Origin of the sequence: Bradyrhizobium sp. STM 3561 (assembly GCF_045571455.1) — a bacterium.
In the GTDB taxonomy this organism is placed as follows: Bacteria; Pseudomonadota; Alphaproteobacteria; order Rhizobiales; family Xanthobacteraceae; genus Bradyrhizobium; species Bradyrhizobium vignae.
Window position 1 is genome coordinate 7,965,367 of record NZ_CP120695.1, and the last position, 57,671, is coordinate 8,023,037.

The 57,671-nt window shown below is 58.7% G+C and carries 54 protein-coding genes and 2 pseudogenes (2 of these 56 only partly in view); 35 read left to right on the top strand and 21 right to left on the bottom strand.

What is annotated here, in order from left to right; translation table 11 throughout:
* From ccoP to P6U28_RS37750, 6 genes are all read left to right on the top strand, one after another.
* Nucleotides 1-343, top strand: the 3' end of a protein-coding gene (gene ccoP, locus P6U28_RS37725; RefSeq protein ID WP_129143752.1) for a cytochrome-c oxidase, cbb3-type subunit III. It extends 533 nt beyond the left edge of the window; 343 of the gene's 876 nt are visible here — the last part of the coding sequence; its start codon lies beyond the left edge, outside the window; it ends in the stop codon at nt 341-343.
* Between the two features lie 109 nt (nt 344-452).
* The gene (gene ccoG, locus P6U28_RS37730; protein ID WP_407120845.1) at nt 453-1,919 is read left to right on the top strand and encodes a cytochrome c oxidase accessory protein CcoG; all 1,467 of its coding nucleotides are present in this window, start codon (nt 453-455) and stop codon (nt 1,917-1,919) included.
* 17 nt (nt 1,920-1,936) lie between these two features.
* Nucleotides 1,937-2,422: a FixH family protein gene (locus P6U28_RS37735; protein ID WP_129143750.1), complete on the top strand. Its 486-nt coding sequence runs from the start codon at nt 1,937-1,939 to the stop codon at nt 2,420-2,422.
* A gap of 11 nt (nt 2,423-2,433) precedes the next feature.
* Complete coding sequence (locus tag P6U28_RS37740) at nt 2,434-4,632, top strand: cation-translocating P-type ATPase (RefSeq protein ID WP_407120847.1); 2,199 nt, start codon at nt 2,434-2,436, stop codon at nt 4,630-4,632.
* Nucleotides 4,623-4,832: a cbb3-type cytochrome oxidase assembly protein CcoS gene (gene ccoS, locus P6U28_RS37745; protein ID WP_209294994.1), complete on the top strand. Its 210-nt coding sequence runs from the start codon at nt 4,623-4,625 to the stop codon at nt 4,830-4,832. The genes P6U28_RS37740 and ccoS overlap by 10 nt, the downstream gene beginning before the upstream one ends.
* Before the next feature lie 65 nt (nt 4,833-4,897).
* Entirely contained in the window at nt 4,898-5,350 is a 453-nt protein-coding gene (locus tag P6U28_RS37750) for a hypothetical protein (RefSeq protein WP_209294993.1), read from the top strand.
* A 98-nt stretch (nt 5,351-5,448) separates the two neighbouring features.
* Here P6U28_RS37750 and hemN read toward each other — a convergent pair whose 3' ends face one another.
* Complete coding sequence (gene hemN / locus P6U28_RS37755) at nt 5,449-6,801, bottom strand: oxygen-independent coproporphyrinogen III oxidase (RefSeq protein WP_407120850.1); 1,353 nt, start codon at nt 6,799-6,801, stop codon at nt 5,449-5,451.
* A 233-nt stretch (nt 6,802-7,034) separates the two neighbouring features.
* On the opposite strand from hemN, the gene P6U28_RS37760 reads away from it, so the two are divergent.
* Nucleotides 7,035-7,307 (top strand): helix-turn-helix domain-containing protein, encoded by a 273-nt coding sequence (locus tag P6U28_RS37760; RefSeq protein ID WP_122405486.1) that lies wholly within the window; start codon nt 7,035-7,037, stop codon nt 7,305-7,307.
* A 149-nt stretch (nt 7,308-7,456) separates the two neighbouring features.
* On the opposite strand, the gene P6U28_RS37765 is transcribed toward P6U28_RS37760, so the two are convergent.
* On the bottom strand, nt 7,457-7,669 hold the full coding sequence (locus tag P6U28_RS37765; protein ID WP_122405485.1) for a hypothetical protein: 213 nt from the start codon (nt 7,667-7,669) through the stop codon (nt 7,457-7,459).
* 621 nt (nt 7,670-8,290) lie between these two features.
* Here P6U28_RS37765 and P6U28_RS37770 point away from each other — a divergent pair.
* Both P6U28_RS37770 and P6U28_RS37775 read left to right on the top strand, forming a co-directional pair.
* The gene (locus tag P6U28_RS37770) at nt 8,291-8,914 is read left to right on the top strand and encodes a host specificity protein (protein ID WP_245162785.1); all 624 of its coding nucleotides are present in this window, start codon (nt 8,291-8,293) and stop codon (nt 8,912-8,914) included.
* Nucleotides 8,915-9,417: 503 nt separating this feature from the next.
* A complete protein-coding gene (locus P6U28_RS37775; protein ID WP_407120853.1) occupies nt 9,418-9,813 on the top strand; it encodes a Rieske (2Fe-2S) protein in 396 nt (131 codons plus the stop codon).
* A 9-nt stretch (nt 9,814-9,822) separates the two neighbouring features.
* Here P6U28_RS37775 and P6U28_RS37780 read toward each other — a convergent pair whose 3' ends face one another.
* Nucleotides 9,823-10,413 carry a hypothetical protein gene (locus P6U28_RS37780; RefSeq protein WP_122405482.1) on the bottom strand — a complete coding sequence of 197 codons (591 nt, stop codon included), beginning with the start codon at nt 10,411-10,413 and terminating at the stop codon, nt 9,823-9,825.
* 267 nt (nt 10,414-10,680) lie between these two features.
* Here P6U28_RS37780 and P6U28_RS37785 point away from each other — a divergent pair, with 267 nt between their 5' ends.
* From P6U28_RS37785 to P6U28_RS37850, 14 genes are all read left to right on the top strand, one after another.
* Entirely contained in the window at nt 10,681-11,001 is a 321-nt protein-coding gene (locus P6U28_RS37785) for an iron-sulfur cluster assembly accessory protein (protein ID WP_122405481.1), read from the top strand.
* 79 nt (nt 11,002-11,080) lie between these two features.
* Nucleotides 11,081-11,227, top strand: coding sequence for a NifU family protein (locus P6U28_RS37790; protein ID WP_245162784.1), 147 nt, complete (start codon nt 11,081-11,083; stop codon nt 11,225-11,227).
* A gap of 112 nt (nt 11,228-11,339) precedes the next feature.
* A complete protein-coding gene (nifS, locus tag P6U28_RS37795; protein WP_209294989.1) occupies nt 11,340-12,497 on the top strand; it encodes a cysteine desulfurase NifS in 1,158 nt (385 codons plus the stop codon).
* 5 nt (nt 12,498-12,502) lie between these two features.
* Entirely contained in the window at nt 12,503-12,724 is a 222-nt protein-coding gene (gene nifT, locus P6U28_RS37800; protein ID WP_122405479.1) for a putative nitrogen fixation protein NifT, read from the top strand.
* The gene (locus P6U28_RS37805) at nt 12,721-12,924 is read left to right on the top strand and encodes a hypothetical protein (protein WP_407120856.1); all 204 of its coding nucleotides are present in this window, start codon (nt 12,721-12,723) and stop codon (nt 12,922-12,924) included. The genes nifT and P6U28_RS37805 overlap by 4 nt, the downstream gene beginning before the upstream one ends.
* Before the next feature lie 603 nt (nt 12,925-13,527).
* The gene (gene nifB, locus P6U28_RS37810) at nt 13,528-15,075 is read left to right on the top strand and encodes a nitrogenase cofactor biosynthesis protein NifB (protein ID WP_407120858.1); all 1,548 of its coding nucleotides are present in this window, start codon (nt 13,528-13,530) and stop codon (nt 15,073-15,075) included.
* Nucleotides 15,076-15,085: 10 nt separating this feature from the next.
* A complete protein-coding gene (locus tag P6U28_RS37815; protein ID WP_129143740.1) occupies nt 15,086-15,310 on the top strand; it encodes a 4Fe-4S binding protein in 225 nt (74 codons plus the stop codon).
* Between the two features lie 12 nt (nt 15,311-15,322).
* A complete protein-coding gene (locus tag P6U28_RS37820) occupies nt 15,323-15,580 on the top strand; it encodes a hypothetical protein (RefSeq protein ID WP_407120860.1) in 258 nt (85 codons plus the stop codon).
* A gap of 25 nt (nt 15,581-15,605) precedes the next feature.
* Nucleotides 15,606-15,920: a nitrogen fixation protein NifZ gene (locus tag P6U28_RS37825; protein WP_122405475.1), complete on the top strand. Its 315-nt coding sequence runs from the start codon at nt 15,606-15,608 to the stop codon at nt 15,918-15,920.
* Nucleotides 15,917-16,156 (top strand): nitrogen fixation protein NifZ, encoded by a 240-nt coding sequence (locus tag P6U28_RS37830; protein WP_407120862.1) that lies wholly within the window; start codon nt 15,917-15,919, stop codon nt 16,154-16,156. Before P6U28_RS37825 ends, P6U28_RS37830 begins: the two co-directional genes overlap by 4 nt.
* 15 nt (nt 16,157-16,171) lie before the next feature.
* Complete coding sequence (locus tag P6U28_RS37835) at nt 16,172-16,531, top strand: DUF3024 domain-containing protein (protein WP_122406911.1); 360 nt, start codon at nt 16,172-16,174, stop codon at nt 16,529-16,531.
* Nucleotides 16,532-17,454: 923 nt separating this feature from the next.
* Nucleotides 17,455-17,661, top strand: a complete 207-nt coding sequence (locus tag P6U28_RS37840; protein WP_376707281.1) for a Rieske (2Fe-2S) protein — start codon at nt 17,455-17,457, stop codon at nt 17,659-17,661.
* Between the two features lie 819 nt (nt 17,662-18,480).
* Complete coding sequence (locus tag P6U28_RS37845; RefSeq protein ID WP_407120865.1) at nt 18,481-18,855, top strand: hypothetical protein; 375 nt, start codon at nt 18,481-18,483, stop codon at nt 18,853-18,855.
* Between the two features lie 230 nt (nt 18,856-19,085).
* Nucleotides 19,086-19,433 (top strand): ferredoxin, encoded by a 348-nt coding sequence (locus tag P6U28_RS37850; RefSeq protein ID WP_209294984.1) that lies wholly within the window; start codon nt 19,086-19,088, stop codon nt 19,431-19,433.
* 443 nt (nt 19,434-19,876) lie between these two features.
* Here P6U28_RS37850 and P6U28_RS37855 read toward each other — a convergent pair whose 3' ends face one another.
* Both P6U28_RS37855 and P6U28_RS37860 read right to left on the bottom strand, forming a co-directional pair.
* Complete coding sequence (locus P6U28_RS37855) at nt 19,877-20,620, bottom strand: OmpW/AlkL family protein (protein ID WP_407120867.1); 744 nt, start codon at nt 20,618-20,620, stop codon at nt 19,877-19,879.
* A gap of 454 nt (nt 20,621-21,074) precedes the next feature.
* Nucleotides 21,075-21,482 (bottom strand): arsenate reductase family protein, encoded by a 408-nt coding sequence (locus P6U28_RS37860; protein WP_407120869.1) that lies wholly within the window; start codon nt 21,480-21,482, stop codon nt 21,075-21,077.
* 546 nt (nt 21,483-22,028) lie between these two features.
* Between P6U28_RS37860 and nifH the strand changes: the two genes are divergently transcribed.
* From nifH to P6U28_RS37895, 7 genes are all read left to right on the top strand, one after another.
* The gene (gene nifH / locus P6U28_RS37865; protein WP_122406910.1) at nt 22,029-22,913 is read left to right on the top strand and encodes a nitrogenase iron protein; all 885 of its coding nucleotides are present in this window, start codon (nt 22,029-22,031) and stop codon (nt 22,911-22,913) included.
* 144 nt (nt 22,914-23,057) lie between these two features.
* On the top strand, nt 23,058-23,846 hold the full coding sequence (locus tag P6U28_RS37870) for a nitrogen fixation protein NifQ (RefSeq protein ID WP_407120871.1): 789 nt from the start codon (nt 23,058-23,060) through the stop codon (nt 23,844-23,846).
* Between the two features lie 295 nt (nt 23,847-24,141).
* Complete coding sequence (gene nifV / locus P6U28_RS37875) at nt 24,142-25,332, top strand: homocitrate synthase (protein ID WP_407120873.1); 1,191 nt, start codon at nt 24,142-24,144, stop codon at nt 25,330-25,332.
* 319 nt (nt 25,333-25,651) lie between these two features.
* Nucleotides 25,652-25,993, top strand: a complete 342-nt coding sequence (gene nifW / locus P6U28_RS37880) for a nitrogenase stabilizing/protective protein NifW (protein ID WP_122405467.1) — start codon at nt 25,652-25,654, stop codon at nt 25,991-25,993.
* Between the two features lie 990 nt (nt 25,994-26,983).
* Nucleotides 26,984-28,093 carry an electron transfer flavoprotein subunit alpha/FixB family protein gene (locus P6U28_RS37885; protein WP_122405466.1) on the top strand — a complete coding sequence of 370 codons (1,110 nt, stop codon included), beginning with the start codon at nt 26,984-26,986 and terminating at the stop codon, nt 28,091-28,093.
* 11 nt (nt 28,094-28,104) lie between these two features.
* Complete coding sequence (locus P6U28_RS37890; protein ID WP_122406908.1) at nt 28,105-29,412, top strand: FAD-dependent oxidoreductase; 1,308 nt, start codon at nt 28,105-28,107, stop codon at nt 29,410-29,412.
* Between the two features lie 38 nt (nt 29,413-29,450).
* Nucleotides 29,451-29,747, top strand: coding sequence for a ferredoxin family protein (locus P6U28_RS37895; protein ID WP_122405465.1), 297 nt, complete (start codon nt 29,451-29,453; stop codon nt 29,745-29,747).
* A gap of 196 nt (nt 29,748-29,943) precedes the next feature.
* Here P6U28_RS37895 and P6U28_RS37900 read toward each other — a convergent pair whose 3' ends face one another.
* Entirely contained in the window at nt 29,944-30,492 is a 549-nt protein-coding gene (locus P6U28_RS37900) for a carboxymuconolactone decarboxylase family protein (RefSeq protein ID WP_122405464.1), read from the bottom strand.
* 6 nt (nt 30,493-30,498) lie between these two features.
* Nucleotides 30,499-31,053 (bottom strand): peroxiredoxin, encoded by a 555-nt coding sequence (locus P6U28_RS37905; protein WP_122405463.1) that lies wholly within the window; start codon nt 31,051-31,053, stop codon nt 30,499-30,501.
* 1,126 nt (nt 31,054-32,179) lie between these two features.
* On the opposite strand from P6U28_RS37905, the gene P6U28_RS37910 reads away from it, so the two are divergent.
* From P6U28_RS37910 to P6U28_RS37925, 4 genes and pseudogenes are all read left to right on the top strand, one after another.
* Complete coding sequence (locus P6U28_RS37910) at nt 32,180-32,458, top strand: hypothetical protein (RefSeq protein WP_407120876.1); 279 nt, start codon at nt 32,180-32,182, stop codon at nt 32,456-32,458.
* 32 nt (nt 32,459-32,490) lie between these two features.
* Entirely contained in the window at nt 32,491-33,789 is a 1,299-nt protein-coding gene (istA, locus tag P6U28_RS37915; RefSeq protein WP_122401601.1) for an IS21 family transposase, read from the top strand.
* Nucleotides 33,789-34,584, top strand: a pseudogene (gene istB, locus P6U28_RS37920) (IS21-like element helper ATPase IstB). Before istA ends, istB begins: the two are co-directional and overlap by 1 nt.
* Nucleotides 34,585-34,705: 121 nt before the next feature.
* Nucleotides 34,706-37,555, top strand: a complete 2,850-nt coding sequence (locus P6U28_RS37925) for a Ulp1 family isopeptidase (RefSeq protein ID WP_407120878.1) — start codon at nt 34,706-34,708, stop codon at nt 37,553-37,555.
* A gap of 105 nt (nt 37,556-37,660) precedes the next feature.
* Here the strand turns inward: P6U28_RS37925 and P6U28_RS37930 are convergent, their stop codons facing one another.
* The 11 genes and pseudogenes from P6U28_RS37930 to P6U28_RS37980 form a co-directional block, all read right to left on the bottom strand.
* On the bottom strand, nt 37,661-38,419 hold the full coding sequence (locus tag P6U28_RS37930) for a DUF2478 domain-containing protein (protein WP_407120880.1): 759 nt from the start codon (nt 38,417-38,419) through the stop codon (nt 37,661-37,663).
* The gene (gene modC, locus P6U28_RS37935) at nt 38,392-39,537 is read right to left on the bottom strand and encodes a molybdenum ABC transporter ATP-binding protein (RefSeq protein WP_407120882.1); all 1,146 of its coding nucleotides are present in this window, start codon (nt 39,535-39,537) and stop codon (nt 38,392-38,394) included. The genes P6U28_RS37930 and modC overlap by 28 nt, the downstream gene beginning before the upstream one ends.
* Before the next feature lie 13 nt (nt 39,538-39,550).
* Nucleotides 39,551-40,165, bottom strand: a complete 615-nt coding sequence (locus tag P6U28_RS37940) for a hypothetical protein (protein WP_407120884.1) — start codon at nt 40,163-40,165, stop codon at nt 39,551-39,553.
* A gap of 438 nt (nt 40,166-40,603) precedes the next feature.
* Nucleotides 40,604-41,658: pseudogene (locus P6U28_RS37945) on the bottom strand (cytochrome-c peroxidase).
* 2,020 nt (nt 41,659-43,678) lie between these two features.
* Complete coding sequence (locus P6U28_RS37950; protein ID WP_407120886.1) at nt 43,679-44,350, bottom strand: hypothetical protein; 672 nt, start codon at nt 44,348-44,350, stop codon at nt 43,679-43,681.
* Nucleotides 44,268-45,212 (bottom strand): transposase family protein, encoded by a 945-nt coding sequence (locus P6U28_RS37955; RefSeq protein ID WP_407120888.1) that lies wholly within the window; start codon nt 45,210-45,212, stop codon nt 44,268-44,270. The genes P6U28_RS37950 and P6U28_RS37955 overlap by 83 nt, the downstream gene beginning before the upstream one ends.
* Before the next feature lie 419 nt (nt 45,213-45,631).
* Nucleotides 45,632-46,351, bottom strand: a complete 720-nt coding sequence (locus P6U28_RS37960; protein WP_122405459.1) for a hypothetical protein — start codon at nt 46,349-46,351, stop codon at nt 45,632-45,634.
* 60 nt (nt 46,352-46,411) lie between these two features.
* A complete protein-coding gene (locus tag P6U28_RS37965) occupies nt 46,412-47,161 on the bottom strand; it encodes a hypothetical protein (RefSeq protein ID WP_122405458.1) in 750 nt (249 codons plus the stop codon).
* Between the two features lie 1,213 nt (nt 47,162-48,374).
* Nucleotides 48,375-49,748 (bottom strand): M16 family metallopeptidase, encoded by a 1,374-nt coding sequence (locus P6U28_RS37970; protein WP_407120890.1) that lies wholly within the window; start codon nt 49,746-49,748, stop codon nt 48,375-48,377.
* Nucleotides 49,749-49,807: 59 nt separating this feature from the next.
* Nucleotides 49,808-51,160 carry a M16 family metallopeptidase gene (locus tag P6U28_RS37975; RefSeq protein ID WP_407123154.1) on the bottom strand — a complete coding sequence of 451 codons (1,353 nt, stop codon included), beginning with the start codon at nt 51,158-51,160 and terminating at the stop codon, nt 49,808-49,810.
* A 427-nt stretch (nt 51,161-51,587) separates the two neighbouring features.
* Nucleotides 51,588-52,298 (bottom strand): hypothetical protein, encoded by a 711-nt coding sequence (locus P6U28_RS37980; RefSeq protein WP_407120892.1) that lies wholly within the window; start codon nt 52,296-52,298, stop codon nt 51,588-51,590.
* A 1,175-nt stretch (nt 52,299-53,473) separates the two neighbouring features.
* Here P6U28_RS37980 and P6U28_RS37985 point away from each other — a divergent pair.
* The gene (locus P6U28_RS37985) at nt 53,474-53,659 is read left to right on the top strand and encodes a hypothetical protein (RefSeq protein ID WP_122405457.1); all 186 of its coding nucleotides are present in this window, start codon (nt 53,474-53,476) and stop codon (nt 53,657-53,659) included.
* Nucleotides 53,660-54,157: 498 nt separating this feature from the next.
* Here P6U28_RS37985 and P6U28_RS37990 read toward each other — a convergent pair whose 3' ends face one another.
* From P6U28_RS37990 to sctV, 3 genes are all read right to left on the bottom strand, one after another.
* Nucleotides 54,158-54,442, bottom strand: coding sequence for a hypothetical protein (locus tag P6U28_RS37990; RefSeq protein ID WP_407120894.1), 285 nt, complete (start codon nt 54,440-54,442; stop codon nt 54,158-54,160).
* A 797-nt stretch (nt 54,443-55,239) separates the two neighbouring features.
* Nucleotides 55,240-55,668: a tetratricopeptide repeat protein gene (locus tag P6U28_RS37995; RefSeq protein ID WP_244607815.1), complete on the bottom strand. Its 429-nt coding sequence runs from the start codon at nt 55,666-55,668 to the stop codon at nt 55,240-55,242.
* Between the two features lie 217 nt (nt 55,669-55,885).
* Nucleotides 55,886-57,671, bottom strand: the 3' portion of a protein-coding gene (gene sctV / locus P6U28_RS38000; protein WP_407120896.1) for a type III secretion system export apparatus subunit SctV. 332 nt of this gene lie beyond the right edge of the window; the window shows 1,786 of its 2,118 coding nt (coding positions 333-2,118); the start codon falls outside the window, past its right edge — the gene reads right to left on this strand; it ends in the stop codon at nt 55,886-55,888.

A 57,671-nucleotide genomic window follows, 5' to 3' on the forward strand; every position in this document is an offset into this window, starting at 1 on the left:
CAAGGACGGCGTGCTCAAGCCGGACGAGATCGTCACGGTCGCAAATTACGTCCGGGCGCTGTCGGGCCTCTCGATGCGGACGGGATACGACCCCGCCAGGGGCCAGAAGATCTTCGCCGAGAACTGCGTCGCCTGTCATGGCGATGGCGGCAAGGGCAACCAGGAGCTGGGCGCACCTGATCTGACTGACAAGATCTGGCTCTACGGCTCGGACGAGGCGATCTTGATCGAGACCATCAGCCAGGGCCGCGCCGGTGTCATGCCGGCCTGGGAAGGGCGGCTCGATCTCGCCACCATCAAGGCGATGGCCGTGTACGTCCACTCGCTCGGTGGCGGAAAATAGCAGACCGGCCGCAAAGGGAGGCGAACAAATGTGCCTCCGTTTGCGCTGGATCAACTGGCGCGACGATGTCCGGTCTAGGTTCAATCGCACCTCTCGAAAGCCGTTGGCGATGAACAAGACCGTGAACCCCAAAGACGTCATATCGGGTAACGACAACGGGCCACTCTACGCAGCCCGCAAAAAGGTCTATCCCCAGAGCGTCTCCGGCACCTTCCGCCGGATCAGATGGGGCCTGATGGCGTTCTGCCTCAGCGTCTACTATTTCCTGCCCTTCGCGCGCTGGAATCGCGGCCTCGGCGCGCCCAGCCAGGCGGTGCTGATCGACCTTCCCAACAGCCGCTTCTACTTTTTCTTCATCGAGCTGTGGCCGCAGGAGGTCTACTACTTCACCGGCCTGTTGATCGTTGCCGCGGTGGCACTGTTCCTGATGAACTCCATCGGCGGCCGGATCTGGTGCGGCTATCTGTGCCCGCAGACGGTGTGGACCGATTTGTTCTATGCAGTCGAGCGTCTGATCGAAGGCGACCGGCGCGAGCGCATGAAGAAGGATGCCTCGACTGATCCGATGAAGCTCGAGCGCATCTCCGAGATCGTGTTCAAGCATTCAATCTGGCTGCTGATCGCCTGGTGGACCGGCGGCGCCTGGGTGCTTTACTTCAACGACGCGCCGACGCTGGTGAAGGAGCTCGTCACCTTTCAGGGGCCGATGATCGCCTATATCTGGATCGGCATCCTCACAGCAACGACCTATCTGCTCGCCGGCTACATGCGCGAGCAGGTCTGCACCTATATGTGCCCGTGGCCGCGGATTCAGGCTGCGCTCACCGACGAATGGGCGCTCAACGTCACCTATCGCTACGATCGCGGCGAGAAGCGCACCTCGGTCAAGAAGGCCGCCGAACTTCGCGCGGTCGGCCAGCAGGTCGGCGATTGCGTCGATTGCTATCAGTGCGTCGCGGTTTGCCCGACCGGCATCGACATCCGCAACGGACCGCAGATGGAATGCATCCAGTGCGGCCTCTGCATCGACGCCTGCGACAACGTGATGAGCAAGATCGGCCGGCCGAAGCGGCTGATCGGCTACGATAACGACATCAACATCCATCGCCGCCAGGAAGGCAAGGCGCCGATCTACCGCATCGTCCGGGCCCGCACCATCGTCTACGGCGCGATCATCGCGGTCGTCGGCGGCTTCATGATCTACACGCTGGCGACCCGCAGGCTGCTCGACATCAACGTGCTGCACGATCGCAATCCGGTCGCGGTCAAGCTCAGCGACGGCTCGATCCGCAACGCCTACACCGTGCGGCTGCTTAACAAGAGCGGCTATGACCGCGTCATCGCGATCGACGCGAACGGGCCTGTCAACGCGACCGTCCACGTCGTCGGTGTCGATTCCGTGATCCCCGACAGGCCGATGATCGTGATCCCGCGCGACACGACCAGCGAGCTGCGGCTGCTCGTCACTGCACCAGCGGAGAACAATCCGGAGAAGTCGATTCCCGTCCATTTCCACGTCATGGATATCGGGCTTGGCGCGGCGGCGGGCACGACCGACAACTTCGTCTCGCCTTGAGGCTCAGGAGATCTACCATGGCATCCAATCCGCTGACCGGAACCAAGGTCTTCCTGATGCTCGTCGCCTTCTTCGGCGTCGTGATCGGCGTGAATGTCACCATGATGAAGCTCGCGATCGCAACGCTGCCCGGCACCGATGTCGACAGCCCCTATGCCGCAGGACTGACCTATGACCGCGAGATTTCGGCGGCGCACGACCAGGCCGCACGAAACTGGCAGGTCAACGCCCATATTGAGCGGCGCGCCGACGGCGGCGCCATGATCCAGCTCGAGCCGCGCGATGCCGCGGGACAGCCGATGACCGGATTGAAATTCGCCGGACGCCTGGAGCGGCCGACCGACAAGCGGGCTGATCTGTCGGTCGAGCTCAGCGAAGCAGGCATCGGGCTCTATCGCGGCAATGCTGCGGCGGTCGCGCCGGGGCAGTGGGACCTCGTGATCGAGGCTGAGGCGCGGGGACAGCGCGTCTTCCTGTCGCGCAACCGCGTGATCCTGAACTGAGGGACATTGTCATGCACGTCACGCGGGATTTCTCGCACTATGTCCGCAGCGCGGGCGAGGGCGTCCAGCACATCGACCTCGCTGTCGAAGGCGTTCACTGCGCCGGCTGCATGGCGAAGATCGAGCGCGGCTTAGCGGCTATGCCTGATGTCACGCTCGCACGCGTCAATCTCACCGATCGCCGTATTGCGCTGGAGTGGAAGGCCGGCACGCTCGATCCCGCGCACTTCATCGATCGCCTCGAGGAGCTCGGCTACAAGGCCTATCCTTACGAGACCGAGAGTGCAGAAGCGAGCGAGGTCGCCGAATCCCGCTTTCTGCTGCGCTGCCTCGGCGTCGCGGCGTTCGCCACCATGAATGTGATGATGCTCTCGATCCCTGTGTGGTCGGGCAATGTCTCGGACATGCTGCCCGAGCAGCGCGACTTCTTCCACTGGCTGTCGGCGCTGATCGCATTACCCGCCGCGGCGTATGCCGGCCAGCCGTTCTTCCGTTCGGCCTGGCGCGCGCTGTCGGCCAGGACCACCAACATGGACGTGCCGATCTCGATCGGAGTGATCCTTGCGCTCGGCATGTCCCTGGTCGAGACCGTCCATCACGCCGAGCACGCCTATTTCGATGCGGCGATCATGCTGCTCACCTTCCTCCTGGTCGGCCGTTTCCTCGACCAGAACATGCGGCGGCGGACCCGCGCGGTCGCCGGTAATCTCGCCGCCCTCAAGGCGGAGACCGCGGCCAAGTTTGTCGGCTCCGACGAGATCTCGCAGGTGCCGGTCGCGGCGATCCATCCTGGCGAGATCGTGCTGCTGCGCCCCGGCGAGCGCTGTGCGGTGGATGGGACCGTGATCGAGGGCCGTTCCGAGATCGACCAGAGCCTGATCACCGGCGAAACGCTCTACCTGACGGCCGAGCAGGGCACGCCGGTTTATGCCGGGTCGATGAACATCTCCGGCACGTTACGGGTGCGGGTTTCGGCGGCCTCGGAGGCGACGCTGCTCGCGGAGATCACGCGGCTGCTCGAAAACGCACTCCAGGCCCGCTCGCGCTACATGCGGCTCGCCGACCGGGCCTCACGGCTCTATGCGCCGGTGGTGCATGCGACCGCGCTCCTGACCATACTCGGCTGGGTCGCTCTTGGTGCGAGCTGGCACGATGCCATCGTCACCGGAATTGCCGTCCTGATCATCACCTGTCCCTGTGCACTCGGCCTTGCCATTCCGACGGTCCAGACCGTGGCCTCGGGTGCGATGTTCAAAGCGGGCGTGCTGCTCAATTCGGGCGATGCCATCGAGCGGCTGGCGGAGGCCGACCACGTCATCTTCGACAAAACAGGGACGCTGACGCTGCCCGATCTCGAAGTGATGAACGCGGCCGAGATTCCCGCAGAGAGTTTCGCACTTGCCGGTCGGCTCGCGCTGTCGAGCCATCACCCCGTGGCGGCCGCGATCGCGCAGGCCGCCGGCGCCGTTTCGCCGATCGTCGGTGCCGTGGAAGAGGCGGGACAGGGCGTTAGTGTGACGCTCGACGGCCAGGACCTTCGTCTCGGCCGCCCGTCCTTCTGCGGCACGGATGCGCTCCTCGACAAGCGCACCGTTGATCCCGAAGCCTCCATCGTCGCCTTCGCCAAGGGCGGCGAGAAGTTCATCCTTTTGGTGCGCCAGGGCCTGCGCCCGGACGCGAAGCCCGTCATCGCAGCACTGAAGGCACGCAATATCGGGGTCGAGATCCTCTCCGGCGACCGCGAGCCGGCGGTGCGGGCGGCGGCCGATGCGCTTGGTATCCCGGAATGGCGCGCCGGCGTAACGCCGGCCGACAAGATCGCGCGGATCGAGCAGCTGAAGCAACGCGGCGCAAAGGTGCTGATGGTCGGCGACGGCATGAATGATGCGCCCTCGCTCGCCGCGGCCCATGTCTCGATGTCGCCGATCTCGGCCGCACATCTGAGCCAGGCCACGGCCGATCTCGTCTTCCTGGGCCGTCCCTTGGTCCCGGTCGTTGCAGCCATTGATGCCTCGCACAAGGCCCTGCATTTGATGCGGCAAAATCTCTGGCTCGCGATCGGCTACAACGTCCTGGCCGTTCCGGTCGCGATCAGCGGGATTCTCACGCCGTTGATTGCGGCGGCAGCGATGAGCAGCTCATCGATCCTGGTCATGCTGAATTCGCTACGCGGACGCCGTCTGCGACGGGAGAATGAGCTATGGAAGTGATCGTGTTCCTCGTCCCGCTGGCATTGCTGCTTGGCGTGATCGGGCTAATGGCATTCCTATGGTCGTTGAAGAGTGGTCAGTTCGACGATCTCGACGGGGCCGCTTGGCGCGCGATTGCTGAGGACGCTATTGAGTCGCCATCGCTCCAGCCCAAGGTCCGTTCGACAGCAGCTGGCGGTGGTGAACTGCGCCCCATTTGACCTGGCGCAATGCAGGCGCCGCTCCGCGGTAGAATATTGCGTCTATTAAAATTCGTGAGGTTGCCATGACATCGATCACTAAATCAGCGTCGATCGCGGGCTGGTTGTTGGGAAGGATTGCGGATTGGTTCGAACGATTTCGCGAATCCGCCGACATCCGTGCACTCAGTGCCTCCGAGATCGAGTCCATTGCGCGCGACCTTCGCGTCCAGCGAGCTGAGCTCGAAGCCCTCATTGCTCATGGCCGGCACGGTGCCAAGGAATTGTCACGGCTGCTCGATGTGTTCGGGATTGATGAAAGGTCGATTGCGCGCAAGCAGCCAGGCGTGCTGCATGACTTGACAATGGTGTGCGCACTTTGTGCATCAAAGCCGCGATGCAATCGTGAGACGAGGGCAGGAACGGCGGCTTTGCAATATCCAGAGTACTGCCCGAACGCTTATACGATCGATGCGCTCAGAAAGGAATCTCTAATACCCCAGGCGGTCGACTTTCTTCGCAGGCCTGCCTGCTGCTGATTGCTTTGAGGATGGCCTTGGCGGGCGTGAAGGCAGCCGGGAAGAGCCCAGCCTCTTCCATTGTCTCATGGTAGCGAGCCTCGTGAGGAGCCCTGAGGTTAGACTGCACGGCTATGAGTGGCTGCGGAATGCACAAGGTGGGCGTCGAAGGCCGAAGCCACGCTCCTCACCAAGAATTCTGCCCCGGCGTTCACTGATAGGCCGTCCGTGGTCATTGTCACGGCGCCATGAGCGATGAGACTATCAATCCGAGCGCGATCAACTACGGCGGACTCCTGGTCGCGGCCATGCAGACGCGATACTTGGCGGAGATCAACCGCAAGATCGCACATGATTCGCTCGATGATAGCGGCGCGGAACCGGTCTTCGTCGGTTAGCACGTAGCCTTTCGCCGTGGCGAGGCGTTCCTCGGCAATGCGGGTGAGATAATCGCGTATGGGAACGACGTTCTGCACGAAGCCCTGAGCCATGCGGCCGATGGCGCTGGCGCCAAGACCGATGAGAGTGTCCGCGGTGTCGTCAGTGTAACCCTGGAAATTCCGTCGCAATCTGCCTTCCCGCCCTGCGGCGACAAGGCCGTCGTTGGCAAGCGCAAAGTGATCGAGGCCAATGCGTACGTACCCCGCATCAAGCAAGGCCTGAGCGATAGTCTCTGACTGGAGGTGTCGCTCGAGACTGTCTGGGAGCGAGTCATCGGAGATCGTTCGCTGATGCTTCTTGAATGATGGAACATGGGCGTAGCCGAAGACCGAAAAGCGATCAGGGCGCAGCTCGAGACATTTGCGAACGGTATCCAGGCAGGATTCCACCGTCTGCAGGGGAAGGCCATAGAGAAGGTCAAAGTTGATCCGGCCGATGCTCTGCCGGAGTAACCGCTCGACGGAGGTCGCGGTCTGATCGAAAGTCTGATGCCGGTTGATGGCCTGCTGGACGGCTGGGTCGAAGCTCTGAACACCCAGGCTCGCGCGGTTGACACCGCAGGAGGCAAGGGCCTCCGTCATCGGCTTAGTCAGGGTGCGAGGATCTATCTCGATGGCGATTTCGGCATGGGGAAGGACGAGAAACGAAGACCGCAAGAGATCGACCAGTTCCGCGAACGTCTCCGGTCGCATGACGGTCGGCGTACCGCCGCCAAAGTGGATGTGAGAGACCGGCAGCCTCTGCCCGATCGCCTCAGCGGTAAGCTGCGCCTCGCGGCGCAGACCAGAGGCATAGAGGGCGATTGGCTCATCGTGCTTCGTTACGAAGGTATGGCATCCGCAGTACCAGCACATCGAGCGGCAAAATGGCACATGCAGGTAAAGCGAAGCCGGCTGCTGGAGCGGCACGGATTTGAGCCATTTTCGATAATCGACTTCGGAAATCTCGGGCGAGAAGTGCGGGGCGGTTGGATAGCTCGTATACCGAGGGAGGCTGTCGTTGCCATAGGATTGCACTAAGTCGGGTCGCATGTGCGGTCCTCCATCTCCGGACTAGCTAACGCAGCGGTGCCCAGACGACCTTGCTCTGGCTCAATTCAACTGCCGTATTGGAACTTTATGTTTTCCGGAGAAGATTCGCTTCATTCCGAAGGAGCACCGCAATCAGCTGCGAGAGCTCGATAGCGAGCCGGCTATTTGATCGATGTCAATGAGAGACCTGAAGACCAGCCATAGTCTTAGGTTCGGGAAGAGAGGACAAAAAAATGCTGGAAGAGGTCGTCGAGTTCGCGGGCGAAGCGTTGCCCGGTGGGAATGCTGAGCCGCCATGCTCCGAGACCGAATTCCTGCTCGAACTCGGCGACCGTGTGCGCCGCTCGCGCATGCATTGCCGCATGTCGCGTCGGGAGCTCGCCCGCAGGTCTGGCATTTCGGAGCGATACATCGCTCAGATCGAGAGCGGGAAGGGCAACGTCTCGATTGTCCTCCTTCTGAGGCTTGCTTTGGCTATCCACCGCAGCCAGCGACCTGCGGCCTGACGTCCTGCTCGGGGCACTCACCAGCGCGTGGCAAGCTTTGGCCATCCAATTGTGCTGTTTAGGAGGCAAACTGCGCCGGCTCAGCCTGGGAGAGCAGTCGGACCTATCAGATAGCTGAAGAGTATGCCGGCGCCTGGCGGGCCATCACCTCATGAGGGGAAAATCGGCAGGCCGACGTCGATCCGGTCCGCGAGCAGCGACCACTCTCGGATCTCCCGGAGCTCGCAGAACTGCCGTTTGGCAAGGGATGCTGCTTCGGTCGCGTTACACGCATTGATGTCAATAACGCGCCGGCAGGCCTCACGGGCTTGTCCCTGATCTCCGGTAAGGGTCTTGAAGAACCGGACGATGTAGTGGGCCATGATGTCTCTTTCGCGTTCTCGGCGCCATTGTTTGGGTTAGTAGATGAAGGCCGGAGATTCGAGGAGACGATCATTCACCGTCGCTCGGTTGATTTGACTCTCTGACACATCGTGCAACTTGACGAAGTCCGCGGCACTTTCTGTCTCGCTGGTCAAGAGGCGCAGCCATAAGGTGTGTCGAGCGTTCGGGTCGGGCGATTTGATCCGAGTGGATGCTGTGCAGATCGCGGCTTGTCGCAGCGAGTATCTGTAACTCACGCGCAGAGTGCGTCGGGTAGTCACGCCGAAGCGCGCAGAGTGCTTTGGTCAGGTTGTGGTCAGCTAGGAATTTTATCCTAGTCGGCAGAGCTCGCACGGCACGAGCTCAATTGTGTGCAACTTTGCCGATAGGAGAGCGCTCTCATGTATGGCAGAAGCGTTGGCTCATCCAGCCAGTTCACTACCGGTAACCAAACTGACGATTCGTCAGAAGCGGGAGATAGTCCACGGTTTGCGGAAACAGTTGCAGCAATGGAGCGAGGTGGGTCGTCGTCCGAACCAGCGGCGTCATACTCTCTCGTTTCCGAACCGCCCATCAGAGAGATCGACCGAGAGTCCTTCTTGCGCGGAGTTGAGAGATTCTTGCGCAATGATATCAGGCACATCAGCGAGAACCCAGAAGAGTACTCGGACTTCGTCTCCCAGAAGGCTGAGCGCGCAGCGACGGTTGCTGGAAGTTACGCCAACACCTACGATGATCCAAATAAGCCAGCACGATTTTACAGCTACCGGTTGGGCGACGAAATTGTCGGGCTTCTAAGAGCAGGAGGCCCGGCTCGGATTAAAGGAGACCATTTTCAGCAGCAGTTTGGGCGCAACGATATCACATCCGTGGTAGATCTTAGGGTGACTCATCCGCTTGTCGAGAACGCTGGCGATATCTTGCTAGAACATCAACTGCGAGAGGACGGGGACCATCCGCTGATCTTGTCGCGGCCAGCCCTAGCTGGCATGGAACCTCGTCTAGCAGACATGGGTTTTGTTCCCGTGGGTCGTAACCACTGGGTGCTTGATCCTCACCAACGCCCCGATGTGTGGACGAAGAACGAGAACGACGAGTGGCAGCGGGTAGGCAAGCCTACGAAGTATCTTTCCAAAGATGGGGGCAGTGATGTCGGTCCTCAGAGAAGCTACGAAACGGATTCGTCGGACGATGACCCTTCATTTTACTTGGAGCGCGCTCTTAGAGGGATGCACATGGAGTAAATTGGCTGCAATAGCAGCATCGGGCCTGAAATGACGGACATTTGACCGTTCTATCCCGAGCTCAACGGCTTGCTTCAAAGGGGCGCGCGCTTGCTGCGTCGCCCTCGCCGGCTGAAACGTCCGTTCAACAACCTTCTCCGAAGGCGCTTACGAAGCTGCGGTCGGATGCGCGATCCGAGGTGGCGTAACGGGGGCTCCCTACGGAGTGGCCACAACGAGCAGCAACGAGCAGCAACGACCAGCCACCGCGGGCAGCTGTCCGACAAATAGTGCAGAGGGCTTGGACCCGAAAGCTGCAGCTGCACGGCCTGCATGGAAACGGCAGCAAGGCCTAAATTGTCGAACTGATTAGTCTGAATGATGCGGCGGGTAATTGGGCGAGCCAGCAAGGGCTGGCTTGCGCGTTGGATTACAACAGACACTATCAGACCGGCACTTGTACGGTTCTTGCAGGTTGATTGCACAGCGACAATGAAAAGCGTCTTGCAATCAACGGGCGATAAGTGAAGCCAAATCCCATCTACGCGATCTGCAGCTTTAACGACATTTCGAGCCGCCAGGCCAAGGGATTCCACCTGATGGTCGTCGACGATCACGGCAATCACCGGCCGTGGTCCATCATTGTGGTGCGCTGGGGCAAAAAGGTGCTTGGCTACGTCAATAAATGCCCGCACAACGGCGTCAATTTGGACTGGGAGCGGAACGTATTCCTTGATCCATACGGTATCCGGCTGATGTGCGGCAAGCATGGTTCGACCTTCGAACTCGGCACCGGCCTGTGCGTCGAAGGTCCATGTCAAGGTAGAACGCTCACGCCGATCGCGTTGGCAGTTCTGGACGGTGATATCTGCGTCGTTGGTGTGCATCTTGTCGAAGATGATGCATCGGCCAACAAGTGAAGACGGTGCTCAGACCGGCCGATTCTCGTTGCGGTTTTTCACGGGCTCCATCCTCTTTAGCCCTTCGTCGTACGAGATCTCCTCATAGGACAGGTCGAGATCCTTTGCGGCATCGAGGAGGTAATCAAGCTTGCCGCCCGGATCGAGCTTCTTGATGTCGTCCTTGTTGAGCCCGACCAGGTCCATCATCTCCTTCCAAACCGTGGATTCATCGCACGGTAGGACGTGGAAGCTAATATCACCGAACTTCACTCGGTACTTCGCCAGTAAATCAATGTTGTTGCAGAAGATGAAGTAGCTACCGGTTGGGCTTAAGGCGCCGTCAAGGACGCTCGCGACGTCAGCAAGATAGGCGAAGGAATGCAGATAGCCGGCCAGCACCGGAATAGTGCGTTCGCCGTCCTGTGCGATCGTCAACACCTGCTCAATCGAATAGTCTGGCGGCCGTTTCTCGTCCGCAACCTGAGTCTGGAATTTTAGTGCCACGTCGCCGCGAAAGCCGAACCGGCCCGGCTTGGTAGTCCCGCCTTTGAGTACGGCATTGAGCAGGCGGCCCTCCTTCTCAAGTCTGCCGAGTGCGGTGTTCTCGATTGCAGTCATTAAATTCTTCCTCGATCTAAACTCTTCCGACGCCTTGGCCGGTGCCAGATGCGATGCAAATTGCTTGCCGTCGCATGCGTAGCGGCCTTCGCCGCAGCTTAGAAGAAAACGCGTAAGTGGCTGCTAACACTCAGGGAGCCTGTCGGGAACCCGACACCGGTTTCAACGCCAACAGGCGCAATCCAAAAAAGTGAGCATCATCAAGCGTCTGCGCGCTGGCACGTGGCTTGCCCTTAGCAGCTAGATCGAAGCTGATGAGGGAAAGCCGTGATCAACCTGACGGATAGCGCAGTGAACGCAATCAAGAGCGCGATTTCATCGTCGACCCATCCGACCGGCGGTCTGCGCGTCATGATCGAAGCGGGCGGCTGCAATGGATTCAAATACAAGATGGGTCTGGTCGAAGAACCGAAGCCTGACGACACCGTGATCGACTGCGATGGGCTGAAGGTGTTCGTCGATAACAAGAGCCGTGAGCATCTGATCGGCACGACCATCGATTTCGTGATGGCACTGGAGAGTTCTGGCTTTACGTTTCACAACCCGAACGCCACTGCGAACTGCTCATGCGGAAAATCGTTCAGCTGATGAAACAAACCGTTCAGCTGATGAGGAGGACATAGAAGCATGCCGGCCGAACCGAAACAACTGAGGCAATCGTCGCCCATTGCGACAGACCGAGAGCGTCGCATTCGCGGCGCCATCGAACGAGATTCGACCCAATCTGCGACGCGATGGTGGCGACTGTCACCTGATCGGGATCGATGGCAGCAGGGTCATGGTCAGGCTGTCCACTGCCCGCACGTTGCTGTAAGCTTTCGAACATGAGGAAAGGCATTCAGGCGCGGCTTGTCGAAAACTTGGCGAATTGGTGCGCCTGATCCCCGTCGCGGCTGCAGGCGAGGCAGTGGATTGAGCGAAATCGAATGCTGATTTACCTCGATAATAATGCAACGACTCGAACTGATCCATCCGTCGTGCAAGCCATGTTGCCTTTCTTCACCGAGCAATTCGGCAATGCCTCGTCCACGCATGCCTTTGGCAGCGAGGTCGCAGTCGCTGTGAGGCAGGCCCGGCGTAGCTTGCGTATCCTGCTAGGGAACGCATACGATCATGAAATCGTTTTCACCTCGGGAGGGACCGAGGGCAATAATGCCGCCATCCTCTCTGCGCTTGCGACACAGGACGATCGCGACGAGATCGTCACCACCTCGGTAGAGCACTCCGCCGTTCTTGCGCTAACCGAGCAATTGGCGACAACAGGAGTCAAGACGCACATCGTACCCGTAGATTCCCGCGGCCGGCTCGACATCGAGGCGTTTCGCTGCGCACTCGGGCCACGCACAGCGATTGCCTCGGTTATGTGGGCCAACAACGAGACAGGAACGATCTTTCCTGTGGAGCTTCTAGCCGAGTTGACTCGGGAGGCGGGCGCGCTGTTTCACACTGATGCGGTGCAGGCCATCGGTAAGGTGTGCGTGAACCTGAAGGACAGTGCGATCGACATGCTGTCGCTATCCGGGCACAAACTGCACGGCCCCAAGGGGATCGGCGCGCTATATTTGCGCAAAGGGACAGAATTCCGGCCGCTGATCTGCGGCGGATCACAGGAACGAGGGCGCCGAGGCGGGACTGAGAATATTCCCGGCATTGTCGGCCTGGGAAAAGCCGCCGAGCTTGCGGCGGAGCGGCTTGAACCCGAGCGCGATCGCATTGCCGCGTTGCGCGACCGTCTTGAGCAGGGAATCTTGAAAAATGGCGAGTGCGTTGTGCTCGGCGACACCAGCAATCGGTTGGCGAACACGGCCAATATTGCCTTCGACCATCTCGAAGGCGAAGCCATCGCCCACCATCTCGATCGGACGGGCATCGCTGTGTCGCTAGGATCAGCCTGCAGCTCCGGCTCCATGCAGCCATCGCATGTTCTGCGTGCCATGCAGCTGCCGCGGTGGCGGATGCACGGCGCCATTCGCTTTTCTCTGTCGCGTGAAACCTCCTTTGCGGAGGTCGATGAGGTGGTGTGCGCGGTGTCAGACATCGTGGCTCGCATGCGCGCAATCTCCCGCGTCACAGTCAGGGAGTAGATGTCGTGAAAATCATGATCCGCCGGTCTCCGGAGGGCCTGTCGATCTACGTGCCAAAAAAGGATCTCGAAGAGCCAATCGTAGAATCCGAGTACGAGACACTGTGGGGCGGCTGGATCAAAGTGGCTAATGGCTGGGTGCTCGATTTGCCCGAGATGGCGAGCGACACCCCGTTACCGATCACAATCAACGCTAAAAAACGGGGAGAGAACGGGGACGGTTCGTGAAGGCGCCTCCGCAGATCGAGTTCGTCGATAGGGCCGATGCAAAGGCGCTCGTGGACGTCGCTGCCGGCCTGAGGGCTTCGAGCATTGCTTCCAATCTCAGTCCTGGCCGCGCCGAATTGTCCAAGCCCGATGTGCCGACCACACCAGAGGCGTTTGCCGGCTTCTTCGCCAATAAGGTTTGCGTTGCCGCGGCCGGCTAGAGCCAATGCCTAGGCGTCGGCAGCAAACGTCAACCCGCCGTGACGGCATCGATGACACAGGCCTTTGCTCGGCAGTCGAGCCGACGCTGGGGCGAAGTACAGGGTATCACCCGCGTCGGCATTGGCGAGAATCGCTGGCATCGCGTTTACGATGCGGTTGGCCAAGAGTCGCCGGTGCCATGGCTGGGAGCTGGGCGACGGTGCTGCACAGTCTGACACCGCTTGCGAATGGGCTCCCTTGCGCGCTTGAGATACTGCTCACCATTGGTGGCATTGGAAAGCCCCGGATTCCCGCCTCGTATCGGCATATTGTGAGAGCCCAACGCGAGAAAACCCGTTCAGATGGAGTTCTGGCGAGCTGCGTGAGAATGAACGCGCAAGCCATGGAGCTCTGCGTGAGAATAATGACGTATCTGTCGCATCGCTAACAAGCGCATCATTGCTGTTCTTCTATGCGCCAGCGACAATCGCTTCCGCTAACTCGTTGGCGCATGGCTGCAATTTCATCGTCTCCGCCATGGCATGCAAGTTGCTACCCAGATTCTTGAGGCTCGCTCACGGATGGTCCTGGGTGGTCGATGATGCCTGCAGGGAAAAACGAAAATGAACGCGGTCGTCGAACGCGGAAAACATGTCAAAGCTGGAGTGGATAGCGGCACGATTATGCAGTCCGCCGGCTGCCGCGCTTCTGCCAAGACCGGGCAGGCGAGCTGCGGCTCGCAGGCAGGTCAACGCGATCTGCCGTCCGAAATTTGGGAAAAGGTTAAGAACCATCCCTGCTACAGCGAAGAAGCGCATCATCATTACGCCCGCATGCATGTTGCGGTCGCGCCTGCCTGCAACATCCAGTGCAATTACTGCAACCGAAAATACGACTGCGCTAATGAATCGCGTCCGGGCGTGGTGAGCGAGAAGCTCACTCCTGAGCAGGCGGTAAGAAAAGTGCTCGCGGTCGCGACTAGAATTCCGCAGATGACAGTGCTTGGCATCGCTGGTCCCGGCGATCCCCTCGCCAATCCAGTAAAGACGTTCAAGACGTTCGAGCTGGTCGCCAAGGCCGCCCCCGACATCAAACTGTGCCTGTCAACCAACGGATTGGCTCTGCCAGACCATATTGATACCATCGCCAGGTCCAAAATTGACCACGTCACCGTCACCATCAACATGGTCGATCCCGAAATCGGCGCCAAGATCTATCCGTGGATCTTCTTCAACCACAAGCGCTACACCGGCATCGACGCGGCAAAGATACTGACCGATCGCCAGCTGCAGGGCCTCGAGATGCTTAGCGAACGGGGTATCCTGTGCAAGGTCAATTCGGTGATGATTCCAAACATCAACGACGACCACCTCGTCGAGGTCAACAAGGCGGTCAAGTCGCGCGGTGCCTTCCTTCACAATATCATGCCCCTGATCTCCGCGCCCGAGCACGGCACAGTATTTGGCCTCAACGGTCAGCGCGGACCGACGGCGCAGGAGTTGAAGGCGCTGCAAGATGCTTGCGAAGGAGAGATAAAAATGATGCGGCATTGCCGCCAGTGCCGCGCCGATGCGGTTGGCCTACTCGGGGAAGATCGCAGCGCAGAGTTCACCACGGATCAGGTCATGAGAATGGACGTCCAATATGATTTGGAGATGCGCGAGGCATATCAGGGCAGGGTAGAGGATGAGCGTGCCGCCAAAGTAGCGGCCGCTCAAAAGGAGCTTGCGGAATTTGCCGGAGAGATGAGCGCGATTACTCTTCTAGTGGCCGTCGCAACCAAGGGCTCGGGGTTGATCAACGAGCACTTTGGGCATGCAAAGGAATTCCAGGTTTACGAACTTTCTACATCCGGTGCCAAATTCGTCGGGCACCGCCGTGTGGACGTTTATTGCCAGGGCGGTTATGGCGAGGAGGACAGGCTTTCCGCCATCATGCGCGGCATCCATGACTGCCACGCGGTCTTCGTGTCTAAGATCGGCGGCTGCCCGAAAAGCAATCTGATCAAGGCGGGGATCGAGCCGGTCGATCAATACGCCCATGAGTTCATTGAGAAGTCGGCGATCGCCTGGTTCAAATCCTATCTGGACAAGGTGAAGCGCGGGGAGTTCCAGCACGTGCGGCGAGGAGGCGCCGCGCTCCCGCAAGGATCTCTGATCTCTGCAGCGTAAGGGGAAATATGTGCCATTTAAGATCATCGCCTCGCAGTGTACGAGCTGCTCAGCCTGCGAACCCCTATGCCCGAACGTTGCTATCTCGGAAAAGGGAGGAAGCTTTGTCATTGAAGCGGCGAAATGCACTGAATGTGTTGGCCATTTCGACGAGCCGCAATGTGTCGCCGCCTGTCCAGTCGACAATACCTGCGTGGTTGACACATCCGTGCCTCGCTACCAGGCGCCAGCCTAAAGCGTGAACCCCATGATCGGCATGCCACCAGTAGTGCTGGAAAGCATTGTAAGCTTCGTGCTGCGCGTTGGCGCCGGCATAGACGACGTTCGGTCCTCCATCACGCACGAGGACCGTGCTGGATTGCCCTCCGGCGTGCTGTTGCTGGTCGGCAGCACGTCCCTGGTGGGCATTTCATTCTGCGCGGCGATCCGAAGGCGCTTCGCGATGACGCAGGAGGATAACGTGATCCAGGATCTCGCCTGGGCGAGGCGGCCCGCGCATCTCTGAAGGAGCGATCCATGAGGCGCGGCACATGAACAGCATCGTTCGCGACAGCGACGTCGTCGAGCTCAGCGATCCGCCTGTCTTCAGCTTTGGCCAAAAGGTGCGAGCCAATCGCACCATCCGCAATGATGGCACCTATCGAGGCAAGGAGATTGGCGACGTGTTAGTGAAGAAGGGAGAGGTGGGTTACGTCGTCTCGATCGGCACATTCCTGCAGCAATTCTACATCTACGGCGTCGAATATCTGGAAAGCGGTTACCGCGTTGGCATGAAACGCAAGGAACTAGAGCCGGCGGACGCCTGCGAGGAGGTCGATGATCTGCCATTGCCGGAGGAGTCATGACGCAGCGCGGCTCTCCGAAATATCGGCGGGGACAGCGGGTCAAGACCGCAGTCGACCTTATCAACGACGACTCATTTCCCGATACGAAGCCCGATGGAGTCTTGCTCGCCGCCGGAGCGATCGGTGAGATCATCAACGTCGCGATCCATACGCAAGCGAACGTGCCGATCTACATTGTCGATTTTGGTGATCAGCTGCTCATCGGCTGTCTTGAAGAAGAAATTACAGTGCTTTGAATGGAGGCTTTCGCCATGAATGCTGCGCTGATGAGAAAGGCAAAGGCCGGGCTGGTGCCTCACCCCAACGAGCTCGATCGCAAGCGGATCGAGCACGGCTTAAGCTCGCGCAAACGCTATCTCTACGTCTCGCCCTACGTGACGCCGGTGAGGGGCGGCTACCTCGTCGAGAGTCCCTGTTGCTCGCGCAACATCGCCAAGGATGGCGCTCTCATCGATGTCGCGCTGCTTCTTTATGATGGCGTGAGCGGGATCTGGAAGCTGTTTCGTAAGAATCATGCGCGAGGAATCTGGGAATTTTACAGCCTTTACCATCGGTTGACCTCTGCAATCGACGAGTTGAATGCGGATCCGGAGCGTCTGTTCTGGCAATGACGAACCGTCTTTGACGAGTCAGAGGAACCACGATCGCGCTTACCGCGGAGGAATTGATCGAAGTCGAGCGGCTGGCAGCTTGCTTGGGCGCGGCTTTATGCCTCGGATTTGGCGAATCCGCCGTTCCGGCAGTATGCGCGTTTTCGACCTTCATCTGGTCGATGGATCGGATCGCTGCGTGCGGATTACGGCCAATCCGATACGGGCGATCGACATCGTGTTGGCCGAAAGGAATTTTGGGCGGTGAGCACTCAGCCAGCAGAGTATCGGCTTGATGGCGCGCACACTGTGGAGGAGAATACATTATTCATTCCACTGTCCGATCCCGATATCACCGCCGCCGAGCTCTCGGCGTGGAGACGCTGCTGTGTTCGCAGCAATTCTCCAGCGGGCGGATGCACTCGACTTAACCCCGCAAGAGAAAGCTACAGGCGAGCGCGAAGAAGGACTGATCGATAGTAGAGGAGGCGCCGGGTCCAAGCCGCGGCGAGAGGCCCACGCGCCAAGGTGCAGGAAACCAAGCACACTCACAGTTGAGATTCTCGGTGACCACTCAAGATCATTAGAGTTAGCAAAAATAGGGGATCGCTATGAACTCGCAACAAGTCATCATCCACGTCCGCTTCGCTCCCAACGGGAGGGTGATCCAAATCAGCGAGCGTCCGGCGAAGCTCACGCCGAACCAGTGGTTTGATGTCCTCAACGCCCATGCCAGCTCGGCGTTTCGGCCGCTCGCTCGTGGCCGTGGGATTTTTCAGCTGACCCGGGCTGCGATTGAAGCCTTCAAGCAGCAAACTGCGAGGCCGGGATGAGCGAACCTATAATCGGCAATGTGATGAGCGGTCGCACCGAGGTTTTTGTCGTCTGCCAGGGCGATGCCATCGAGCGGAGTGGGCCAATGAGCTTTAGCCTGTCGCAGATTGATGATAGGGGCGAGCGCCGGCCGTTTTATTGTGGTGCGCACCTTCGGCAATGACTATTTTGGTTACGTCAATCGTTGTCCGCATGAGAGTGTCTGGCTGAACATCGGCTGCGGTGCGTGTTTCTCGGCGGACCGTTCCTTTCTCCGCTGCGGCTGGCACGGTGCAAGATTCGAGATCGAAACTGGGGTGTGCATCGATGGCCCCTGAGATGGACAATCGCTTGACCCGGTAGCGCTCGCCGTGATCGAAGGTGATGTTTGCCTGTGCGGCGTCAAGCTGCTCGAGGACGATCGGTTTGCCGACCCCTTCGGAGACAGCGACGAAACCATGGATATCACGATCCACCCGGACTAACGGGCCTAGCGCTTTATTGTGCTCGAGCTGCCTGAGGCGCTTTACCCTCGAATGAGGCCATTGTGCTCGTGAGCGCTGTTAGATGCGTGTCACAGCCTTTAACCTCCGTAGCACCAAAGAGCTGCTCCTGCGCTGGCTCGCCAAATCGAGCCGGCAGGCGGGACATGCTTGCTACCGCCGCTGATATGTTTGAGCGGGAAATGCCCCCGGCGGCTGGAAGTTCGCCGAGGGCATCGTCTGGGCTTGGAGATGGCGGGACCCAGACTGACAGGATCGTCTTGGGATGAGGAACGACGATCCTGTGTCAGAAGGCCGGCCGGTACAGCTGGCTTTATTGCCTGCGCTGCAACTGGCGTGCCAAACGTCGGTTCGTGGGACGCTCTTAGCGAATGGCGCCACCATCGTCAGTTAGGGCTCGTTAGGAGCAAATGCATTAATGGGCCGTGCTCGTTGTTTCGCACTTTCCACTGCACGCTCGTCTTGACGCGTATCGTGTGAAGCGTGGTCCCAATCGCGGGCCGCTGTGTTGCGGGTCTAGCATTGATTGCGACCGGCTTGGTCTGCCGCCGCAAATGTGGCTCGGCGACTCTCGGGACAGACGGCATCTGTTGAGCAAACGACAGGTAGGCAGCGGCCGAACGCAGCGTCTAGCTTCAGGGCGAAAAAGATGCTGTGACCCGCGCCGGTCAATGCGGTCAGCAATGGCAGAACACGTGCTCGATTCACCACACCATCTTCGAGCTTCTCGCTAGACTGCTCGACGGTCATGAAGATCACTGCTCGTTCCAAGATATGATAGCGCAAGAGCTAGATAGAGTAGCCGAGCTTCAAGGTTATTCTGCGCACGGAAGGTTGAAGCGGAAGGTCAAACGCTATGCGAGGTTTGTCGTGTCCGAAACAGAAGCGAACGACATTGTCGCAACCTTCGCAACAATTGTGAGTCGCGCAAAGCAAGGGATCGTTGCAGAAAACGAAAGTTACGCATCTGGTGCGCAACTTGCTTTGGAGAAGTTGGACAGTGATGCCGGAGCGGAAAGACCGGAATGAGGGCAGAAGAGGTTGGAACTGATCAAGGGGGCTCCTCTGGTCGCGAGAATATCTATCACTGATCTAGCGACGACAATCACGATGGCGCCCACCCATTTCGTCTGCTTTCTCAAGCGCGAGTGGAAATGTTAGCATCGATTGGTTGATGCGCTGTTAGAATTGTGGGGGCGATGTGCTCGCAATCCAGGCTCTTTTCAGATGAAGCCCATTGACTCAGGAGAGGCAGGCGCATGAACTCAGAAACCGAATTCGAGCTTCCTCAGCTTTATAGGCATCATGTCTTTGCCTGCAACACGCAGCGTCCGCCAACTCATCCGCACGGCAGCTGTGGCGCCTCCGGCGCGCAAGCCCTATGGGATCGGATGGCTAAGGCGATCGAAGCGCAAGGTCTCAACGATATTGGCTTCACGATGGCAGGCTGCCTTGGCTTTTGTAACTCTGGTCCCTTGATGGTCGTCTATCCCGATGGAGTGTGGTACCGCGCGACCACGCCTGAGGATGTTGACGAAATCGTAAACTACCACCTCAAGCAGGGCAAACGTGTCGACCGCCTTGTGATGGTGCTGAAGCGAAGCTAGAGGCGTCGATTAGCTGCCACTTGCCCGGGCTAACAAGCATCGACGGCCTGTCCGACGATGAGCTGGCGGCTCGGAACTCAGATCGTCTGAGGGTTGAGCGTAGCCATCACGCTTCGGATGTGAGAACAGCAAGTAATTCAAGTTGCCGCCGCGTGCCGCCATTCTTCTCCCGCGCAATCTGCAAATGGCGCCTTTGCAACGCGCGACCAGTAAGAATATGAACATATGCTGGGTCGATCTGGTCGTGTACGGTCACTCCATACTGCACGATCCGTAGCTCAGAGAGCAGCGCTGCGAATAGCTCTCCGCATCTCGCGAGATGACGCATTCTTGACGCGTCATCTCGTTCTGCTTGCACTGCGGTAAGGCTAGGGGACGCGCTCGATGAGATCGCCGCGTCTCCCTTCATCAAACGGACTCCCCGTTTTGATCCTGTTCTAGCGCTAGAACTTGTATGTGACGCCGCCGCTGACGAGCCATGGGTCGATGTTGGCACGCCCGGTGACGGCAATCGCATTGTTTACGATCGCGGAGTACTCTGGCCGCAGCCACAGCTTCTTCACGTCAAAGTTGAGGCCCCAGTTACGATCAAGCATGTAATCGAAACCGAATTGGACCGCCGCGCCGAACTGGTTGCTGATGCGCAAATCCGTCACTGCAAGACCGGCGAGCGACGTATTGGCTGCCGATTGATTGAAGAATGCGGTGTAGTTGATGCCTGCGCCGATATAGGGCTTGAGCGGGCCGAAATCGGTGAAGTGATATTGCAGGGTCAGTGTTGGCGGCAACAGCCAGGCTTTGCCGATATCGAGGCCAGTGAGCGCGCCATTGCCGCTGATGTGATGGCTGGTCACGCCGAGAATGAGTTCGGCGGCAACGTTCTTTGTGAAGAAGTAGGTGATGTCGAGCTCGGGTATGGCTTGATCGCTGATTGATAGCCCAGAAGTCGGTGAGGACAGCGAGGGCGCCCCGGCGACGTTGACCGTGCTGCCTGCGGTATCTGGCAAAACGCCAAGCACGCGCAGGCGGATCATCCATGGATTAGAGGGTTCAATCGGAGGCGCTTTATAGTAGATCGGCGCCCGAGCCAGATCCGCAGCCTGTACCGGGATGCTGGCCAACGAGGTCGCTAAGGCGAGCAGCGATGCTATCGTCGTAACTGTCCTTGTTCTCATCGAATTCTCCATTCCAAAGTCCGCGCGAAGAGCCGCGCGAGATCTCTGTCACACAGGGCGGGTGAGGGAGGATTTGACGTCGATCAAAATGGGAGCGGCCATAAGGCAATTATGTCGCTAAGTTGCTTAAGGATCACGCCCGCGAAGGGTGGTGGTCTGTTCTAATTCTTATTCAGTTCAAGAGAGACAGATCTCTTCAAAAAACCACGTCTCTGATCGCTGCTCTGATCCAACCCAGGCCGCGGAGTTCATGCGTGATAAAGGGGCGTAACTGCTGCGGCCTCTCACCCACTGGAACGGTGAGAAGAACGGCATTCGAGCGTAGTATACGGATGCCGTTACAGAGCAGTCACTCGCGCAGGCCCGTGTCAGCGAAGGCCTCGTCGCCTATTTCCCGCGTAGGTCGGAAGGTGGAAACGTCATCTTTGCCTCGCTTGATGTGCTGGAGGTACGGTCCGCTGTTTTCTCACGTCTGCGGGCAACGCGTGCGGTTTGCGTCGTGTAAGCATCCCTCCAGATCATCTTGCGACGTGCGGCCAAGCAGGGACAGCAAGGGCTCATGTCCAGCACATCGTGCCCCGCCTACATCGATCAGCGGTCGTCGTATCAGGAGCGGATCGCCCACCATCAATGTGAGTGCGCTTGCCGCGTCGATAGTATCTGGATTGACTTCGCCTGACTTAATACGGGGCGCAGCTGGGTTGAACCAGAAGTCGACGGGCATGTTGCCGAAGAAGCCGCGCAAATCCTCCGTATCCCATGGCTGTTTCAAGATGTCTCGGGCGATCACGTCGTGGCCGGCGGACTTCAGCGCTCGAATCTGACGCGCGTTGGTGGCGCAGCCGGGCTTCTGATAAAAGATGATTGTCGCCATGACGTACCTATGTAGGTGCGTTGAGCTGAACGATTGGCATGGGGGTGCTACTCTCGAGAGTTGATCCGAGTTTATAGCCGATCATCTCAAATGCGGGCGGGCCAAGCGCCGTACCGTATATGCAACTCTTGCCGCTGGTGCGCCAGGTTTCCAGTCCGAGCGGCATATTCAGTGTCCTCAAGCCGGAGCAAGTTCCGTTCCGCACCTGAAGCCATCGGAACAGGTCACGCTAAATCTGCTTTTCGCGTTGATGGTTGTGGTCGTTGTTAGTTTTCTGACAGCCACGCAGATCGAAAACGCCCAGAGCCTCACTCACCCGCCGCCTGTTTTAGAAACGTAATCAGAAGCTTAGGGAGCACGGGCAAGCGTTGGCACGGCGGTTGCTGATAAGCGGCAGCAACACTGAGTGAGGGCTGAGTGCACGTCGACGCGTAAGACGAGCGATGCGCTCCTTCCCTTGAACCCGTGTGCCCCGTTTCTGAGAGAGAAACAAGTTTGCGTGCAAGAGGCGCGAAACGTTTGGTAAATCGGTTGATGGAGAGCAACATGTCTTCACTGAGACAAATCGCGTTCTACGGAAAGGGCGGCATCGGCAAGTCGACCACTTCGCAGAACACGCTGGCGGCGCTGGCCGAGATGGGTCAGAAAATTCTGATTGTAGGGTGCGACCCAAAAGCGGACTCGACCCGTCTGATTCTGCACGCTAAGGCGCAAGACACGATTTTGAGCCTTGCGGCGAACGCCGGCAGCGTGGAGGACCTCGAGCTCGAGGACGTAATGAAGATCGGCTACAAGGACATTCGCTGCGTGGAGTCCGGCGGTCCTGAGCCGGGTGTCGGCTGCGCCGGCCGCGGCGTCATCACCTCGATCAATTTCCTGGAGGAGAACGGCGCCTACGAAAACATTGACTATGTTTCATACGACGTGCTCGGTGACGTCGTCTGCGGTGGCTTTGCGATGCCAATCCGCGAGAACAAGGCACAGGAAATCTACATCGTGATGTCAGGTGAAATGATGGCGATGTATGCCGCGAACAACATTTCCAAGGGCATCCTGAAATACGCGAACTCTGGCGGCGTTCGGCTGGGCGGTCTGATCTGCAACGAGCGGCAGACCGACAAGGAGCTAGAACTGGCGGAAGCGTTGGCCAAGAAGCTAGGGACTCAGCTGATCTACTTCGTGCCGCGCGACAACGTGGTGCAGCATGCCGAGCTACGCCGCATGACGGTGCTCGAGTATGCACCCGATTCCAAGCAGGCCGATCACTATCGCAATCTTGCGACCAAGGTTCACAACAATGGCGGCAAAGGCATTATCCCGACCCCAATCTCTATGGACGAACTCGAGGACATGCTGATGGAGCATGGCATTATGAAGCCCGTGGACGAATCCATCATCGGCAAGACCGCCGCCGAGCTGGCGGTCTCGTAAAAGTCGCGAGTCGCGGCCTTGTGAAAGCGCGCGACGGATGCCGGTCTCCCCCCGTCGATCCCGGGAGGCCGGCATTCTACCGATCGACCCTGATCAAAAATATGCGGCAGCGCAAATCTGACTACTGTGGAAACCCAAAAAATCATGTCCGAAGCGCACTTCCTCCCGTTGATGGCTGCTTGCGCCATTGATGCGAGCAGCCAGGTGCATAGGGGAATTGCAACCTACCGCCTGCTCACCGGTGTGCCTCCTGCAGACGCCGACATTGCCCTTGAGAGCAATCTCGATCGCCATGTCCTGGCGTCGATCCTGGCGGCTGCCACAATGGATGGTGGCTTCCTTCCCGAAAAGGCTGGCCTGTCCGGCCTTGAACTGGCGGCCTTGCTGGAGCAGTACTTTCCTGCGCTTGAGATTAAGCTCGCGGAGCAGCTCTCGGCTTTCAAGTGCGAAGAGGACGACGAGATCGCAATGCTGCGCGATCTCTTGCTCAATCAACGCTCGACGGAAGGAAATATCGGGCGCTGGCTGGCTGCGATGATCGCGCGCCGTGCCATTGAGCCAGACCACCTGTGGGAAGCTCTCGGCTTGCGCAATCGTGGCGAACTATCTCGTCTGCTGAGCCGCCATTTCGCGCCGCTCGCCGCGCGCAATGTCAACAATATGCGCTGGAAGCGCTTCTTCTACCGCATGCTTTGCGAAAATGAAGGCCTTGTGATGTGCACGACACCCGTGTGCAATCAATGTCAGGACTTCAATCTCTGCTTCGGCGAAGAAAGCGGTGAGAGCCGGATGGCCGAGCGCCGGCGCGACTTTCTGTTGCAGGCCGCTCGGCCGTTCGTTGCCGGCGACTGGCCATCCGAACTGCCACAAGGCTCCGCTATCGCTCCGTCATCCGAGAGAGACTCGCCGGAGGTAAGGCGCGCGCGAGAGTGAGGACGCGGTTGATGCGGTTTCGATGCGAGCGAGTGACCATGTATGCAAGGCGGCGGCGGGCCCAAGCACTCCGCGACAATTCTCACATCCTGGCGCGCGACAATTGCATTAACGTTTGAATTCGGCGCAGCAACAGGCAAGCCATCCGCTTCACGAGCCTGTCGCATTTGCAACAATCTGTATGCTGAAGAAAGTCGAGGACGGAAGCGGTAGATTTCCCAACGGGTTGCCTGGGACGGCGGGCTGGCATGCTGGTTGCTGAAGCGTCGTAGGTCAAACTATGAGGAGCTCTCGCGTGATTGCCGCCAGCACCGCCGCCAAAACGTCTTGGTCCGACCAAGTGCGCGCCAAGCCCACCGTGCTCAACGACACGACATTGCGCGACGGCGAGCAGGCACCTGGCGTTGCGTTCACCACAGAGGAAAAGCTGGCAATCGCGCAGGCGCTGGCGCGGGCCGGTGTCACGGAGATCGAGGCGGGAACGCCGGCAATGGGCAACGACGAGATCGAGGCCATTCGCGCCATTGTCGAAGCAGATCTTCCGCTGACCACCATAGGCTGGTGCCGAATGCGCGAGTCCGATGTCGACGCGGCGATTGAAGCAAAGGTATCCATGATCAATTTGTCGATCCCGACCTCCGATGTCCAGATCGCGGCCAAGCTAGGTTGTCCTCGCGACCAGGCGCTGGAGCGGGTGAAGCGAGTGGTAGGATGTGCCTGTGAGCGCGGCCTTGAGGTCGCCGTCGGTGGTGAGGATGCCTCCCGCGCCGACATCGATTTTCTGATCAGGCTGATGGCAATTGCAAAAGCCGCGGGCGCGCGTCGCTTTCGTATTGCGGATACGCTAAGCGTGCTCGATCCTGACGCAACCTACGCGCTGGTCAGGAATTTGCGTGCGTCCACCGATCTCGAACTCGAATTTCACGGTCACGATGATCTCGGGCTCGCAACCGCCAACACGCTCTCCGCCATCAAGGCTGGCGCGAGCCACGCCTCAGTGACCGTCATGGGGCTGGGCGAGCGGGCCGGAAATGCACCGCTCGAGGAAATCGCGGTCGCACTCAAGCAGCTCTACGGGTGGGAGACCGGCATCATACTGCCGGAGCTCGAACACGTTGCCGCGGTGGTAGCAGCCGCGGCCGCACGTGCTATTCCTACGAACAAAGCGATTGTCGGAGAGCATGTATTTACGCACGAATCAGGCATTCATGTCGCTGCCCTTTTGAAGGATCAACGCACCTATCAATCGCTCGATCCCGTTTTGCTTGGTCGCTGCAACCGTTTTGTGATCGGCAAGCATTCCGGAGTTGCGGCGATCAGCGCGTTACTCGATGAACTGCAGCTCGACGCCAGCGCGGATCAAGTCAGACAGATCCTGTTGCAAGTCCGCAAATATGCTATCGAGCACAAGCTGCCGGTCGAGCGTGAAACCATCGCGGCGATCTGGCACGACGTGTGCGGATGCCTGGCATCGCGCCCCGCGTGAAAAGCAGTGTCCAGCGTTTGCGTCGACCATTCGCAACCGGCTGCGCCGCAAGGATGGTGTCCGATGTCGCTGATGGGCGAACGGCGTCCAACTGGCGAGCGTCAGCTCCGATCGCGGTTTGGCCATTAATCTCGGAACTTCATCGGGACTGACTATGTCACCGACGGACCTGCCGATCTGGGCCGGGAAGTTGAGGGCATGGCTTTCCGCAGTCACGCTATGGCGATGCGCACCAGCTGTGCAAGGCACGACGGCAGCACTCAACAGGCGCCAGGCCATCTCATTGGCCGTCCAGAGCTAATCCGAAGGAGAATTTTTGATGATAAACTCATCCCCCGCAGCCGGTATCCTGGATCGGCTCAGCAAGGCCTCATCGGCAGAGGATTTCTTTTCGCTGCTTGGCGTCGATTACGACCCTAAAATCGTGAACGTCGCGCGCCTTCACATCTTAAAACGCATGGGACAGTATTTTGCCAAAGAACAATTTACTGGTGCCGCAGAGCCGGAAATCAGAGCTCGGTGCAAGGCGATGCTCGAGCAGGCCTATGCCGATTTCGTGGCATCGACACCGATCGACCAGCGAGTGTTCAAGGTTTTGAAGGATGCCGTCGCAGACCCTAACAAGCCCGCGGCCTTCGTCCCGTTGAGCGAGCTGAAGTGATCTCGCGCTCCACTGCAAGCAAGGTTTGTCCGTCGGGGCGCCGTGGCAGCCCGATGTGGGGCTTTCGTTTCATCTGGGTCAACTCTCTGCGGCCGTGACCCGAGCGGTGCCTGTCGTATTCCCGACCCATGTGTGGACCGGTCGTGTCTACGGTACAGCGGCCATTTCAAGTGTCTGCCAAACCGGTACGTTTGACCGACCTTCAGTGGTTTTTGCAACTGGTACGACACTTGCTGTTGTCCTGCCAATCCGATCATCGATGCCGACAGATGGTAGTCGTCCGAGATGAGATTGAAGAAAGACCAAATGATGCTGCTTCTAGTGCCTGCCGAGCGCTTCACCATCATCTCGTGGCCTACGATCGCTTGGTCGGTTCGAAACGGTGTTTGATGCGACCGAAGCTGCGTGTCGACGGTGAGATGGTGGTCAATGGATAAGTTGCCTCTTCGCGCTACACCTGCAGAGGGTGTGCACAGCATCGTGCGCATCAAATCGATGCCTGATTCCGCTCAGGTTCGTATCCATTCTATGGCGGATAGCAACATGCGTCAGGGAGAGGGCCAGCGTCGGCCAATGGGGGTCTTCGATGCTGGAGGCTCGCCATGGATTGGGTGACAGGTGCGTGGCCGGGATTGCCCTCGTTGTCACCGTCAATGCGGAGCCGCTGGGCCGAAAGTGAGGCGCAGGTATTGCGCAGCGAACGGACTTACCAACTCAGGCATGGAAGCGACCGGTCAGAGCCCGCGGCGCCCTGGCCGCTGCGGTGGCGCTTGTCGAACCTGGCGCGCAAGCGCCCAGTTTGGAGGACCTCTCCAAATCCGGCCGGACCGGTACGTCTGTCGCGACGGCGCCTCTTGTTGTGCGGCCGATCGGACCAAGCAGACGGGCAGAGCAGCCGGCCCCTTGCTGACCAAAAGTGATCCTCAGTCAACGAAGCTTAAAAGTAAACCTGTGGCGCTGGCGCGCCTATCTTTGAGGGGAATTTAGAGTATGAGCAATGCCACCAGAACGGCCATGCCTGCGGGGACCGGCCGCGCAGCATCCAAAAAAGAACTGCCGGAGCACTTTAAGGCGTACAAGCACGTCTGGGTCTTTGTCGAGTTGGAGCGCGGCCAGGTGCATCCGGTTTCCTGGGAGCTCATGGGAGCGGGGCGCAAGCTTGCTGACAGGCTAAAGGTAAATCTTGCCGCTGTCGTTATCGGTCCAGAGGGGCAGCACACACGTAACGCCGCGCTTGACGCCTTTTGCTATGGCGCCGATCTGGCTTATATCGTGAGCGACAATGTTTTGTCGGATTACCGCAACGAATCCTATACCAAGGCGCTAACCGAACTCGTCAACACCTACAAGCCCGAGATCCTGCTGTTGGGGGCGACCACGCTCGGTCGTGATCTCGCAGGTTCCGTGGCGACGACTCTGTCGACGGGACTCACTGCCGACTGCACGGCGCTGGACGTCGACGCCGATGGTTCGCTCGCGGCCACGCGTCCGACCTTTGGCGGCTCGCTGCTCTGCACGATCTATACCTTGAACTATCGTCCCCAGATGGCAACCGTCCGCCCGCGAGTCATGCCGATGCCTGAGCGCGTCGTACGCGATGCCGCTCGTATCATCGTCCATCCGCTCGGCCTTCTCGAAGATGATATTGTCACAAAAGTATTGTCGTTCCTACCCGACCGCGATGCAGAAACCTCCAATCTGGCCTATGCCGATGTCGTGGTTGCGGGCGGCCTGGGACTGGGATCGCCTGAGAACTTTCAGCTGGTGCGCGAGCTCGCAACTCTGCTTGGCGCTGAATATGGCTGCTCGCGTCCTCTGGTACAAAAAGGGTGGGTTACGTCTGACCGGCAAATCGGCCAGACGGGCAAAACCATCCGGCCAAAGCTCTATATCGCCGCCGGCATTTCCGGCGCGATCCAGCACCGGGTTGGCGTGGAGGGCGCTGATCTGATCGTCGCCGTCAACACTGATAAGAACGCTCCGATCTTCGACTTCGCCCATCTCGCGATCGTCAGTGACGCCATCCAATTGCTACCGGCGCTGACCTCCGCATTTCGCGCCCGGCTTTTGCCGAATTCGCGGGCCCGGATCGCGGTCTAGAGGAGATGAAGATGATTGAAGAGAGATTCGATGCGATCGTGGTCGGAGCGGGTATGGCCGGCAACGCGGCGGCATTGACTATGGCCAAACGCGGCATGAAGGTGCTGCAGCTCGAGCGGGGCGAATATCCAGGATCGAAGAATGTGCAGGGCGCCATCCTTTATGCCGACATGATGGAAAAGCTGATCCCCGAGTTTCGAGAGGAGGCGCCGCTCGAGCGTCATCTGATTGAGCAGCGGTTCTGGATCATGGACGATCGCTCCCATGTCGGCATGCATTACCGTTCAGACGACTTCAATGAGGAACGGCCGAATCGATACACGATTATACGCGCCCAGTTTGACAAATGGTTCTCTTCCAAGGTGCGGGAGGCCGGCGCGACCGTGCTGTGCGAGACGACCGTCACTGACCTCGTACGGGACGAGCGTGAAAGGATCGTCGGCGTTCGTACAGATCGCCGCGACGGCGAAATACATGCCGATGTCGTCGTGCTGGCCGAGGGGGTCAATGGCCTGCTCGGGACGCGCGCGGGCCTGCGCGCGCGGCCGACACCCGATAACGTTGCGCTCGCGGTGAAGGAGATGCACTTCTTGCCTCGCGAGACTATCGAAGCGCGCTTCAATCTCAAGGGCGATGAAGGCGTCGTGATCGAGGCGGCCGGTACCATTTCCCGCGGCATGACGGGTATGGGTTTCATCTATGCCAACAAAGAGTGCATTTCGCTCGGCATCGGTTGTCTCGTCGCCGACTTCCAGCGCACGGGCCAGACACCCTACGGCCTGCTCGATCAATTCAAGAGCCATCCCTCTGTGGCGCCCCTGATAGCAGGGTCCGAAGTCAAGGAGTATTCGGCTCATCTCATTCCTGAAGGCGGGTACAAGTCGATCCCGCAGCTTTATGGGGAAGGCTGGGTCGTGGTGGGCGATGCGGCCCAACTTAACAATGCCATTCATCGTGAGGGCTCCAATCTCGCGATGACTTCCGGGCGCATCGCCGCAGAAGCAATAGGTCTGGTGAAGTCGCGCGGCGAGCCGATGACTGCAACAAATCTGTCGATCTACAAGAAGATGCTAGACGACTCCTTCGTCATCAAAGATCTAAAGAAGTACAAGGATTTGCCGCCCCTAATGCATACACAGTCACAAAACTTTTTTCTCACCTATCCGCAGCTCATCTCCAAGGCGATGCAAAACTTTGTGCGCGTCGATGGTACGCCCAAGGCTGAGAAGGAGAAGGCGACCCTGAAATCCTTTGTCAAGGCGCGGTCATGGACAGGTCTGTTTGGCGATGCTTGTCGTTTTGCTCGGGCCTGGCGTTGACCGCGACAGTATGAAGCTCAACAATGGAAGATCAATGCATGAATGCCGAACCCCCAGTGCGCGTCGAGGACAAGCTGTATTACAACCGCTATCTTGTCGATATCGGTAACCCTCACGTCAAGGTCCGTGCGCACACCACGCCATCGCCGCAGCTACTTGCACTCCTGAAAGCCTGCCCCGCGCGATGCTATGAGCTCAACGACGACGGCCAGGTCGAGATAACAGTTGACGGCTGCATCGAGTGCGGCACCTGCCGCGTGATCGCCGAGCCCACCGGCGACATCCAATGGACCCATCCGCGCGGTGGATATGGAGTGCTGTTCAAGTTTGGATGATGGTGGAATTAAGGGCGGTGGTGCGGCCGGCGTTAGGCGATAGGGTCTCACCGCATCTGTGGCGCCTCCCTTGCACGGCTCCTGGAACTCGAGCAAGCCACTCTTTCGTGGGGACGCTGCGCAAGACATGAATTGCAGAGTGGTTGTGGCGTCACTGAATGGCGCCACAACCAGCGATTGGATGCTAGAGGAAGGATCAACCCCTCGCCTGAGAGGGGTTGGGCCCAGCGGCCTCGATTGCGATCGCCACTGACTGCATGATCGCGGCAAAGCGCACGGCAGTCTGGATCGCTTCGGAATTGACGCCCGCGGCTCTCAGTGTCTTCTCATGGGCATCGAGGCAGGCACCGCAGCCGTTTATGGCGGAGACGGCAAGCGACCACAGCTCAAAGTCGGACTTGTCCACGCCGGGATTGCCGATGACGTTCATACGCAGCCGTGGCGGCATCGTCTTGTATTCCGGGTTGGAAACGAGATGGGCGAAGCGGTAGTAGACGTTGTTCATTGCCATCAGGGAGGCTGCGGATTTCGCTGCGGCAATCGCCGCGGATGTCATCACAGCGGACGCAGCCGATTCCATCGTGGCAATCAGGGCTGCATTGCGGGTGGCAATCGCGCTCGCCAGCAGCAGCCCGTATTTTCGCTGCGGCGGAAGCGTCTCATCGGCCACCAAGGAGGTCAAATTAAGCCTGACATCCTTCGCGAACTCGGGAATCCTGTCGCTTAGTTGTTCGATCGAAGACATGCTGCCTCAAGCAACCTTCAAGGTTTCGCCGCCGATCTCGCGGTTGCAGGGACAGAGCTCATCGGTTTGCAGCGCGTCCAGAACGCGGAGCGTGTCCTTAGGACTGCGCCCGACACTGAGATTGGTCGCATAGACGTGCTGGATCGTATTTTGGGGGTCAACAATAAAGGTGTAACGATAGGCAACCCCTTCGGGTGAACGCACGCCAAGACCATCGACGAGCGTTCCCTTTGTGTCGGCAAACTGCCAGATTGGCAATTTGTGCAGGTCGACATGTGAACGCCGCCAAGCGAGCTTGCAGAACTCATTGTCAGTCGAACCACCCAGTACAACCGCATCGCGGTCGGCGAATTCCTTGGAAAGCCGGGCAAACTCAGCGATCTCTGTCGGGCAGACGAAGGTAAAATCCTTGGGATAGAAGAAGATGATCTTCCATTTTCCTGGAAAGCTCGCTTCGGTCAACGTTTCGAATGCACTCTGTCCTCCTTCTTCCTGCGCTTGAAAACCGGGCTTCACGCCTGTGATTTCGAACGGCGGCAACTGACTTCCAACTCCGAGCATGCTGTCCTCACAAATTTGCTCTCTGTACATGGTGGCTTCACTGTTGAAGCAAGCTATGTGCCATCCGTTCTCAGGAGTGGAGTCCAGCGGCCTTTGATACAGGCGTGCCCGCGCGCTGGGAGCATCGATCAGAGAAAAATCTGTAGCCAAGCGCTTCCTTGCAAGGCTCATGAAAACAGCCTTGCTTCGCGCGACCGGCTGAGATGTTTCCTGCAAGGGTCTGGTCGAAGCCCATTCTGCGTCCCTCAGAGCAAACTGCCTCATCGCGCCATCAATGTGATGAATGACTTTCGACCTGCCGAGATCTAATGGAAATACTGAACCTGACGAAGCGCGAGGTTCGCAGCATCTGGAGCAAACAAGAGCGGCTGTAACGCCGCGACAACATTTGGCTTGTAAGTCCAGATGCTCGCCGTTGCTGAGCAAGGCGCGAGTAATCATAGGCTACGGCGCTTCGCTCATTGAGGCGCTGAAGCGGCCGGCAGGCTCGAGGATTTTCCGGATCCTGAAATGTTTGAGAGCCAACCAGGCTCCTCGTCGGTGCCGATGGGGGCTTGAACTCTACGTAGCGTCAGGTTGTACAGTCTGGATCATACATGCGGCGATCACTCTGAAGCCTCATCATCACGAGGAGAGAGCTCACTGTCTGAAGATCTTAGGTGTCGGGTAGGTAACTATGCAGGCATGGCCCGGTTTGTTGCGGATGTGAGGGCATTGGCGTGAAGAATTGAGTGAGAGCAAAAAGCTCAGTCGCAAGCATCAAATTCCGGCAGATCTTCCAACGCAATGGATCAGCTCAATTTCGACCCCGATGCGCCGCAGGCGACCTCGCCCGGGAGTAGTACGCGAGGTCGTTGCTCTTCGTATGAGGCAAGTTGGCCTTCGTCTCTCTCGGACCGTTTTCAGTTATTAGCGAGGCCAATCAGGAGCGGGCGCTCTGCAGCAGCACGCAATGCTGGGCAGGTGTGAGTAATGCGCGAGTTCGGAGAGGCGTGCGCTGGGGGTCTCTTTTGTTCAGGCATCGGTCTCGTCGGCCGGCTTCTTTAAGCTGGAGTATCTGTGGTCGGTGCACCGGAGCGTGACTCCGGGGCGACTATGAAGAGTTATGTCATCTAAGGAGAGTGGTATGGAGCCGGGATATAACGATCCGAACTATTGGATGCGCTGGTACGCCGAGCAACAAGAGCTGCAGCGTGCGCGGCAAGAGGCCGATGCTGAGCCTCCAGATCAAGCTGGCTTCGAGCAGCAGTTGGGTGAGCTGCAACTCCGCTCCGCTGAGGAGAGTTCGTCCGAGCCGAGTTCGCCCGAGGCTCCAGCTCTCCGGTCGCACGAAAATATCGACCGTCCGGATATCGGTGTGTCGGGCGACATGGGAAATTGCCCCCCTGACGACACGAGGAATTGACCCCCTCGCGACACGATCAAAACGGGGGTTTTATGCAGCGACTCAGTTCAGGTCCTCTGCGGTTCAAAGATCCGCGGAGGGAGGCCATGCTGGAGCCGGACGAGGTTTCGGCGATACTCCGGCTCAACGAGCTGGGGTGGGGTAGCAAACGGATTGCCCGGGAGCTCGGGATCAGCCGCAACACGGTGAAGGAGTACATCGCGGCCGGCGGCTGGACACCTTATCGGCAACCGCAGCGCAAAAAGGCACTTGAGGGCCAGGAGAGCTGGCTCAAGGAGCGTCTGCGGCAGCACCGCGGCAATGCTGACGTGATCCGCCAGGAGTTGGCAGCCGAGAAAGGCATCGTTGTCTGCCTGCGCACAGTTGAGCGGGCGGTACAGCGCTATCGCCAGGAGCTTGCGGCGGAAGCGCGCGCGACGGTGCGGTTCGAGACAGCGCCTGGCAAGCAACTGCAAATCGATTTTGGTGAACGGCTGGTTGAGATCGGCGGCGCCAAGGTTCGCGTCTACCTGTTCGTCGCCACGTTGGGCTACTCGCGCCGGCATCATGTCAGAGCCTTCCGCAACGAACGGCAAGAGAACTGGTTCGACGGCCTGGAAAGCGCGTTCATGAAGTTCGGCGGCGTGCCCGAAGAAGTGCTGTTCGACAATGCCCGTGCCTTGGTCGTAGAGCATGACGCCATCACGCGCACAGTGGTCTTCAACGACAAGCTGAGCGCATTTGCCAAGCACTGGGGCTTCCGGCCCCGTGCCTGCGCGCCATACCGAGCCCGGACCAAGGGCAAGACCGAGAACGGCGTTGGTTACGTAAAACGAAACGCGATCGCGGGCCGCGCCTTCCCGAGCTGGGACGCCCTTGAGGCGCATCTTGAGGCTTGGACGCGGGAGGTCGCCGACCTGCGCCAGCATGGCACGACCGGCGAGCCTCCGATCGAGCGGTTCAGGCGGGCGGAAGCGCAGGCACTCAAGCCCATCGTTGGGAGGCCGCCCTTCCAGGCTGCACGTGAAGTGATCCGCCGTGTGCAGGCCGACTGTGCCGTCGAGATCGATGGCAACGCCTACTCGGTGCCCTGGCGGCTAATCGGCGAGATGGTGCGAGTGATGATCGCCGACGGGCTGGTGCGCATCCACCATGGGATCCATGAGGTGGCCGTCCATCCGATTTGTGCCGGTCGTCGCCGCCGCGTCGTCGACCCCGAGCATTTTGCGGGCCTGACTGGCTTTAGATCGAACCGAGCTGCCGCGCTCGCAGGATCGTCCGTTGCGCCGCACTCGCCGGCGCTGCTGCGGCCGCTCGGCGAGTATGAGGCAATCGTCGGAGGGGGCTTCTGATGCGCGCCGCTGTCCCCGATCGCCTGAGCGATATGCTGACCCGCCTGAAGCTGACCGCCGTCCGCGACCAGTTGGATGGGCTATTGGACGAGGCCGGCCGACAAGAGCTGAGCCTGCGCGAGACCCTGGTGCTACTGTGCGAGCGCGAGATCGCCCGCAAGGACGAGCGGCGCATCGAGATGACCCTCAAACTCGCTCGCTTCCCGTTCGTTCGCGATCTCTCCGGCTTCGACTTCTCGGCCCAGCCGTCCCTAGACCCCAAGCAGGTACGTGAGCTTGCCGGTGCGCGCTGGATTGCCAATGGCGAGAACGTGCTGCTGCTTGGGCCGCCTGGCGTTGGCAAGACGCACCTGGCGGTCGCGCTGGGGCGTGAAGCGATCCTGGCTGGGCATTCCGTGCAGTTCGTCGCAGCCACGACGGTCGTTGCGCAACTCGCCAAAGGACACAGCGAAGGCAGGCTTGACGAGCGGCTCGCGCAATTTGCCAAGCCAAAGCTCCTGATCATCGACGAACTCGGCTATCTGCCCTTTGAGCCCAATGCCGCATCTCTTCTTCCAGCTCGTCAGCCGCCGTTACGAGAGAGGCGCGATCCTGCTCACCAGCAACCGCAGCGTCGGCGAGTGGGGCTCAGTCTTCGGCGACCCTGTGGTCGCCACCGCGATCCTTGATCGCCTGTTACACCACAGTCACGTGATCACAATCCGCGGCGACAGCTACCGCTTGAAAGAAAAGCGTCGTAGCGGGCTTTTGCAGAAGGCCGCCGCGCCAGAAGCTAAATCGGAGAAAAAGCCGTGAAGCAAGCCGCTCGCTCGCTACGGCGCTATGGGGGCGCGCTCCGCGAGCGGCTTGCCACATCCACCAAAACAACAAGGGGGTCACTTCTTCACGTCGCTACGGGGTTAAATCCGGACGTCGCTTGACAATCGGTGGTTCGATGCGGATGCCGCCCAGGTCCAACCTGCGGGACAGTTCCTTCAGCAGCACGCGTTACAGCGTCGATGTTCCGCACGCTCATCTTGGCTCGGCCGCAAGCGATTACCAATCTGACTTGCGGGACAGGCCATTCAGCAGCATGCGCTACACAGCGTCGTCGGAACTACAACCGGAGGCGCGGACCAAGGAGAGCAAGTCCCGTGGACTGTTCTCGCGGGTCAAATCAGGGCTCGGCAAGGTGTTTGGAGGAAGTCGCCGGGAGAAGTCGTCCGGCGGCTCGTCCTCCGACGCCGTCTATTCAGAGCTCCGCATGGATTTCGCAAAGCGCAGTCGACCGTCCGAGGAGGACCTGGAGCTGATTGAAGAGTTCAAGACGGCATTGGGTAGCGCGAACCGGAAGACCAAGACCATCGAGAACTACGTGACTGCTCTTCGAATGTTCAGCGAGTTCCTCCGACCCAAAGGGATCACGCTGAAGGACTTGCTTGGCAATGCTGATCGGCTAGCCGCCTATAAAGATGAGTTTATGAAGGTGGCGAGCGCCAATAGCAGGAACTATGTGGGTGGAGCATTGGAGACACTCCGAAATTTCCAGGCTGGAAATCCCATTCCGGCCCCAGCTTTTGTGACCACGCGAGAGCAACCGATGCATCCCCAGGACGAGCGGATGATCCGCCAGTTCGTGGAAAACGTCAAAGACTACAGAATTACTCCCGATGGTACCAGAGGCCGCGGGACTGGAAAGGTCCCGGCTGCTACGCTCAAGTCCAATGTGCAGGCGCTCAACACGTTCGCTCGTTGGCTCCGAGCCCAGAATAAGGGGCCATTGGCTCTTCGGGCGTTCAATGAACCAAGGTCGCTAGCCGCCGACATCGACGAATACGTCGAAGCTGGTGGTGATGATCGTGACCGCCTTAGCGCGGCACTGTCTCACCTGCGCAGGATCGGGGCTGACGGGCTCCAAGCTGTCGGTGCCGGGGCCCGCCTGATGGGGCGCGAAACATTGTCGGCTCATCCGGAGGACATCTCCACGATCGATGACTTCTTGACCGACGCTCTGTCCAAGCTTGGATCTGACGCGACCAAAAAAGAGAAAGCCGCCGTTTCGACGATGGTTTCCCGGCTACGCTCCTTTAGTGATTGGCTTCAAAGGGAGGGCAGGCCGAGCATCATGGACCGAATCGGCGGCAATCCTGCGCAGCAATCGTCATTGAACGCAGATTATGCGGCGTTCAGTAAGGCCACAAAGCGGACGGCCCCACTCGATCCATTTAGAGAGTACCTAGGTCTCGAGCCCCAACAAGGATTTCGCCCTTACGAGGACGACGCCCGCCTCATTGAGGGCCTCGCCAACGAAGAGCTGAGCAAGCTCGACCCGGGTTCCCAGCACAGGAGAAAAACCATTCAAGGTACGGCCTCGGCGCAACGCAAGTTCAGTGACTGGCTCCGCACAGAGGGTAGGGAGAGCATCGCGAGCCGAATCAACGGCAACAATGAGCAGCAACGCTCGCTGGATGCCGACTACCGGGCTTACGCCGATGCCAAAGGGAAATCTGGCGTGACTCTCAAGAAGCTCAGGCAGTATGTGCAAGTCGTCGAGGCAAACAGAGCGCTGGGTGTACCCTCTCCTCAGCAAAGAGCAGGCTCGGACTCAACCTCCATCCCGACCTGGATGCGAGATTTGCCGACGCCGCCGTCCGAAAGTGAGTGGCCGCCGATAGTAGCCCGGTTTGGGCAGGCCGGCTTGCAGGAGCCGGCTAGGTCGAGCTCGACTTGGTCTCCACAACTGCCGACCTATTTCGACTTTCCAACGCCGAACGGTGAGCCAGCTCGGTCCTCAGACATCTATCGGGGTCTCGGTTCTTTGGTTGACCTGCCGTCCACACCGCAGGACATGCGTGACGATGCCCAGTCAGGGCCGGTGCAGAGCCCTGCCGGCAGACCTCCGTTCTTCATCGGGCCATCAGGCGTACCTCAAGAGCTGGAGGATATCGGATATCTCGTCGGCGAGGATTGGCAGCATGGCTCACAGCCGGTGCCGGATTTCCTGCTCGATGTACTGGACAATAAAATGCTGTTACCAAGTTCGCGAATGGCTCCCCAGCCGGTCTCCATCAACGGGGAGACCTACTCCATCACGTTGGGTCCGCGAGGACGCCGCGACGCTCAGCTGATCCATCATGGTGGCCCATCCTCGGCTCCTAAGGCCAGGGTCGGCGGTTCGGCTGCGAGTGCCCCTGCCGGCGACCGCAGCGGGCGGGTGCTCGGAGCCAGGGACTGGCTGGGCGACGAGCATATCCAGCGGGACTACGAACTCCTGGCCCAGGAGTTGTGGGCGAGCAATCCAAATCTTGCCGCCCGGACCCGGTTTGCAGATCCTCTCACCGCCTTTCGGGTGGGCCAGGGTACCAACGCCGCCGCGCTATCCGCATTCCATCAGATTGTCGATGATCCCAATGGTAACGACACAGCCGACTTTCTGTTCTTACCGGTGAATGACGCCAGCACCATGGACCTCGATGACCGCGGGTCGCATTGGTCGTTGCTGCTGGTGGACCGCCGCGATCGCAACAATCCGGTCGCCTACCACTACGACTCCGCCCGGGGACGCAATGACAGACCCGCAGCAATGCTCGCAGCGCGAGTGGGAGCCGGAGACAACCTGCAAAACGCCCCCATACGCCAGCAGAGGAACGGCTACGATTGCGGGGTCTTTGTGCTCGACGGTACGCGGGCGCTGGCCAGGCGCTTAGCGGGAAGACGTCAGCCAGACCTGAACCTAAGCAATCTCGTCGTCGACCGGCAGGCACTGCAGAACCGACTGAGGGGTTGATATCGGCCGAACGGGCAGCTGGTTGAACTCTCGCCATAGAAGGTCCGCAATCGGCACGTTCGCAAGGCATCGCGGTGGCGCAGAGCGTGGGAGCGGACGCAAGAGCTAAGGCTGTTTTCGGAGGCGGCGAAAGAGCCTGATGGGCGATTTCGGAGACGGCGTGGACGACAGTGTCACTGTCGTCATCAAGCGATCCGGTATCATCGTCCCCAAGTGACCGCAGCCGGGGCTGAACGCCCCGCTGCGCGCCGGGCGCGTTGAGATCTCGCGCCACCACTGCTCCAAGGATTGACGATCACAAGGCAGCAGCGTGCCAACGCCCGCGGTGAAGGTTCGCCAGTCGGCAAGGCATTTTTTCGGAACGGCTGTCAGGACTGGTACGCCTCGGGTGATCGCGTCAACGAATTCGGTGCGCAGACCCCGGCCAGCGGCTTCCTGTTTCGCGAATTTGTTGATGACAAGAAGATCGATCTTGTTGCGAAGTGCCCGGGAAACGACAGCTGCGGCCTCGGCAAGCCCATTTGCATCGAGATTACAGGACATAGCTCCGCTGCCAAGTGGTTGGGAAATCGAGATCTCTTGTCCTGTGGTAACGTCGATTGCGAGCATGACATGCGTGCCATTTGCGCACCTCGCGTGTCGCTGCACGATGCCGCCGATGCGTACGCCTTGCTGCGCGATATCCTGAGCGAAATCGGCGAGTAGCCTATCCACATCGTCTTTTGGGCGGTAGAGAATGGCCGCCACACTTTTCGAATCTATATCATCCAGATTAACAATCACGACCGGGTTCCTGTTGATGTGTTTCTCGTGTCGGGCATAGCTGTCGAACGCTCTCATGCGGATCGTGGCAGTGCTTTGCAAGCACTGCTCGGCAGCCCGAGCGGAACGGCGCGCGCGACCTCCGCAAAGACGTCCGCTCCATTGCTGAGCCGCAGCGCATCAAAGGAGCGGCGCGTGATGCGCGCCAAAAGCGGCACGCCAGAACGGCCAGTTTCAAGAGCCAGCACCAAGGTGGCCTCCGCCTCTCCGAACGGCAGAGAGGCTTTGATGCGTGCCGGAAATACATTGAGGATCGAGCTTGCACGTCGTGGCTCGCACGCAATGTTGACGTCGCCGGCTGCGATGCGCAGACGCAGCTTCGCGCCCGGTCTAAGCGGCAATCCAGGTACCAGAAGGCGTGCTCCGTCGAGGCGGAGCATGATCAGCCCGTAGCGTCCGTCATAGCCGCCGACCAATGTATCAAGGCAGACTGCCGCTTCGCCGCGCCTGGCAAGCACCGGACCGCTCTGAACAACATTGAGCGGCCCGGCCGCAGTCACGAGGCCATCTTTCATCATGACAAGATGATCGGCAAAACGCTCGATATCAGCGATATCATGGGTGATGTAGATCATCGGCAATGAGAGCTTTTCCCGCATGCGCTCGAGAAATGGCAGGATCTCGCATTTGGCGGAGCGGTCGAGCACAATGAGTGGATCGTCTAGCAAAAGTAGCTGAGGCTGGCCCAACAGCGCGCTGCCAAGGGCAAGTCGCTGTCGTTCGGCCGCGGAAAGATGTGACGGCGAACGCTCGAGCAGCGGCGACAACTCGAGCAAGTCGACCACTCCATCAAAATCGATGAGTGTTGGTGTCGATTTTGACGCCTTGTATAGTAGGGTGCGCCGTACAGACCAATGAGAAAGAGGAATTGGTGGTCGGAATACATATGCGACGGGACGCAGATGAGGCGGTCGAAACGTCGTCTCGTCCTGCCAAATCTCTCCATCGACGGCACAAAATCCAGTCGGCACGTGCTGCACGCCAGCGATGCAGCGCGCGAGTGTGGTCTTGCCGCACCCGGGCGGACCAAAAATTGCTGTGACGCCCTTGGCTGGCAGGCTGAATTGCGCATCTAACGGAATGTTTGCGAGAGAGCCGTTGAACGCAACCTCAATACAGCCCGTTTTTCCTTCTCTCATGAACCTGCGCCTGCGCTGCATGTTCCTATCCGAGTCACGAGTACAATCGCTGCAATAGAGATGATGGCCATGCCTCAGATAATCCAGCCTGTGCCGCTCCAGCACGGCGTCTCTGCTCGCGTGAGGGCATAAGGTGCGGCGGAGGACTGCAGATCTGTGTTACGATCAGCGGCTTCTTGAGCATCTCCGCGCTGCGAAGATCGTGACGGTCGGACGCTGCCCAGTACGCTTGCCAATGAGAGGCAAAGCGCCTGTCCATTAGCGCGAGTTTTTCAGCCTGTTCGGCCCGCGCGGGCGCTTCTGCTGAATGTCCAAATTGCGCGGCTTGAGAGGTTTGGCGCTCAAAATGCCCGCTCAGGCCAGAGCTGAATACTGGCTCGGAGCCGGAAATCGGCATCAAGGATCCCACGGCTTTGCCAGCCGATTTGAAGTGTGCGCCGTGAGCCAGGGTCATGGCTTCTGCATTCCCGGGTGCGAGCAGCATCATAGCCAGGTCGATCAAGATGAATCGGATAAACTTCACTGGAACTTCGGCTACGCCGCGACGGCCTCCTTTGCGGCGACTGGCTGATCCACCCAGCAATCCGCGTGCCGTTTCAAGGAATATCTGCGCGTCTTGCAGCAAGGGAGACTTTGTATCGGTCTCCACTCCGCGTCTTCAATCGCCGTATCTTATTGTAGGACTTGGGACGCTCGCGTCACCAAGCGCACATTCAGGAGCTACCAGATGGAGGCTGAGGATGATCCCGCCCCGTGGATTTGGGATGGTGCTTTGGCGAACATGCCGCCGTAAAACTCGTAACTGACGCATAAGTCCATTGGAAAAGGGGGCTGATGTGAGGTGATATGCGATGCTCGCGAGCTAGGCAGAGCGTCTTCCTCGCAGCACCGGTTGCGGGCCATTTCAGGGCGCTGCCCTTCGTTGCATCGCGACGCGGCCCAGGATTGAGCTGCCCAAGATGGATGATTTGATCGAACCCTCACGAACCCTTTCGTCGGCGAGGAACGGGTTGGGGCTCGAGACTTGCAATCGGAGCCTGCTGAATGCTCCAGCGTGGACCGCCTAGCGTGCCACCATCATGAAGGCCTATTTGTCTAAGGAGGGCTTTGGCGTTGCAATGGTGCGCATGGGCAGTATCGGATACTCGATCACTGGCAGCTGCCCGGTGAGCGAATTCAGAAAGGCGACAATCTCGTCAGTTTCTTCATCGCTGAGCTTTGCGCCAAGCTGAACCTCACTCATCACGCCAACCGCTTGTTTAAGACTCCAAACCTGACCAGAATGAAAGTAGGGCGGGCGCAATGCGACGTTACGCAACGGGGCTGAGCGGAAACATACTCATCGCCAAGATCCCTGGTGACGGCAAAACGACCCTTGTCCTCCCTCGGAAGCAGGCTTTCAGCTGGCCTTTTAATCGCGCCGAACGGGAAGAAATCCTGTCCACCGATGTTGATTCCGTTGTGGCAACAGGAACAGCCCTTTTCGATGCATAGCTTTAGCCCGGCTTTCTGCTGATCGCTGAGAGCATATTCGTCGCCTTCGAGGTACTGATCGAAGGGGGCGGCGGGAGTAATCAAAGCCGCCTCGAAAGCCTCGATGGCCTTGGCGAACTTTTCAAGCGTAACTGGCACCGCATCGTTGGGAAAAGCCTTGCCGAACATAACGACATAATCGGTCATTGAATTCAATGTTCTGAGCACGCGATCGGGCGTCGCATTCATTTCGACACTGGCCTGGACAGGGCCTGCGGCTTGCGCCTTAAGATCCGCCGCGCCCATCCCAGAACTGCGCCACGTTGAAGACCGCGTTATAGACTGTTGGCGCACGACGTGACCCCAGCTGCCAGCGATGACCAATCGACGTCGGGCCGGCATCTACCCGCCCACCCCAAGGTTATGACACGTGTTGCAGCTAATAACCCCGCTCGCCGATAGCCTCGGATCGACAAACAAGGATTTGCCAAGTGTGACATTTTCATGGGTGATAGGATTGTCCTTCACCGCTGGGGCGATTGAGGGAATCGGCTTGAAAATCTGCTTGGCGGCGCTCATCAGATCCTCACTGGCACCTGCTGCTGGGGAAGCCAGAATGGCTGAGGCCACAACACTTAACCTGCCGGCCCTGGTAAGCTCGCCGCTAATTTCCTCATGTGAAGTCTTGCTTTCCTCCTAGATCGGGGGATCGTGAACGCAGCGCTCGGTCCGCGCTCGTCCTCAGAAAGACTGTGCAGTCAACGACGAATAGTCTTTTCCGAATGATGGACTAGGCGGCACCCAGGCTGACGCTCCGGACGTGACAGTTGCGACAACCACCATCCAGCCACGGCATCCTGGCCTGTCGGTCCAAACTTCGTGCTTCTCGGAAATTCAATCGTACTGCACTCTTTGACTCTGCAGGTCGGCTGGTTGAGACCGCGAACAAAGCGAGCTGCGCCGACGCACTTGTCGCTGATCGTCTCGATGTCGGCCCCCAACACTAGGCTGAGCGTCATCCACCAAAATCGGTGGCGTTCCGACCCGCGGGCTGTCGGTCAAGCGTGCAGTGGTCGGGAGTTCGTCCTACTGCTCGCAATGTGGGTCTTAGGACGTATTTACGCATGCCAGACGCTCAAAGTGCTTGAATCGTCCGTAGCGTCAGGTTGTAGGCATTGCGAAGCATAACACCATATTGGGAGCCAGCATCGCCACACCAGCGCTAAACGCCGAATCTCTGTTGTATCTCGGTCTTCGCAATGAGCGTGTTGCGTGGGGCAGGACGACGATCGGAGACCGCCCAATCCGGTAAACAGAATGCGCTCGCGGGCCAAAGAATAACAATGAAGGATATGCGACTTAAGGCAGGTTTGGTGAATCAAGAGCGGCGAATGAGCTGGGTCAGCAAGGCGCCCCGGTGTGCAGCCGCTCTCGCTCCGATCGTGATCGCGATCACAGCCATGTGGTGCGCAGGACAAGCTTGTGCGCGAGATCGGCAGGCCGAGGAAGTCTTGACGTCGTGCCGACCAGACGTGATGCGCTTCTGTGACCGCTTTACAGGGCGTAGCGATGTGGTCGTAGCCATGTTTTGTCTTAGGGACAACTTCAAGAACTTGCGCCGCGAATGCCGCCGCATGATCCCGATTGCGGCGGAGAGAAACGAGGGACCGAGACGGCGTCTCAACAGGATTCCAGTCGTCCTCCCTCGAGAGTGAGGCGTCCGAGCCGTAGCTTTCAGAAATCGGGCGACAATGACGAGCCTTAGGCTGACGGGCGCCGCAGTCTGGTCAGCTGGGCGGCAGAAGCATCATCCTGCTGAGCTGCAGTTCATCTATCAGGGGGACTGAGCTCCGTGAATCGATTGGCCTCGATCAGCGATCGATGTGCGTCCACGCGTGTTACGAGGTCGTAACGCGCTCTGAAGGGCGATTTTGTACTGCAGCAGTTGCGCTCTATTCAGTGCTGCAGCCATTCGCCCACTTCGAGGCCGTCGAGAGATGGCCATCGGCTTGCTGTAATGGTCGGAAGGAGAACCTGCGTAAACTGTGGTGGTTACGGCCGGACATCTGCAGGAATCCGTGCGGCCCATCAAGCCATAGCGTTGTGCTCGGGAACTAGGTATTTTCCGTCAGGTCGCTAACTCGGCTATATCTGCCAAAGATCGCCAGGAATGTTGGTGTTGCAGGTTAGTTCGATCGCGGTCTTCCCCAGATCTCAGCTGGGATGAGCCTGCTCTCGACAGCCGGGCTCAAACTACCGATAGAGCTAGAAAACCTCTTTTGTTAGCCGTCCATCGCGTTCCCGAATGGATGCGCCGTTCTCATGGGCCTTTCAGGGGGCGCTTGGCCCGATTGTGGTGCTCTTGGTCGAATACACTTTGGGGCGCAAGGTCAGAGGAAACGCCGTGGACAAGAGCCGTTCAAAGGCAGAAAGCTGTTCAAGAAGACGCTTCTCAACGGCCATGCGCTCCGCGCCAGGCAGGTCCGTTTTAAGGAATCGCCGGCAGTGTCAAGCGACGTCCGGATTTAACCCCGCATATTGCCTCAGATGACAATGTTACTGAAGCGCACCCTGGTGTCTTTCTGGATCGGCTGCCGCGAGTCGGAGCAAGCCGCTCGCGAAGCGCGCCCTCCAGAGCGCCGTAGCGAGCGAGCGGCTTGCGGTGCTTCGGCGAAAGAACCTGTCAGGATTAAATACGAAGGCGCGAAGCTTGGACCGATAGTGTGATCTCTGTGCTGCTGATGAGCTGTCGAGCGGCCTTTGATCGCCAATTCTTCACCAATCGCTGCACCGTGCGCCGCTGATGGCCGCTGAACCGACCGGGCGCATGCGCTTCCAGCCGGGAGAGAAGATCGACCGCGGACAAGTGCGGAGCCGCGGCGAGCCATTCCTCGATGATGGGAATGTAGGGGTCGAGCATCGATGGCCGACGTGGCACAGGCCTGCGCCGCACATAGCGACGACGATGAATGCCCCGCTGCTCACCCTGTTTCCAACCATCGCCGAGCTCTCGGGCAAAGGCCGCTAAGTCGCCATGCCCCTGCGCGACAGTCATCGCTGGCTTTCCAGCCCGTTGATCGACGCGCTTACCCAGCTCATTCTGAGCGTCCCGCATCTGTGCCAGCAATGCCACCGGATCAAGCGTCCGGTAAATCTCCCGCAGCCGACCTTTGAATGCCTCATTGAGCCTCGGGTGGACCAATGCTCTTTCGTACGGCGTAGCGGGAGGAAGATAGCGCTTGATCATCTTGGCACCTTCGCGGTGCTTCTCCTTCAGCTTAAACGAGGGCTGGAAGAAATTGATGTGCAGCCGTGCCGCCGCAAACAGGCGAGCTAATGAGCGAGCAATCAATGCCTTCAAACCGCCCGTAGCCCACCAGGCGGCGAACGATAGCTCCGTTCTTTTGTTCAACGAATGCCTGATCGTTCTTCTTGTAGGCCCTGGAACGAGTGACTTCGACATCGTGAGAACGGCACCACGACACGACCGTGTCGTTCATGAAGGCGCTGTCGTTGTCAAAATCGAGCCCCCGAACGGGCCAGGGAAATAGGTTCTGCGCGCGCTCGAGAGCTTCGACCACAAGAGCTGCTTCACGCACGACGAGCGGAAAGCATTCGGTCCACCCCGTTGCGATATCCACCATTGTTAGCGTCTGAATGAACGCGCCGGATACGGACATGCCGCCGTGCGCAACCAGATCCGCTTCGCAGTACCCCGGCGGAGGTGATCCCCAGTCATTGAATGTACGCACCGGGACTTGCCGCCGTACGGCACTGGAAAAGCCCGCCCGCCGTCGGCGTCCTCCGGCTGCTGCGATCTTTACGTCGCTCAGCAGGCGATCGATCGTCGCCGCGCTCACCTTCAAAACCTTCGACCTCTCATCGGCAGAAAGCTTCAATCTGCCGTGCCGTTCAAGAGCCGGAAGCAAAAACGGGATCATCGCGACGAGCCGCTTACTGCAGAGCCGGTCAGAGGCGTCCCATAGCACAATCAGTGCAACGCGAATGGAAGCTCCGTAGGTCCGGCTCCGTCGCCGCGGCACGGCCGATCCCGATGCCCCGTCCACCGACAGTGCTCGGATAGCGTGCTTGCGATGCCATCCCGTAACGGCACACAGCTCGTCCAGGATCCGTGCCTTCTCGAGCCGTCCGCTCGCCCGATAACGCTCCACCAGCGCTGATGTGATCTCGCGCTTTGCGCGCATGCTGATCTTCCCTGCCATACCCGCCACCGAACTGATTCGGCAGCTCCGCCCCAGACACGACAGGGAAGTTGTCCGGTAACATTTTTACTGAGGCAATGCGGGGGGCAATTTCCCATGTCGCCCGACAGGCAGCGCCAGATTTCGTTCCGAAGCGATCTGATCTCAGTTAATGTATCGTCAATTGAGGTCATCAGAGAGGCTTCGTCCCTGGAGTATCAAGCATAGCGATGGTCATGGAGCGGCCATTCCTTGGCTCCGCATTCCTGCCGAATAATTGCATCCGAGGACTTGCGACTTTCCCGTCCGTTCTTTCGGCGAGCAAAGATGCGCGTCCACTGAAGAGTCGTATACCGCAAATCATGCGTTCGCGACCCTTGAGAGCGCCATCGAAGAGCTACTCATGGGCTGAACCAGTAGATGGCGAGCAGATCGAAGTCTCAAGTAGCCCTTGTGCAACGTAGGCTGTCGATATCCGTGCCCCGAGATCGATAGGCCTTTCGCAGCATCACACTCGAATCCAGATCGCGGAACATGCTGTAGTTCCGCCGGATCCATTGATGCAGCTCGGTGGACCAGTCATTCTCGCTACGCAGATATCCAGTGAAGGAAAAGCTAAGCCGGTCTATATATCTCTTGAGAAATAGCGGAAGCGCGGGAATGCGAAGCACCCGCTCGCCATCCATCGCTTCAGGTAGTCCGCCACGCAGCACGAATTCATTGTGGACGGTGATCAGCGACGCCGGCGGAATTCGCCGCCGCAGCATTTCATAACCGCGATAGGAGATGCGGTCAGCGCCGGCGACGAAGAGAATGATGGGAGCGACATAGCAGCGTGCCGTCTCCTTTATGAAGCCGATCTCTTCGCACATCCTGAAGAATTCGTCGAAGGCATGAAAGCCGAGATCGATTACCTTGGCTACCTGGTCGTGGATAATGAGAGGGTCCATCAGCTGCATCTTGCCATAAGTGTCGATTACATCCGCGGTCTCCGTGATGTTGGGGAGGTAGTCGAGCAACGACGGCTCTTTCAAATTGACATCAAACGACAGCACTGTGCCGTTTTTCAGCAGCAAAAACTCGCTCATCGCCCGAGCGATGAGAGTTTTACCGACCTGCGGGCTAGGAGAGCAAATGATGTAGATGGGGGTTGCTAACATAGCCAGCAGATCAATTTACGTTTCGTACGTGGGCCAGACCTGAGCTCGCCGAATATGCGACTACTTTTCGCCGGCCCGGGTGGCGGACTTGGCTCCGGCCAATTCCGTCAAGTTGATGCGATCAAATTCGCTCCAGACATTTGACAGCCAGTGCCGGACATAGCCGCGCAGCACGAAGGAGTTGTTCGCCGGTTCATCGTTCCGCCCCTTGTTTGCGACGAAGTCAATGAATGGCACGGATGCGACTTCCACCTGCTCATAGGCCATCTCGTTAAGCTTCGGTATGACCAATTCAGTCGCATGTTTGATGCGGTGAAAGTAGGAGTTGTAGGTCGCTTGATCCCACTGGAAGAATTGAGTGTCGTTGATGAAGTTCTTGACCAGGTAGTACTTTGCGCCGCTCATGAAGGTCGCGGTCTCCGCGATCTCGTCTAGCGAAGCGATGGATGATCCCAGGATATGGAACACGGCGAATGTTATCTGGCCAGACCGCGCCGACTCCAAAAATCCGATGTCGCGCAAGGAAGCCAGCGCAGAGGACAGTAAGCCTGCCCGGGCATCAATAACGGTGACTGACAGCCCGGAGTTCAGCGTATCGAAGATCTTCATCTGGTCCGCCGTCGCCGTCATGTCAACGATCTCAGTGATCTCGGGATAAAAGCGCTTCAGCGTTCCCCGCGGCGCCTCCGTGTCGAACGCGCGTGTTTGCACGTTGTTGACGCTGAAGTAGTCCAGCAGCGTTCGTGATACGGTCGTTTTGCCGACTCCTCCCTTGTCCGCACCTACCACAATTACAACTGGCTTCACCATGGAAATCTCCTGAGACACGCGCTATTGCCGCGCGCAAATTGCGCAACCGGCGCGTCCCTGCTTTGGGTGTGAACATGGCAGAAAGAAGGGGCAATGAGCCTTTGACGCGAGAGCTCTGCAACCGATGCACATTTTCAACATTATGGTGAGTGGCGTCCTTGGATCGCAACGACGATGCAGGCAGAGATGGGGAGTAAATCACTTGTACCGGTGATCTACGTGAGGTTTGTAAGCGGCTAGAATGCGCGCCGCCAAGACCAACGATCTGAACTGTGGTGGTCGTTGCGATTGCCATGTCTATTGCGCCGATATCTAGATTGGCATGAAGCGACCGAATCTTACGTAGCGTCAGATTCCGTGCTCGGGGAAGCACAATCGAGTCGGGCTACGCTGTCCGCATGGTTTGGCAAATGATCAAAGGTCTGGTGGTTCAGACCGATTTTTGTTCGGCAGACAAGTAGTGATATGAGCGTGAACGGCCGATGTCTCACTCTGCTGAAGAATATTGAGACATGCCAGTGCTGAAACGGGTTGCTAACGCAAATGGCAAGCATGCATCTGTTCAAGCTGAGGCGAGATTATCGTGTCATTGAGTGGAGATCGAAGGGTGAGCGGGACGAAGCCCGATGGAGCAACATCGGTACAAAGCGACACCGAGGACGCTGCGTCAAAAGAAGCCGGCGTCCCGGGACCGGCATTCTTCTTCGCCGACGGCGCTGCGTGGTACGGCCCAGAGCAGGTAATGAAGGATGGCCTGGCTGCATGCGCTCTCGTCACGTTTTAAAGCGCCCACTGTGGTCAGCCTTTTAATTTGCTGGGCAAGACCGGTTGACATGGAATACGAGGTGCGCGTCCAGTTCTCGTGTGTTCCGGTCGCTCGCGCTTTAGATAGTTGGTTTGCATATTCGGGCTAGGCGTAAAGCTACGCCATTCTTGTCCTCATGGGCAACCGCCGAAGTGTTGCCAGATCCCCAAAGTTTGCACTGGAGGGGCATCGATCTGCTGGCGCCACGGTACGCCAGCCTGTCGGCTTAACGCAGCTCGAGGACAACGGAACGCGACTACGGCGGCAACGCGATTGAGCAAAACTGCGCTTGAAAGACCGTACGGCAACAGTCCACGAGCGAATATCGCCGCGGGCCAAAGGCGCGTGGCTAGACTTACTTTGCGCGCAATAGCTAAACGCTTCTAAGCGCCTGAGCTGCTCGAAGAGTCAATTCGGTAGCGCCGTCGGGGCGGCGCCTAGCTGCTGGGCGCCTGACGAGGGTGTAATCGCCGATGGCATGGTGGTCGGCTGCGCTGCGTCCTTTGGGGAGCGGCCGACGATAATTGTGAGCAGACCCGCGCCCCACAGCCGTTGTGCTGCTCTTTTGGCGTCGTCCAAGGTCACAGCATCGACCGCGCCGTTGTGCTTTTCGAAATAGTCCATGGTCAACTTGTCGAGCTGATGCTGCAACAGCGTTCGCGCAAGCTTTGACGATGTGTTGAGTGCCAGCATTTGCGAGCCCTTCAGGTAGGACTTTGCATCATTGAGTTCCTGCTGTGTCGGTCCGTCCTCGGCGATGTGGCGGACCTGCTTCTCGATTTCTTCGACCGTTTGGTGGGCGCGATCGGTGCAGGTGCCACTATTGCCGAGAAGCACCGCTGAATGATCCAACCAGACCAGGTTCTCACGAACCGAATAGGCCAGGCCGCGCTTTTCGCGGACTTCGCGGAACAGGCGCGACGTCGGGCCGGCGCCGCCGAGGATGTGGTTGACGACATAGGCGGCCATGAAATCGGGCTCGCTGCGACGGACGGCTGGACCGCCGAAAGTCACAACTGTCTGTGGCACGTCGAGCGGAATAAAGACTCGCCGCGGCGGCTTTGCTGCGACGACTTCGGGAACCGGCGTCGCTTCCGCCTTGGTCGGCAGACTGCCAAACGTCTTGTCGAGGAGTTTGCAGAGGATCCCTGGATCGATGTCGCCGACCACCGCGATTTTGAGCGTGTCTTTTGCGATCACGCGTCGGACATAGCTCTTGAGATCCGCGGCCGCGATCCTCGGCACGCTTTCCAGCGATCCGCCGGCTGGGCGAGCATAAGCATGATCGCCAAAGGCGACTTCGAGGAACTTGCGACGGGCCAGAGACGAAGGATCGGTTGACTCGCGCCGAAGGCGTGCAAGCACAGCGGCACGGATCCGTTCGACATCGGCCGCGTCGAAACGGGGCGAGGTTAGCGCCATCCGCAAAAGGTCAAAGGCTTCGTCTGCATTGTCCTCCAGGGTGCGCAAGGAGCCGCGGAAGTGATCATGAGTCGAGTGAAAATGCAGATCAATCGCACGATGGTCGAGCCGCTTATGAAAGGTCTTGAAGTCAAGTCCGGCAGATCCTTCCTTGAGCAGGCCAGCAACCAGGTGGCTTACGCCAGGTTTTTGAGCGGGATCCTGAGTCGCGCCGCCGGTGAGGGCAAATTCCATCGCGATCAACGGGACAGTGGAATCCTGCACGAACCAGGCTTCTATACCGCAAGACGAAACCAGGCGCTTGATCCTGGTGCGGGCAAGTGTCCTCGTGGTGGCGAGCGAATTTGCCGAAGCGAGCATCGCGACTGAGAGCGAGGCTCCTCCGAGAAGGATCTCACGTCGTGTGCAAGGATGGATCATTAGAGCGTCTTCCCGTGTTTCGGGGTGGACTCTTTGATGAGATAGCCGGTCACCGACCGTTTCTTGTCGAGCCATTTCCGCGCGGCCTCGTGCACCTGCTGTGCACCGACCGCGCGGATGCGGTCCGGCCAGCCCCGAATATCGTCGACGGATAGTCCCGTTGTCAGGCCGCGGCCATACCAGCGCGCGAGCATTTCATGATTGTCCTGGGTGTAGGTTACCTGCGCGATCAGGCGCGTCTTGACCCTCTCGAGATCTTCGGTGCAAGCGGGATTACCCGCAATGTCGGCTATTACGTCGTCGATGGCGCGCTCGATCTGGCTCAGTCGGACGCCGGGTTTTGGCACGGCGGAAATCGCGAATAGTGAGGGATCGAGCGCGGCAGAATGGTAGCTCGCGCTGGCGGTGACCGCGAGCTGCTGTTCGACCACCAGCGAATGATAGAGATATGAGTTGACGCCGCCGCCCATCAACTGCTCGAGTACGTCAAGCACTGGACCTTCGCCGCCGGCCGCGGCTCGAGCCGGTGCTACAAGATAATAGCGGTGCAGGGCCGGCTGCTCGACGAGGGCGTGGGCGAACGTTACTATGCGCCGCGCTGCCGGCGTCGGCTCCTGCGGCCGCAGGCGTTCAAGGGGAATCGATGTTTGCGTGGGGATGCCAGCAAATGTCTCGGTCACCATCGAGCGGATTTCTTTGGGGGCGACGTCGCCAGCGACAATCAGGATCGCGTTGTTCGGTGCATAGAAGCGCTTGTAAAAGTTAAGCGCGTCCTCGCGGGTAAGCTTTTCGATTTCGTGGCGCCACCCGATAATGGGGCGACCGTAGGGGTGGTTGAGGTAAAGCGCCGCCATCATCTGCTCGGCGAGACGTTCACGTGGATTGTTGGCGACTCTCATGCTGAATTCCTCCAGCACGACGTCGCGCTCGCAAAGCACGTCCTCATTTTTGAGAATGAGACCGGTCATGCGGTCGGCTTCAAATTCCATCATCTTGCCGAGGTGCTCGCGCGGCACGTGCTGGAAGTAGCTGGTGTAGTCGAGCCCGGTGAAGGCGTTCTGATTGCCGCCGGCGCGCAAGACGGCCTTGGAGAATTCATTCGCGGGATGTTTGGAAGTGCCCTTGAACATCAGGTGTTCGAGGAAATGCGCAAGCCCCGATTTGCCAGGCGGCTCGTCGGCGGAACCGACCTTATACCAGATCATCTGAGTCACGACGGGTGTGCGATGATCTGGGATCACGAGCACCTGGAGGCCGTTCTGAAGCGTGAAGCTAGCTGGTCGATCCGATCTGACTCTGTCGTCAAAGACGCTCTCCTCTTCAGGTAGAGATAAGTCGGTGCTATCATCCATTCTGTGCTCGAGCGCCGGCGCGGTGGGCGTCCTCGAACCGGAGGTAATACCGGTGACATCTCCTGCCTCGGCGCCGGCCGAAATCCCGTTCTTCATGGCATCTTCCATACTGATCCACGTTCATGGTGGACAAATCTGACAAAGCGCTTAGCCGCGCGTCGTTCGCCAAACAGCAGAGCAAAGAGCGGACCAAATTGGCGGAGGGGCGTACTCACGGCCGCGCGCACGTCAACCGGACACAAAACAGAACTGGCGCGCACCATCCTGGCAGAAGGTGAGCCGTCGACCTGTCGTGAACACTACATTTACGTATGACGCGCCAGGATGCTTTGGCGCCAACTGGCAGATGGCAACCTGCAGAAGGGGGGATTGAGGGCGGTATGATGCCGATGCAACTTTCCGCAAGCGCGTAGTTACAGATCTCGCTCTACACGGTGAGTGGCTTGGCAATATTTCTCATGGTAGCGAGGCGGGAGTCGGCGAGCAGCTCCCTGGAGTACACTGCGCCGAAGTAGTCTAGGACGAAGGTACCAGAATAGCGTAGAGTATCGGCCGCGCGGATTAGGTTATCAAGAATTGTGCCGACTTGGCCAATGCGACCGCGATAGCGCGAGCGGATAACATTAACGGCGTTCATCGAGTGGACCGCCTCGTCGGCAATTATCTCCCGCAGCCAATGATGGAACGTGTTGTTCCCAAGGGCGTCATAAAACGGCTTTTCTGCTGCATAGGCGCGGCAAGTGCACATTTCATCAAAAGCGATCATAACCATCACGGAAAATTCGTCCTTCAGGTGTTCAACGATCGGCCCAAAATCATGAGATCGAGCCTCCAATCTCTCCCGAAGAGTCCTTTCGGATCCATTGGCGACAAGTTCAATGATCCGGATAAATCCGTCGGTGTGCCGCTCTTCGTCAACCGCCCAGGCGTTAAAGAATGCAGCAGCTTCATCGGAAGCGATAAGATTTCTCGCCACTAATTCTTGTTTTAAGTACCGGGCGTCATATTCGGTGTACAGATCAGGCCACAATTTGTCCCAACGTGCGCGGACAGCCGACGGCTCGGCGGCGAACATCGCTGGCGTAAGAGTATTGAATAATTCTTTTGGACTCCAGTTCCGTCGAAACGGCGTAATCATCCGAGTGCCCCTAAACCCGTAGGATGCGAGCGCGCCGGCCCACAATTGTTGTCATCCGTACGCTCGCAGAGCATATGCTACAAACAAGAGCCCGTCGTCTCCTTGTTTTGGTAGGCTGATGGCCAGAGGCCTTTCGGCTGGCTGAAGCGTCCCCTTGAATGGCGCAGTAGCCTTTTGTGATCCATACGGCGGCAAGACCAGGGACACTTGTCATTGCTAGTTGCGGGTCTAAAACGGCCTCCTTGACCTCGCGAGGGGCGCTCAGGCGGGCCGCCATGCTGACAGGCACGATAGTTTCAGCAGATCTACGACGCCGCATATTGAAGGGTAGGACTGCGGCACGTTTTGAAGCACAGTTAGCGGCACACGTGGCATCCGATGGGAAGCCCCGGCATCAATCGGGGTAGACCAATGGTGGTAGTCTGCGTCCCAGTGGATCCCGAACGTTAGCCTCGTTCCCATAGCCCTTTAATTTTCAGCAGTTGCGGCGATACGACTTCCCATGAGTATCGATGAGTATCTCTGGCCTTTCGATTCCGCTAAATTCTCGGTGAAACCCCGTGCACTCCGGCCGCGCAAGCGCACCGCTAAGTCAAGTAAACGGAGCTACGGAAGAGACTCGGAACGTTATGCGATAAGCTTACGCTAGATTGCATAGGGTTGCGCGATTGAGAGAATCCGTCGCTAAGCAGCATCTCGGTTGTCGACCAGCGAGGTAAACAACTGCTCAATCTCGCTAGCTTCGATGAGACGGAGGAAGTCACAGTTGCGTGCCGTTTGCTATCAAAGGATGGCGACAAAGCACCGGCTCTCTGTCTTTCAAATCACCAATAAACGGACTGCTCAAACGAGTTAGTGAGGATTCCAAAGACAGGCCAGTTCACAGTCATCCTGATTGAGATTGCAAGCCGAAACGTGCCTCTCTCGCGCTAGCTGTTGCTAACTCCGCTGTCCAACCAATAAACTGAGCCAACGGGGTGCAGAAGCGCCCGGATGGAGCACTGCCGAGCCGGGCTTTATGTGGATGTGCTCCTTGTGGAAGACATTCATTATCGGCCTCCGTCATGCCGGCAAGGTTCTGCCAACCATTCACGGCCTCCACTCCGACCGCTAACGGATCGAAAACGGTTTTCGAGCAAGTTCGTGCCCGGGATAGCAGGGGAGGAGATCCACACATGACCGGACCGGCCGTCATGGAAAACGTGCGCCGCTATCGCGCGATAGCTTCGTTGTGCCGTCAGTCCGCCGCATTTCGGCCGATCCAACGGGACTCATTGCTAGCGCAAGCTGCAGAGTGGGAGGAACGCGCGATCGCGGAGATCGAGAGATACTTCAGTTGTTCTGCTGCACGTCCTGCTTGATTGCGCGCTCGACGATGAAAAGAACCCACCGTCTGGCCAATAGGTCGGCCAAACGATCCAGTCGCGCAAGCGGCCGCGCTGGGAATTGATCGGCGGGAGTTTCGAATAGAACGCCCAAACAGCTTCATCATCTCCGCCAGCACATCCCGGGCCCTCGTCCAGCCACCGGATAGCTTAGCTCTATTGCTTCCGCCCTCGCCGACGCTGTGCCAAGGGCGCCGTTCCGTTGCACGGAGAGATGATGCCTTCGCTTTCGGCAAGAAGGAGTCCTTGGTTCGGCACCGTGCGTCGCGGTGCCATGCAAACATTAAGCCCTAAAGCCGACGTAAGAGGGGCATGCCGAGTAAATCTGCTAGCGCCGGGAGCTCAGATGTGTGATCGCCTGATGAATGTCGGCGCGCGCTGGTCAGCCGCAAGATCCGATGTTGCGCCGCGCAAGGAAAACGGAAACTCCGGCTTATCAAAAGCGGGATTCCGCGATCCTTGCGGATGCAGAAATCATTCAAGAGTTATATGGCGAAGTGCGTGAGATGCGAGGCTGACCTCGCCAAAGTCAATCTGGTCAATGAGGTGGGCTATCTTCATGTAGAGGCTGTACGCTCTACATAAATCATTGTCATCATCATACGGATCGTTCGTGGGCTTTGCTGCACTTTCGGTACACTTGGCATCGCCGCTATTGTCTTCAGTTGCGGCAAGATACAAAGGCGGTTTACCCGCTCGTTGCAATTTGCATCCGTTGTTGTTCCATTTGTCCTCGTGCTTGGTCGGATCAAGCACCATGATCGAGTCACTTACCTCAACAAGCCAAACGCTGCTGTGCGGGCTTCCGCTTCCGGATTGAAAGACTGAGAGAGGACGAGCGGTTCGTTGCCATCGATCCGGGGCTGATGTTAAAGCAAGAGATCGCCCGTGTTATCGACAACCGGATGAGTAGCCCGGAAATCTATTATTGAGGTGAGTTCATCTCACCCAGGAAATTGTTCGCGTCAATCATTCTTGCGCTTGAACAGCTCACTGGGGCGACCTCCGGCTTTCGTTCTCAGGAGCCCGGCGCTCTTGTTCGCGAGCTGATAGCTGAACTATCGCGCTTTCTCTGAACCAGATTTCGTGCCGAAGCAAAACGCAATGTCCGCCGTGCGTTGAGCCTTTCGGGACAGCCGAGCTAGAGTATCGCTGCGGATTCGCAGCAATATGCTCTATGTCTCCGCCATAAAACTCTGCCGGCTTGTTCTCGAATGAAGATCTTGAGATCTCAACCACCGGTCGGCTCGTCAACCAGCGCGTATGGCGGGACTTCAGTCGAAAATGATCAGAGGAGAAACTCGATGGCGCCGAGTTCAGGGAGGAGAGTATATCCGGCGAATCGTTGGCGATGCGCGTAGTACCGGTCGTTAGTCGCGCTCGTTCTCATTTCATTGGCCTCGGAAGCGCATTGTGTATCGGATAAATTGCTGGTGCGCTGAAACATGAAGCCTGCCAGTTGTACCGACGAGGTCGCGGGGGCCCGCCGCCGATTGAGTGTTCCGCGTTGATGGTAAGCCTAGCTGTCGACATGCTGACAGCTAAGCATCAAGACGTCACCATTCCGATCCGCTCCCGCATTGGCTCGTTCGAGATAGCGCCGCGAAGTGCCGGCCGTCCGCCTGCGGTGCAGGGTTGGCGCCGCCAATCTTACCTTCAAGGGCGAGGGACAGTTTGAAGTTATTGCGCAGCATCGGGTTTGCGGGTTCCACCGCGAGAGCTTGGCGATAGAGTTCTTGGGCCTCCCGATGTCGGCCCTCGTGATCGAGAACAACCGCTTTGGCATTCAATGCGCGCAGGTCGCCAGGGGCTGCCAATAAGATCCCATCGAGCACATCAAGCGCATCATTCGGGCATTTGCGTGCCAGCAAAGCCCGCGCAAGAGGAATCGCGGCATCAACATTGTCCGGTCGTTGCTTCAGCGCATCGCGCAAAGCCTTCTCGTCAGCATCCTGGCCGAGAGCGTGAGCGATGCGCTCGCGCATAGCTGGATCGACCTCCTTGGCCCCGACCAACTCTGCCGTAGACGCCGGCTGCTGTGAAAGACCCGACTTGTGCGAGTTAACGCAACCCGCGAGCAGCACAATAGCAAGCATGGGGAGAAAGGCCGAGCACGAATGGCGACGAAAGTTACACCAGCGCCGCAGAACGTTAATCTTACATGAATTCATAAGCGACCTCACGACCCTAAACCCGTGCTCGTCAGCCGGCCGCAGGGAGGAGGTCACGATGGCCGCCTGTAGGAGTGTTGTCCTTGCCGGGCGCAAGTTTGACGGAGCCAATCGGCTGGACGGTGAAATCCGAAGCGAGATCCTGATAGGAGAGAACAGGTAGGTCTATTCCATTCCGGGTGAGAAAGCCGCGGACGAAGCGCCGGATATCCATCGAGCCCAGGATAACTGGCTGGTTCTGACTGCGTGCGATGCTTGAATGGATCTGGCGAAATTGTGAAAGCAGCATCTCGCTTTGCCGATCCTCCAAAACGAGATAGGGACCGACAGCGGTGTCGCGCACCGCACTGCGCACGATATCCTCGGTCTCGCGCTCAACGATAAAAGCCGCCACGACACGATGGGCGTTGGCGTAGCGGTGACAGATCTGCCGCTTCAGAGCGGAGCGCACATATTCCGTGAGCAGTACGGCATTTTGTTCCCGTTCGCTCCATTCTGCAAGCGCTTCCAAAACCAAACGGGTGTTCCGGATCGGGATGCCCTCGTCCAGCAAGCGACGTAGGACATCCGCAATGCGAGGGATCGGTGTCGTGCGCAGCACCTCTTTCACCAGATCGGCATATTCCTGCTCCATCCGGCCAAGCAACTGACGCGTTTCCTGAATGCCCACCAGGCGCTGTGCATAGCGTGTCAACGTTGACTGGACGCGCAAGGCGATGACTTCGCTCGGACGGTGGTGCCCTATTCCGGCAGCTTTGAGAGCAGGCGCATGGGTTTGTTTGATCCAGATCCGATTCGTGTCTGGGTCGTGCCAAAAGGGGATCCCGCTCAAATCAATGTTCGCCACGTCGTCATTAAGTAAGAGTTGTGTAGGGTCAATGGCGCCCTCTTCCACGGGCACTCCTTCGACATCCACCCGGAATTGCGATTGGGCCAGGTGCTTTGCGCTTTGGGCGGGAATGCGTGGAATTGTGATGCCAAGATCAGCTGAAACCAGTGCCGAAACCCGAGCGACGCACTGCTCGAGTTCCCCTACGTCGATTGCTTGCATCAGGCTCGGCGCTAGCAACAGCGTAATTGGAAGTGCCTCCGCGGGCACGGCTTGCTTCTGACCCTGTGCGGAAGCGGGAGCCGAACCGGTGGGACCGGCGCCGGCTTTGGGAGCGGTCTTGCCCTCTTGCACGCTAACCTTGAGAAAGCTGGCGGCGGAGAAGAGCGCGGCCAGTATGACAAAGGGGGGCAAAGGGAAGCCAGGAACGAGCCCCATCACAAGCAAGACACAGGACGCCAAGCGTAGCGCTTGCGTGCTGGCTGTAAGTTGGTTGACGATATCAGCGCCGAGATTGAGTTTGGAAGGACCGTTGACACGAGTAACAATGGTTGCTGAGGTAATTGACAGCAGCAGGGCCGGAATCTGCGAAATGAGCGCATCACCGATCGTCAGGATGGTGTATTGATGCATCGCCTCCTCGAGGGACATGCCCTTGGAGAGCGATCCGATCGTGATGCCACCCAGCATATTGATGCAGATGACTATGAGTCCGGCTATGGCATCGCCCTTCACGAATTTCATAGCGCCGTCCATCGCGCCGTGCAGTTGGCTCTCTCGCTCCAGCGCGCCGCGCCGGCTGCGGGCTTCGTGCTGATCGATATGGCCGTTGCGCAGCTCCGCATCAATCGCCATCTGCTTTCCCGGCAGCGCATCGAGCGTGAAGCGCGCCGATACCTCCGCCACCCGTTCGGCGCCCTTGGCGAGAACCATGAACTGCACCATGGTCACGATCAGGAATATGACAATGCCGACGGCGATGTTGCCG

What these genes read in the sequence shown, in the direction of transcription:
- ccoG (WP_407120845.1), top strand. Translation starts at nt 453, where the DNA reads ATGAACAAGACCGTGAACCCCAAAGACGTCATATCGGGTAACGACAAC.
- P6U28_RS37735 (WP_129143750.1), top strand. Translation starts at nt 1,937, where the DNA reads ATGGCATCCAATCCGCTGACCGGAACCAAGGTCTTCCTGATGCTCGTC.
- P6U28_RS37740 (WP_407120847.1), top strand. Translation starts at nt 2,434, where the DNA reads ATGCACGTCACGCGGGATTTCTCGCACTATGTCCGCAGCGCGGGCGAG.
- ccoS (WP_209294994.1), top strand. Translation starts at nt 4,623, where the DNA reads ATGGAAGTGATCGTGTTCCTCGTCCCGCTGGCATTGCTGCTTGGCGTG.
- P6U28_RS37750 (WP_209294993.1), top strand. Translation starts at nt 4,898, where the DNA reads ATGACATCGATCACTAAATCAGCGTCGATCGCGGGCTGGTTGTTGGGA.
- hemN (WP_407120850.1), bottom strand. Translation starts at nt 6,801, where the DNA reads ATGCGACCCGACTTAGTGCAATCCTATGGCAACGACAGCCTCCCTCGG.
- P6U28_RS37760 (WP_122405486.1), top strand. Translation starts at nt 7,035, where the DNA reads ATGCTGGAAGAGGTCGTCGAGTTCGCGGGCGAAGCGTTGCCCGGTGGG.
- P6U28_RS37765 (WP_122405485.1), bottom strand. Translation starts at nt 7,669, where the DNA reads ATGGCCCACTACATCGTCCGGTTCTTCAAGACCCTTACCGGAGATCAG.
- P6U28_RS37780 (WP_122405482.1), bottom strand. Translation starts at nt 10,413, where the DNA reads ATGACTGCAATCGAGAACACCGCACTCGGCAGACTTGAGAAGGAGGGC.
- nifS (WP_209294989.1), top strand. Translation starts at nt 11,340, where the DNA reads ATGCTGATTTACCTCGATAATAATGCAACGACTCGAACTGATCCATCC.
- nifB (WP_407120858.1), top strand. Translation starts at nt 13,528, where the DNA reads ATGAACGCGGTCGTCGAACGCGGAAAACATGTCAAAGCTGGAGTGGAT.
- P6U28_RS37820 (WP_407120860.1), top strand. Translation starts at nt 15,323, where the DNA reads ATGATCGGCATGCCACCAGTAGTGCTGGAAAGCATTGTAAGCTTCGTG.
- P6U28_RS37825 (WP_122405475.1), top strand. Translation starts at nt 15,606, where the DNA reads ATGAACAGCATCGTTCGCGACAGCGACGTCGTCGAGCTCAGCGATCCG.
- P6U28_RS37830 (WP_407120862.1), top strand. Translation starts at nt 15,917, where the DNA reads ATGACGCAGCGCGGCTCTCCGAAATATCGGCGGGGACAGCGGGTCAAG.
- P6U28_RS37835 (WP_122406911.1), top strand. Translation starts at nt 16,172, where the DNA reads ATGAATGCTGCGCTGATGAGAAAGGCAAAGGCCGGGCTGGTGCCTCAC.
- P6U28_RS37840 (WP_376707281.1), top strand. Translation starts at nt 17,455, where the DNA reads ATGATAGGGGCGAGCGCCGGCCGTTTTATTGTGGTGCGCACCTTCGGC.
- P6U28_RS37850 (WP_209294984.1), top strand. Translation starts at nt 19,086, where the DNA reads ATGAACTCAGAAACCGAATTCGAGCTTCCTCAGCTTTATAGGCATCAT.
- P6U28_RS37855 (WP_407120867.1), bottom strand. Translation starts at nt 20,620, where the DNA reads ATGGAGAATTCGATGAGAACAAGGACAGTTACGACGATAGCATCGCTG.
- P6U28_RS37860 (WP_407120869.1), bottom strand. Translation starts at nt 21,482, where the DNA reads ATGGCGACAATCATCTTTTATCAGAAGCCCGGCTGCGCCACCAACGCG.
- nifH (WP_122406910.1), top strand. Translation starts at nt 22,029, where the DNA reads ATGTCTTCACTGAGACAAATCGCGTTCTACGGAAAGGGCGGCATCGGC.
- P6U28_RS37870 (WP_407120871.1), top strand. Translation starts at nt 23,058, where the DNA reads ATGTCCGAAGCGCACTTCCTCCCGTTGATGGCTGCTTGCGCCATTGAT.
- nifW (WP_122405467.1), top strand. Translation starts at nt 25,652, where the DNA reads ATGATAAACTCATCCCCCGCAGCCGGTATCCTGGATCGGCTCAGCAAG.
- P6U28_RS37885 (WP_122405466.1), top strand. Translation starts at nt 26,984, where the DNA reads ATGAGCAATGCCACCAGAACGGCCATGCCTGCGGGGACCGGCCGCGCA.
- P6U28_RS37890 (WP_122406908.1), top strand. Translation starts at nt 28,105, where the DNA reads ATGATTGAAGAGAGATTCGATGCGATCGTGGTCGGAGCGGGTATGGCC.
- P6U28_RS37895 (WP_122405465.1), top strand. Translation starts at nt 29,451, where the DNA reads ATGAATGCCGAACCCCCAGTGCGCGTCGAGGACAAGCTGTATTACAAC.
- P6U28_RS37900 (WP_122405464.1), bottom strand. Translation starts at nt 30,492, where the DNA reads ATGTCTTCGATCGAACAACTAAGCGACAGGATTCCCGAGTTCGCGAAG.
- P6U28_RS37905 (WP_122405463.1), bottom strand. Translation starts at nt 31,053, where the DNA reads ATGCTCGGAGTTGGAAGTCAGTTGCCGCCGTTCGAAATCACAGGCGTG.
- P6U28_RS37910 (WP_407120876.1), top strand. Translation starts at nt 32,180, where the DNA reads ATGGAGCCGGGATATAACGATCCGAACTATTGGATGCGCTGGTACGCC.
- istA (WP_122401601.1), top strand. Translation starts at nt 32,491, where the DNA reads ATGCAGCGACTCAGTTCAGGTCCTCTGCGGTTCAAAGATCCGCGGAGG.
- modC (WP_407120882.1), bottom strand. Translation starts at nt 39,537, where the DNA reads ATGCAGCGCAGGCGCAGGTTCATGAGAGAAGGAAAAACGGGCTGTATT.
- P6U28_RS37955 (WP_407120888.1), bottom strand. Translation starts at nt 45,212, where the DNA reads ATGGCAGGGAAGATCAGCATGCGCGCAAAGCGCGAGATCACATCAGCG.
- P6U28_RS37960 (WP_122405459.1), bottom strand. Translation starts at nt 46,351, where the DNA reads ATGTTAGCAACCCCCATCTACATCATTTGCTCTCCTAGCCCGCAGGTC.
- P6U28_RS37965 (WP_122405458.1), bottom strand. Translation starts at nt 47,161, where the DNA reads ATGGTGAAGCCAGTTGTAATTGTGGTAGGTGCGGACAAGGGAGGAGTC.
- P6U28_RS37970 (WP_407120890.1), bottom strand. Translation starts at nt 49,748, where the DNA reads ATGCTCGCTTCGGCAAATTCGCTCGCCACCACGAGGACACTTGCCCGC.
- P6U28_RS37975 (WP_407123154.1), bottom strand. Translation starts at nt 51,160, where the DNA reads ATGGATGATAGCACCGACTTATCTCTACCTGAAGAGGAGAGCGTCTTT.
- P6U28_RS37980 (WP_407120892.1), bottom strand. Translation starts at nt 52,298, where the DNA reads ATGATTACGCCGTTTCGACGGAACTGGAGTCCAAAAGAATTATTCAAT.
- P6U28_RS37985 (WP_122405457.1), top strand. Translation starts at nt 53,474, where the DNA reads ATGACCGGACCGGCCGTCATGGAAAACGTGCGCCGCTATCGCGCGATA.
- P6U28_RS37990 (WP_407120894.1), bottom strand. Translation starts at nt 54,442, where the DNA reads ATGGTGCTTGATCCGACCAAGCACGAGGACAAATGGAACAACAACGGA.
- P6U28_RS37995 (WP_244607815.1), bottom strand. Translation starts at nt 55,668, where the DNA reads ATGCGCGAGCGCATCGCTCACGCTCTCGGCCAGGATGCTGACGAGAAG.